This window comes from Aeoliella straminimaris (genome assembly GCF_024054565.1).
In the GTDB taxonomy this organism is placed as follows: domain Bacteria; phylum Planctomycetota; class Planctomycetia; order Pirellulales; family Lacipirellulaceae; genus Aeoliella; species Aeoliella straminimaris.
On the sequence record NZ_JAMXLR010000011.1, the window covers coordinates 1 to 57671 of the forward strand.

The window sequence follows — 57671 nt, forward strand, 5'->3', positions numbered from 1 at the left end:
ACGCCTCAGCCTCCGCTCCAGCAGGGCAGCGAAGTTCCCCAACCCGTACTCTCATAACGAGTGGTACTAACTTTAGGGGCAGGCCAACATCTCTCTCCGACGGCATTTCGTCGTCTAGGCACGCTCCTCGTCCAGCCAATTGGAAAACGGGGACTCGGAATACCGAGGCCATGATGCTGGCGACAAGCGGCTTCGGAACCGTGCGTCTCGCCGAGAAAGCCGATAGTCAAGCTCTGCGAAGGGATTTAAACTGGATAGGGCGGATTTCTGCTTTGCAGGAATAGCCGCACCCAGTTCGTCACTCCGCCCCCCATTTGCATGCAGAGAGGTGCGACCAGCCCTCGCAGGAGAGTTCATATGATGCCTCGTTCTCTCGTATTAGTTTTCGCGTTGCTGCTCCATGTGGGTACTGCCGCGGCCCAGTCGAATGTCGTGGCGCCGCCCAGTTCGGGAAATCGCCTCATACGGTTAGCCCGACAAATGGAGTCCGATCTGGTTGGCAAGAGCGAGAGGTTGCCACAATACATCGAATTTTTTCGGTCGCAACTTGCAAACGACACCCGCCTGTTCGCCTTCGACGTAACGGCTTCCCAGGCCGAGTCCGGTAAAGTGAACCTTGAAGGCTACGTCGAGTTTCCACAAACTCGCACTGGGCTCGTCGGATTTCTAACCGCTCTCGGTTTTGAAGTATCTGATGAAAAGGTGGAGACCTTGCCATCTGCGAGTCTGGGCAAGAAAGCCTTTGGGTTGGTAAAGGCCACTCACACCCTTTGCTATGACCAACCCGAGAAACCGCGCGAGGTAATGACCGATTGTCTGATGGGAGAACCACTGTTTCTGCTGCGTGAAGAAGGCGATTGTTTGCTGGTCCACAGCGGTGAAGGATATCTTGGCTACGTGGCAGCCGCCGATGTCCAGCGCGTGGATGCGCAGGCTTTTGCCGAATACCCAACAGAGAACGCGGTGCAACTGACCAGCGATTACACGTTGCAGGACGGCTTGGTTCTGCCCCTGGGCGCGATATTAAAGAGGTTGCCGAGTCAAAAAGGGTCGGTGTCCGTGGCTCTCCCCGGCGGCAAGACGGTTGAGTTGCCTCCCGGCAGTTGTCAGCCATCACGGCCGACTCCCGGTGCGATTGAGAAGGCCGTGACGTCGGGCCAGCAGTTACTCGGCACGCCGTATCATTGGGGAGGTAAGACGTCGCTGGGCGTCGACTGTTCCGGCTTGGTGCAAGTCTCGTTTGCCACATCCGGCGTGCAGTTGCCGCGCGATGCGAACCAGCAGTTCTTGTTAGGCCAGCTGGTTGCCACGCGTTGGTATCGCGACGGCCTACGGCGGGGCGATACGCTTTACTTCTTGGGCGAGTACGGTCGGATTCGACACACGGCCATCTATCTGGGGGACGATCGGTTTTTGCACGCGGTAATGCCGAAGGTCACCATCGGCAGCTTCAATCCCGAGCACGAGGATTACGATCCCAAGCGAACAGCCAGCTTTGCCTTTGGTAAACGCCTGTGGCCGTAGCGATTTAGGATACGCACCAGCAAAGCATGGCCGTAGCGTAAGCCGCGAAGTTTCCAATGGCGTACCCCATTAGCGCCATCAGGATGCTTGCCGGCACTAGGCTTTCTTGATGATGCGAAGCAACGACCGATGCCGAGGCGGCTCCACCGATATTCGCGGCGCTGGCAATCGCCGCCGTGTGCACGTCCACCTTGAGAAGCTTTGCCCCCAACAGGCAAAATGCGCCATGAATAAAGATCCATACTGTTGCTCCGCACAAGAACGGCAGAGCCTGAGTTGCGGCGCTTTCCATTTCGGCGATGGCCCCCATCCTCGCGACAAACAGGTAGACGAGTGCCATACCCAGCTCGTGGCTGCCAGGAATCCTGCTCAGTGGTGTAAAGGACAGACCGATGCCGATCGTGGTGATCAGCAGAATCCGCCAAGTGCCTTCATCAAGATACGGTTCGACAACTGGCAGTTGGGCTGCGATGAGATTGGCCGCCCACATTGCTGCAAAAGCGATCGTCAGCAGCGACAACAGGTCGGCCGTGCTGGGAGGGTGAGTTTCGATTTGTTCCGCATCAGCCGCGGCTTTCATTTGGGCCAGCCGTTCGGGGTCGACACCGGTGAATCGCGAGAACCTGTCGGCAATACTTTTGGAGCCCAGCAAAATCGGGAGCCAAATCACATAGATCGTTGAGTCGGCGAGTACCGCGAGGCCAAACTCGGTCCCGCTGGCATCGATCATTTCACTTACCGCAGCCATATTCCCAGTGCCGCCAATCCAGCTGCCCGCCAGTACTCCGAATGCTTTCCAGGCGTTTGGTTCGAGCCATGGTTTGACCAGCAGGTATCCGATCGGCGCACCGACCATCACCCCGAGCGTGCCAAAAAGCATCACGCCGACACCGCGCCCCAACACTCGCACGGCACCGCCGACGTTGACCTTCAGCAATAGCAGAACCAACATCATTGGTAGGACCAGGTCTTTCATCTGGCCGTACACTGGCGAACTCGTTGGCAGCACGCCTGTGTTGGAAAGAACTACTGGTACCAGGTAGATGAAGATAAGCGGCGGCAAGTACCGGAACAGCCGCCATCCGGTTCGTCGTTCGAGCCAGAAAAAAAAGGCACAAATGCCGCTAAGCATTGCCAGGATGCCGGGGGTACTGCTGATGGGCAGCCAGTCCATGTTGCGTTGCTTTCAAGACGGGGCTTCAGGATGGTCGTGGCCAATGCCGCAAAGACATCGTGCCGGACACCCGAGTGGACAAGAAAACGGTAGGGATACAGAAATGCCTGAGTTTTGTGGCCCTGAGATTTCAGGGCCACGGGCGCCATCTTGTGCAGTAGCGGAGGAGGGATTCGAACCCCCGACACGCGGATTATGATTCCGCTGCTCTAACCGACTGAGCTACTCCGCCAGGAGGAGGGTTTGCCCCCTCACGGACCACCGAATCGACACCGCTACCGTGGTAGGAGGTTCGGGTGGCAAGCCTGTAATTTAGACATTTCGCGGGAGCGGGACAAGGCGGTCTGCAGGCCGCGGAGAACCGCTCTTGTGGAGCCCTGTTGGATGGCCTCGAAGCCGGGGAGCTCCCAAACGCTGAAAGCCCGCTTCGCCAGAGACGCGAAGCGGGCTTTAGGGGTTGGTTTCAGTTTCAGTTTCGATCGGAGGAAATCCTTTCTGCGGCTGGAGAAAAGTGGAACTGCACCCTGCGAAGGGGAAATAACGGATCGTTGGCCTCGACAACTCTCGACGTGCACGGTGCCCCGTTGGGCTCGGCGAGACTGGCTCCACTAAGTGGGCTGGCTGCTCGCAGTCATGTGGGTCGGCGTTGCCTATGGCAAGTGGCCAGTCATTTGTCTCCGCACCTGATAAAGCTTAAAAGGAGTCGAAAGAAAAGGTAAAGCGCGATTGGCGAGTCTCTCCTTATCCACGAGTACCGAACCAAGCGATGCGTCGCAGTTGTTGTGATCAACTCGACTCACAACAGACATGGGTTTATCAAATCGCGGCCGTGCGATGCAAAGCTATTTTGGAGAAAATGCGTCGGCCGAAGAGAAATCGCATCGCGGAGGTTCAGGTGAAACCGGTTGTAACGCACATGCGGCCACAGCAGGTGCATCGAGCTGCTACCAGTCGAGTCCTAACCGCTCTCGGCGATCGTTTCCGCTAGTGATTTCGTTGACCCACGCCCTGTTTTCGGCGTACCAACGAACCGTTTCGCAAATGCTACAAGAGAAATCCGAAATCGGCTTCCAGCCGAGTTGAGTTTCGATCTTCGAACTGTTCAGCGCGTACCGCCAATCGTGTCCGGGGCGATCAGCAACGAAATCGATCAATTCGCGGGATGAAGTGGCCTGCTCGCCACCGGAGTACTTATCCACGGCATCGCAGATGGTGTGGACCACGTCCAGATTCGTAAGTTCGCAGTCGCCGCCGATGCAATAAGTTTCGCCTGGGACCCCTTGCTCTAGCACTGCGCGCAGCGCTCGCGCATGGTCCTCGACATGCAGCCAGTCGCGAACCTGTTTACCGCTGCCATAAATGGGAATCGCGCGACCATCCAGCGCATTCAACGTGACCAGCGGCACCAGCTTCTCGGGAAACTGGTAAGGACCGTAGTTGTTCGAACTGTTAGTGATAATGGTTGGTAGTCCGTAGGTCTGGTGATACGCACGGACCAGATGATCTGAGGAGGCCTTGCTCGCGGCGTAAGGAGAGTTTGGCAGGTAAGGCGACTGTTCGTCGAACATGCCGGCCTCGCCCAGCGAGCCATAGACCTCATCGGTCGAGATATGCACGAAACGAAACCGCTGGCGATCATCAGCCGGTAGTTCGCGCCAGTACCGCCGCGTTTCGTCCAGCAGGGTAAAGGTGCCAACGACATTGGTTTCGACAAATCGTCGGGGACCATCAATCGATCGGTCGACATGCGACTCGGCCGCCATGTGGACTACGGACATGGGGCGGTACTCGCCCAGTAGGCGGGCGACCAGAGGGCCATCGCAGATATCGCCCTGGACGAAGGTATGGAGCGGGTTGTCAGTCACGTCTGCTAGCGAATCTCGACTGCCGGCGTAGGTTAGCTTGTCGAGGTTCACGAGGCGCACTTCGCCCTGAGCGACCCATTGCCGGACCAGGCAACTGCCGATAAATCCCGCTCCACCGGTGACCAAAACTGTCCGCATACCGTCTATCATAGGTCGCACGAGGAGCCCGGGCCATTCAAATTGCCGCAGCCGGTTCACTCGCCCGGTCCCCAGCGTGTACACTGGAGAATTGCCAAATTCACCCCCTCCGTTCAGGATCGGCCATGTTTATGAAGCCAGCTTGTCCACTGCATCTTTTGATAGCCATTGCCACGTTATTGGTTTTGCCGGCATTGCATGCCCAATCGCAAGAGGCGGAAGCCAAATTCGAGCTGATTGGCGAAGACAATTTCGAGCAACCCACCAAGAAGTGGCAGATGCTCGACCCCAAGTCGTGGCAGTTTACCGAAGTGGACGGGCGGGGCGTGTTGAGCCAGTACGTCCGCAAGGGAGAATACGAACCACCGCATCGTAGTCCTTTCCATGTTGCCTTGTTGAAGGAAGGGACCGTCAGCGATTTCGACATGACCGTGTCGGTTCGCAGCACAGTGGAAGACTACGGGCACCGCGATGCGTGTCTCATTTTTGGGTTCGTCGACCCGGCCCACTTTTATTATGTCCACATTGGCAAGAAGACGGATCCGCACTGCAATCAAATCTTTCTTGTAAACGGTGCCGATCGCAAGGCCATATCGCTCACCACCACGGAAGGTACCAACTGGACCGACAACTGGCACCGGGTGAAGGTCACTCGCCGAGTCGATAGTGGACGCATCGAAGTCTTCTTCGACAATTTCGAAAAGCCGATCATGACGGCTGAAGACAAGACGCTACCAGCTGGTCGTGTGGGGGTGGGTAGCTTCGACGACTGCGCGGACTGGGACGACTTCGAGCTTCGTGGCACGCCGGCGACGATTTCCGAAACGGATAAGGCAAACGCCAAGGAAAAGTAGCTTGCCGATGTCCCAGCATAAGATGACGATAAAAAACCACCGTGGTGGCATGTGGTTCTGGCTGGTGGTGCTGCTCTGCATCGTGGCCGCGGTTGGATACGTTTCGGCCGATTGGTACACGACGGAACCACCTGACGCGCTGGCCTCGGCAACCTATGTGGGGCGCTCCTCGTGTATCGAATGTCACCAAGCCGAGCAGGACGCCTTTCACGGATCGGATCACGATCGCGCCATGGAGTTGGCTACCGAGGAGGCGGTGCTTGGCGACTTCAATGACACCGAGTTCGAACGGTTTGGCGTTACCACCAGATTCTATCGCCGCGGCGACGAATATTGGGTAAACACCGAAGGTCCCGACGGCGAGTACCACGACTATCAGGTCAAGTTCACGTTTGGCATCGACCCGCTGCAACAGTACATGGTCGAGTTTCCCGACGGACGTGTGCAGGTGCTGCGCGTGAGTTGGGATACGATCGAGAACCGGTGGTTCTATGTCCCGCCTCCCGATGCCCCAGATGAGCGACTGCCACCCGACGACCCGACACACTGGACGGGGATCGCGCAAAACTGGAATACGACATGCGCCGAGTGCCACTCGACCGACTTGAAGAAGAACTACGACCTTAAGACCAATACTTATCACACGACCTATTCCGAAATCGACGTTAGTTGCGAGGCGTGCCACGGCCCAGCCAGCTTGCACGTGAAGTTGGCCAAGAGCCAGTCGCTGTTTTGGGACCGCATCCACGGCTACGGCTTGTCGAAGATCAAGTCGCTCGATCCCACACCGCAAATCGAGACCTGCGCAAAGTGCCACGCACGACGTTCTGAAGTACACCCTGATTTTCGCCCTGGCAAGCGGTTTGCCGACTTCTACAACACCTCGCTATTACGCGAAGGTCTGTACTACGCTGACGGACAGATTCAGGATGAGGTGTACGTTTACGGCTCGTTCCTGCAGAGCCGGATGCACCGCGAGGGAGTCCGCTGCTCGGACTGCCACAATCCGCACTCGCTGGAACTGAAGTTTGAAGGCAATGCTCTGTGCGGTCAGTGCCATGTACCGGCAAAGTACGACACGCCGTCGCATCACCACCACAAGATGGACACGCCAGCGGCGTCGTGTGTTGAGTGCCACATGCCGGAGACCAAGTACATGGTGGTCGATCCTCGCCGCGACCACAGCATCCGCGTGCCGCGCCCCGATTTAACGGTTTCCATCGGTACGCCCAACGTCTGCAACCGTTGTCACGATGAACCAGACGAGACGGCTCAGTGGGCGGCCGACAAAGTGGTCGAATGGTACGGCCCCAAACGTCCCGACGATCCCCATTGGGCTCCGGCTATGGCAGGTGGCCGACAAGGGGACCCCGATGCCGAGAAGTTGATTGTCGAGGCTCTGCAGCGGCAGAACACGCCGGCCATTGTGCAGGCCACGTTATGCGATTTGCTCGGGCGATATCCCTCGGACGAGGCGTCCCATGCCTTGGACAATGCCCTGAAATCGCAGAACTCGCTGGTTCGCGAGGCGGCCGTATTCAACCGGCGTCTCGATTCATTCGAGCAGGTACAACAGAAGGTAATTCCGGCACTTTCCGATCCGGTACGTACGGTTCGTACAGCGGCCACGCTACGGATGCTCGAGTTACCGCGGGAACTGTTCCAGCAAGAAGGGTTGCCAGCGGCCTTTGCTCCGGCACTGGAGGACTACAAGACGCAGTTGCATATGGCGGACGAGAGGGCCGAGTCGCACCTTCGGCTGGCGGCGATTGCCGAATGGAAAGGGGATACGCCAGAGGCCATCGAAGAACTCCGCACAGCAGTGCGGCTAGAGCCGTATCGTTCCGGAACGCGCGCAGAACTGGCGCGGCATCTGTCTGCACAGCCAGGCCAAGAGATGGAAGTCCTGCGACTGCGCAAGGAAGAGATCGAACTGCTCGAGCGTGACATCGAATTCCTTCCCGAAAGCGGCGACATTCGCTACCGCCTGGGTATGCTGCTCTATCTGGTTGAGGATCTGAATGCGGCCGAAAAGCAGCTGACCGAAGCGATACGCCTCGCACCACAGAACTACCAGTTTGCGCTGGGGTTGGCATTGCTCCAGCAGAAACTGTACGAGGCGGGGGATGACGGGGCTTTGCAGCGGGCGGGGAAAACTCTGAGGATATTGCATCAACTGGACCCCAATAGTCCCGATGCCGCCAACATTTCGCGGGGACTACTGCAGGTTCGTGCCAGCAGGGAGGCCAGTCGGGAGGAGTCCGACACCGAGCAGGCAGAGGGCGATAGCACGCCGCCCACCGAGGGCGAGTAGCACCACCTGCTAGCTGGTTCCGCCGCACAATCCCTGCAATCGCTAAAGTCGGCGTGCTCTGACTGCCGATGGAGACGGAGGAGGACCATCCTAGTTGTTGGGGCGGTCCCTTTTCCTCCACTCAACCTGCTAGCAGGTCGGCATGCTCACCTTACTGCTTCACCCCGTGCGCCAACTGTTTGGTGCTGTACTCGCCAACGACTCGCCTCGACAGGTGGCCTGGGGCTTCACGTTGGGAATGATGCTAGGCATGGTTCCCAAAGGCAATCTGATCGCGGTGGTATTGGGCATCTTGCTCTGTGCACTACGGGTGAACAAGCCAGCGGGGCTGTTGGCCGTGGCGCTGTTCTCCGCCATTTCGCCGCTGTGCGATGGTTTAACGCATAAAATCGGCGACAGATTGCTCCACCTGCCGAACCTGCAGGGCTTCTACGCCTGGTTGTACGACCAGCCGCTCGGCCCTTTCATCGGGTTCCATAACACCGTGACGATCGGCTCGTTGATGCTGGCACTCTATATCAGCTATCCCTGCTACTACGGAGCGAAACTGGCGTTCGCGAGAATTGCGCCGCCGTTGGGTCGGTGGGTTGTCCGCTATCGACTTGGTCGCGCCTTGGCCGGCGCCCAGTTTGCCGCTCGCTTTGGGGGTTAGATACTATGCGATTCTTTCGATTTAGCTATATCGTTCCCCGCCTGGTGTTGGTGGTCCTACTACTGGTGGCCACCGAGATCGGCAGCGGCTACCTGCTGCAATGGGGCATTATCTCCGGCGGCGAGTCAGTGGTGGGCGCCAAGGTCGAAGTGGGGCGAGTGAAGGCGTCGTTGTTGGAGACCCGTGTGGCGATTCGCGACTTGGCTGTGGCCAATCCCCGCTCGCCCATGAACAACCTAGTTGTCGCCGAACGGATTGAGATCGACTTCGACAGCACCGCACTGCTGCGCAAGAAGCTGATTGCCGACTATGGAGTGATCAGTGGTCTCGACTTCGGCACACAGCGAGAAATCTCCGGAGCGTTGCCCGAGGCCCCTCCTATGGCCGATGATTCATCGTCTCCCGGCTGGGTGAAGCCAATGGCGACTCAGTACGCCGAAGCATGGCTTGCCGACTTGGAGGGCCGCTTCAGCACCGATGTGCACCAGCAACTGGAATCGGTCCGCCTGGCCGAAGAACTCGCCGAGCGGTGGCCGCAGAAGTACAAGGATTTGCAATCGAAGGCTAAGGCCATCAAGGCACAGGCCAAGCAACTGGAACAAGATGTCCGTACCGCCAAGACAAACCCGTTGCGGCACGCGGAGTTCCTAACCCAGGTGCCTCAGCGCGTGGGCGAGCTGCAGCGTTCGCTGAAGAGTTTGCAGGGTGAAGTGAAGGCCCTGCCCGATCAGCTCAAGGCCGACCAAGCCCGCATTGCTCAGGCGCGAAAGCACGACGAACAGTTGATTCGCGAGAAGCTCAAACTCGGGGATATCGATGGCAAGGAGCTGAGCAACTACCTGCTGGGCGAAAAAATCACGGCCCCGGCTGGTGAAGTCATTTCCTGGGTTCGTTGGGCGCGTCAATTTGTGCCGCCTCGCAATCAGAAGGTGGTCCAAGCGCCGGCCGACCGTGGCCAGAACATTCAGTTTGCCGGTTGCCAGCAACTGCCCGATATGCTGGTCAAGGCAGTACGTTTGGATGGTTCTGCTCGCCTGGGAGGGCAGCCGGTGGAGTTGGTTGGCGTGGTCCGTGATTGGACCAATCAGCCTTCGCTGCACAAGAAGCCAACCACGCTGGAGCTGACCACTAAGGGAGGCTTGCCGCTGACGATTCAAGCGACGTTCGATCGGTCTCAGCTCGCCTGTCGCGACGAGATTCAATGTACGGCCAGCGACCTGCTGCTGCCCAAGACCGCGTTAGGGCGTGAAGGCAAGCTGCAGTTGGCCGTCGCCCCCACCCGGGCAGATGTCGTGCTGACATTGCACTTGGTGGACGACAAACTGGAGGGGAAGCTCGAGCTCACCCAGGGGGCGCTGAACATCAAGCCCACCGTGGCGGCTGGGGCACTTGGCGAGCGGCTTGAGACCGCCTTAACAGCTAGCATTGGAAGAATCGAAAAGGCTAGCACCACGGTCGACATCACGGGCACGCTCGACCATCCCCAGTTCGACTTGCATTCAACGCTGGGCGAGCACTTGGCTACCGCCATAAGCCAGGCCGCCAAAGACGTCGTGGCATCCGAGCGGCAGCGGCTGCTTGCTTTAGGGCAGCAGGAGATGGACGCCCAGCTCGCCAAGCTCGACAACGAGTTTGCCGCGTTTCAGTCGAAGGTGGCTACCGAACTCAAAGGTCCTGGTGAGATCCTGGCCCTGCTCACTGGACAGCGAGGCAATGATCCCCAAATCGGACAATCGCCGTTTGGGCAGTTGTTCAAGTAGGCATTGGTCCGCCATACTTGCCTGCGGGAATGTCCGGATTGCTGAATACGCGTTTGAGTCACAGCCAGCCCATCGTCCAATGACTCGCAGGAGGCAATGCCATCGACGGCTCATTGTTGCTTAATCGTCGCGCGCAGGCGCACTGTGAATCCATTGTCGACCGGGCCGCGGAGCTGCGGGTTGAAGTCACCCAGGTGGGACCGACCCGGGTGATCGATCTGGGCATCAATGCTGTCGGTGGACTGGAGGCTGGGCGACGCATGGCCGAGGTGTCGATGGCCGCTTTGGGCGACGTGTCTTTGGCTGTCAGTCCGTTAACCGGCGGCCCCGCGGTAATGGTGCGAACCGACGCTCCGTTGGCTGCGTGCATGGCGTCGCAGTACGCTGGCTGGGAAGTCAAAGGCGAAGGATACTTCGCAATGGGCTCCGGTCCAATGCGGGCCGCGGCTGCACGTGAGGAGCTGTTTGACCATATCGGTTTCTGCGAGACCGCCGACGTGGCGGTCGGGCTCCTCGAGACCGATACTATGCCACCAGAGGCGGTCTGCACGGATATAGCCGCCAAGAGTGGAGTAGACTCCGGCTCTCTCACTTTGTTGGTGGCGCCTACCAATAGTCAGGCGGGTAATGTGCAAGTGGTGGCGCGGAGCATCGAGACGACGCTGCACAAGCTGCATGAGTTGGGGTTCGACCTGTCTCGCATCGATAGCGGGTGGGGCATCGCGCCACTACCGCCAGTGGCTGGCGATGTGCTTTCGGGCATCGGCCGTACGAACGACGCCATCCTGTACGGTGGTCATGTGGTGCTGTTCGTTCGCGGCGACCAGGAGAGCATCGACCAGCTTGGACCTCGAACTCCGTCGAGTGCTTCGTCCGACCATGGACGGCCATTCAGGGAGTTGTTTGCCGCCTACGATCACGACTTCTATAAGATCGACAAGCGCCTGTTCAGTCCGGCCGTGGTGGAACTGGTGAATATAGATACCGGCGCGAACCGCCGTTATGGCGAATTCGCGCCGGATGTGCTCGACAAATCGTTCGGGCGTTGAGTGCGCTGCTACTTACAGTAGGAAAGGGCTAGCAAGGCGTAGCCGGTCACCAGATTCGGATCGGCTTCCAGCCAGCGATCGCTGCCAGTGTTGAGCCAGCTGCCATCTTTCTGCTGCAGTTCGGCTAGCATGGCAACCAGCTCCTTCTGCCAATTGTGCGAATCACCCTCGGCATCGGTTACCTCGTCGACCCCCATCGCATTGAGGGCCTTGGCGAACATCTGGTAGTAGTAGAAGCGTCCCTGCGGCCCCATGCCGGGATTTTCTTCCAGCGTGAAGTGTTTCTTGATCCAGCTGTAGGCCGCTTTCACACGGGGATCGTCCTTATCGACGCCGGCGTAGATCATGCTCTTCAGGCCTGCGTAGGTCATCGAGCCGTAGCTGCGGAGGCCACCGTTTTCGGTTTGGCCAGCCTGGCTGGTGCCCCCGGCAGCCGGCGTATAGTAGAAACCGCCATCGCCGACCTTCGAGGCAAAAGGCGTGGCGTTGTACTTCGACTCGAGGTTCTGGGTTCGCGACACAAACACCAGGGCCTTTTGGATGGCAGGATCTTCCGGACCATTGCCGGCGGCAACCAAGGCTTCGATCAGGAAGCTGGTGTTCGACAGGTCGGGCCGAGAGTGGCTTCCGTATCCGCCGCCACCGTAGTTGTAGCTATCGGGCCCTTGGTCCTCGTCCTCGTCCCATTGAATTCCCTTGAGAAACGCCTGGGCCTTTTCGATTACTTCGTCGTACTTGCCGCCCTTGTTGGCCTCGCTTAGGGCGAGGAGGGTCAGGCTGGTCTCGTAATTTTTGTAACGAGAACCTTCGGCATAAATACCGCCATCGTCCTGCTGAAAGCCGAGCAGATACTCGATGGCTTTGCTGACCACTGGATCGCTGGTGGAAACACCGCTGCGAAGCAGCCCGGCGGTAGAGATCGCCGTGATGCCCGGTCCGGCATGGCTGCTGAACGAGCCATCGTCCGCCTGCGACGTGCGCAAATAGGCGACGCCACGAGCGGCCAGTTGTTCGGCGGTGGGGGCTACCTTGGTGGCGGACTCTTGGGCGAGACTCATTGCCGGTAGGGCGATCAACAACGCCAGGTAAGCGGCAACGGGAATACGCAAATGCATGGGAACTTTCTTTCTGTTTCGGAGGCTAGCTGGGGTGAATCACACGCGGCAGGCCATCAGCATATTATAGTCCGCAGCGTTGGCGGCGTACTAGTTGCCGTAGAGAAGCCCGATATAGGCCAGCACGGCCAGCCATGCCAGCACGCACGCGGCTGACAGCGCTAGCATCCAAAGCCGTGGTTTGGAAGAAGGCCAGCGTTCAGGGAGCTCCGTGGACGAAGCGACCTGAGCTTCGCCTTCGATCGCCTGTCTATCGGGACGCTTTTTGCGGCGACTCACTCCCCGCGTCCCTTACTCGAATCTCGCATGGTACTTTCGAAGCCAACACGAAACGCTTGATCGAAATCGTAGACGTCGTCGAAATCCTCGCGACGATCGTGGTCGGTCTTCTTCATCTGCTTGATGTTGATCAGATTGAAGACGATCTCGCCGAAGTCGGAGGTGCTGCGAACGCCCCACTCCGACAAGACGCACTGGGCCACCAAACCATACTGCTCGAGGGCGTACAAACGAATGGCCTCGCACAGTTCTTGACCGGAGACGTGATGTTCCAGCTGGTCTTCCAGATCCTCCAGGTCTTCAAACTCATGCGGAGCGTAGGGCTTGCCATACTCCAATCGAGTTTGCGCGTACTGCAGCGCGTCGAACACGAACTGGTACGCGTCAAATTTGTAACGCTTATCCCGCTCCAGCAACTCGGCAATCGGGTGGCTGGGATTGAGCATCGACTTACTCATGGCAGGGCAGGGTCGTAGAGGTGAAGTACAAAGGTCGTGAAGCACGTCTACTCTATTGTTCCTCAGAATTGCCTTCTGTGCGAGTCGGGGGAGCCTTTTCTGCGGCAGATTTTCCCTTTCCCAGTACGGTTAACACTTCCGAGGCGTCAATGATCACACGCCGCATGTCTTCGGTTTCCACCAGCAGCTGGCCGGCCAGGATCTCGTGCCCCAGCACCTTGGCCCGGCCATTTTCGGTGATAATGGCCGCCCCCACTGGGGGGAGTTCCCGCCGCAGCTCCTGGTAGGTGTCGTATTCATACCGCAAGCAGCACTTCAGTCGCCCGCAACGCCCCGAAATTTTACTGGGATCCAGCGTTGCTTTTTGTAGCTTGGCCATTTTCATCGATACCGGCGGCATCTCCGACAGGTGCGTATTACAGCAGACGGGCTTGCCGCAGTCGCCGTAGTCGGCCAGCAGCTTGGCTTCGTCCCGTACGCCGATCTGTCGCATCTCGATCCGGGTCTGGAATTCCGCTGCCAGCACTTTGACTAGTTGGCGGAAGTCGACCCGTTCGTCAGCCAGGTAGTAGACGATTACCCGCTCGCCACCGTACAGATGCTCGACATCCACCAATCGCATGTCGAGGCTCAGTTCGGTGATGCGTTTTCCGCAGACTTCGAATTCCTCCCGCTGTTGGCCAAGCAGGCGAAATATCTCGCGGCGGTCTTCCTCCGACTGCACGCGGACGATGCTGCCCCGCTGCGGATCGTTGAGCTGCGAAAGGGCCTGTTCGGTGGCCTCGCACAGCACCTCGCCCGACTCCATGCCACGATTGGTGCGAGCGATGACTTGCGCACCGCGCCGAAAATCGGAGCCTTTGCTGGAGAACACGCCCAGGTGTCGCATCGAACCGTAGCGGACGACATACTTGGGCATAATCAGGTGCGGAAGAGTGGGAAGATAGGTTAGGGAACAGGCGACCGCCCCCTGCGGGAGGGCGAGCCCTATTCCTTCAACCATACCCGAAACGCTTGTTTGCGACCAGACAAGTGTCCCTCCCGAGGCTTAGAGGTCGACGATCCCCAGCCGCACCGCCAGCCGCACCAGATCGAGCGACTTGTGGATGCCCAGCTTGCGCATCAGCCGCGATTTGTGGCTATCGATAGTGCTTTCGGCCAGTCCCAGGGTTTCGGCGGCCTCGCGGACGGCCAGTCCTTGGGCGATGAGCTGCCACACTTCTCGTTCGCGGCGGGTGATTCCCAGCGACTCGATATCCAAGTTGTCGTTGTGCTTCCCGCCGGCGGTTGGTGGCTCGCCCCCTAAGAGAGTCACCAACTCGTGCTTCTGCGTCACGACGGGAAGGTGTGCCAGGTTGTCCCCTGCCGCCTGACCGTCCTCGACCAGCGCCACCTGTGGTGTGCCATTGCTGTTGAGCATCTCGGCGAGCGAGGAGTCGGCGATTTCCTGGGCCAGTCCTGTTTCAACCAGTACCAGGTTGACACCTGCCGCGGCCACTTGTTTGGCTAGTGGCCCATCTCCGGTGGATCGCACTACAACTTTGGCGTGAGCCACGGTTTCGACCAGCAGGCCATAGGCTTCCATGTCCAACGGCCGCTTAAAGCAGAGAGCGACCCTAAGCTTCTTGGATCTCATAATCCTCGTTGGGTTAGGCGTCAGTCTGACTCGATTCGATTCGATGACGGTGTGCATTTATTGCCCCATATCCGAGATCTGCTGCCCTACCGCTCAAAAGTGGAGCGAATGAACGAGTGAGCAAGCGAACAGTACTCAGGTGGTGAGACTACCGCTCTTATCGACAATTGCAAACGCCTAAACGTTTCCCCTGAAGAGCAGGGTGCGTTTAGGGTAAATCATCCATAAACCCAGCGGGGGGATAGACTTGCGAGCAACTGGACATTTAACTCCTCGGATGCAGAGTGCCAGCCTGTTGGCACGCAAAATTGTGCGCTATTTGGCAAAAAGCCTGCAGTTTTCGCGCTGCTGCAACCAACAGCAGGCCGTTGTCGCGTGGCCAGGGACCGGGATAATGGAGGTAGCGGTACCCAGATGTGGGGCTCGTGGATATCCATTCTGCCAGTCGTAAACCCAATGCAGCAAGGACTTTGCCATGCAAACCCAATCTGCCGACCAGCTGACTCGAAAGAAGTGCCTCCCCTGCGAGGGTGGGGTCGATCCTTGCACCCTGGAGGAGGCCCAAGCCCAGCTCGCTGAACTCGAGGGGTGGCAATTGGTGCAGGACGGGCAACGAATTCGCAAGCAGTGGCGGGTGAAGAATTTCATGGCTGGGATGGACTTCTTTAACAAGTGCGCCGAGGTCGCCGAGGCCGATGGGCACCACCCCGATTTGCACATCGAAGGGTACCGAAATGTGGCCGTTGAGCTCTGGACGCACGCCATCGGAGGGCTGAGCGAAAACGACTTTATCCTGGCCGCCAAAATCGACCAGCTTCCCATATCGCTTGCATAGATAGATCCATGTCCGACATCCAAGAACCCTTTGTTGCGTTGGTGGCCGACAAGTCGTCCGACGGCGAAGTCACTACCAAGCTTTCCGAACTCAAACTGGCCGACCTGCCGGCAGGTGATGTGGTTGTGGAGGTGGCCTATTCCTCGCTCAACTACAAAGACGCCCTGGCATGCGGCGGCCATCCTGGCGTGGTGCGGTCGTTGCCCCATGTGCCGGGCATCGACTGTGCCGGCACGGTGGCTGCCTCGAACAGCGACGACTGGAAGGTCGGCGATCCGGTCCTGGTGACTGGCTATGGACTGGGGGCCGAACAGTGGGGGGGCTATTCGCAGTACGTGCGAGTGCCAGCCGACTGGGTAGTCGCCATGCCCGAGGGCCTCGACGCTCGACACGCCATGACCATTGGCACAGCAGGCTTTACGGCTGCTCAATCGGTGGCGGCCATTGTGGGGAGTGACATTCAGCCCGATAGGGGGCCGGTGGTTGTGACTGGCGCGACTGGCGGTGTCGGCATGTGGAGCGTCGCCATTCTCGCCAAGTTGGGCTACGAGGTAACCGCGGTTTCGGGAAAACCCGAACAGATACCGCTGCTGAAGAAGCTGGGGGCCGCCGAGGTGGTGGGTCGCGAGGCGGTAAACGATACTTCGGATCGTCCGCTTTTGAAGTCGAAGTGGGCAGCGGCCGTGGACACCGTGGGGGGAACGCCACTGACCACCATTCTGCGGTCCACGCTGCATCGTGGTTGCGTTACGGCGTGCGGTCTCGTGGCGGGAGCCGATTTGCCGCTCACAGTGCATCCTTTCATCCTCCGCGGGGTCACGCTCGCCGGTGTCGATTCGGCCAAGTGCCCACGACCGATGCGGCTGGAAATGTGGAAGCATTTATCTACTGACTGGAAAGTCGATCTACCTGAAGATTGCCTCACCGAAATCACCCTCTCCGAGGTGCCCAATCGTGTGAAAGAAATCATGGCTGGCAAGGTCGTTGGCCGGACATTGGTTGTGCCCAAGAAGTAAGGTGACAGAACAGTGAAACTCGAGAGCGAACAAGGCGGAGTGATTGACACCCCTGCGTCGGTCGACATCGAGCGGGTGGTTCATGCGCTCGACGGCGAGGTGAATACGTTCGCCATTCTGACAAAGGTGCCGTTGACCTACATCCAGACGCGGGTGGTCGATGGCCAGTTCGAATTGGAGTACCAGAACGGCGATACCGATCAGCACTACCAGGCCGATAGGCTGGTGTCTCGCGACGAAGTGGTGCAGGCTTTCTCGCTTTACGCCAAAGACGACGATGCATGGCAAGGTTTGGTTGAGTGGCAACCGCTGGATCTGTCCAGCGAGCCCGTTGTGCATGAGGAGTCATTGCAGTCGTCGGGGGGGTGCACGGGCGTCGTGCTGCTGGCGGTTGTGCTTTCGGTACTTACCTGGGCCGTGGTTTAACGCCCCTCGACTTGCAGCAATTCGGTGTGTCGCTTCAGCCCGCGGAGGACGAAGTAACCCAGCACCGCTAAAGCCAGCGTACTCGCCCATAGCGATTCGAATTTAAACGTGCGATCGATCACCAGGTGCTCGAGCGTCTCGATCAATGAGTGGCACAGTACCACCAAGGCCAGGGCCGTATACTCTCGCTTCAGCACGTTGCGCAACGAGAACGGCAGGCTGGGCTTATTCCACCTCCACAAGCTGGGCACGAACGCTGGCGTGACCGCCGCCCAGTTGTCGAACTCCTCGCCAAATTGCTCGGCAAGGTAAGCCTCTTCGGCCGCCATGATTCGCTCGTAGTACAGCCAGAAGGTCAGAACGTACACCAGTACCAGCCAGAGCTCCGCCGGCACCATAACCACGCCCAGGCCAATCAAGAAATTGCCCAGGTACAACGGATGACGCACCGTGGCGTAGATGCCGGTCGTGTTCAAACTTTGGGCCACCTGGCCATGCGTGTTTCGCCCGGAGGTACCCACTGGAGTGTGCCCGACCGTGATCGCACGCACCACCACGCCGAGCACCGAGACGGCGAGGCTGACGAATTCGCAGTACTCGTGCAGCGTGTAACTACCGAAAGGCCAGCGCATGGTAGCGATGCCAATGGCCAAGGGAATCAGAAAAACGATTGGCAGATAGCTTCTCCATCGAAACAGCCAGTTGCCCTGTCGCACCATCTCCGAACGAATTCCCATCTGTCATTTCTCCACTAGCTAGGGAAAACAAGAATATCAAATCGCGAGCAGTGTTGAGGATAGTACTTGAGGCTGCAAGAGGGATTTGCCAAGCGGAACGTGCAATATTTTTCACGGTGCACATAGAGAATAGCTGCCGGAAAAGCGCTAGCTCTCACCAAACAGCCAACGTTCGTCAGTTGGATGAAAGAGGACGTCTTGTTGCGACAAATTCTCGATTTCAAAACCTGCGGCAAATTCTTCCGCCGTTAGCGTTCGTCGCGGCCCCAAGCCACACCACTCGGCTAGTAAGCCGATAATTCTCTGGGCCCCGACGCCTTGCTCGCGGTAGTGCACCAGGCGCGTGTCGCCGTGGCGTTTGGCCAGGCGTTTGCCATCGGTGCCTCGCACCAGCGGCAGGTGCCAGAACTGCGGCGCGTAGTCGGCGTCCAGGGCATTGGCCAGCAACTGCTGACGTGGGGTGGAGGTCACCAGATCGTTGCCCCGCACGATGCGGTCGATGCCCTGCCGTGCGTCGTCGACGACGACCGCTAGCTGGTAGCTGGGCAGGCCGCCCTTGGTCCAGATCTGAAAGTCACCGACCGTTTGCTGCACGTTGATCTGCTGCTCTCCGAGAAACTGGTCAACAAAAGGATGTGGCCCGTCCGGCACGCGGAACCGCCAGCCACATTCCTCCAGTTCGATACTGGCTGCCGCGATGGAACGTGGCTCCGCAGGGCGGCAAGTGCCGGGATAGCGGAGCTCATGCTCGTCGGCGTGAGGAGCCGACCGACTGGCCGCTTCGATCTCGCGGCGGGTGCAGTTGCAGGGATAGGCAAGGCCTCGCTCGGCTAGTTTTCGCAACGCCATTCGGTACGGCTCGAGGTCGGTCATTTGGTACACCGGACCTTCGTCCCAATCGATGCCCAGCCACCGGAGTAAATCGATGGCCTGCTGGGCCGCGTCGTGCTTCACACGCGGTCCATCGAGGTCTTCGATCCGCATCACGATCTGCCAGCCTTGGTGTCGCGCGAGAGCCCAGTTCACCAGGAACGTCCGCGCGTTACCCAGGTGCAGGGCACCGGTGGGCGATGGGGCTAGTCGGGTACGGTGCGTCATAGGGTGAATTTGCTCGTGTGCTTGGTGCACTTCAGTCGCCTGTCGCGGACCGTTTTGTCGCAGTAATGTCGCAGTTGCCGCCAACACGATTCACTGCGACTTTATGGCCGCTAGCGGCATGTGCGGCACTATTCGCAAGCTGTTTTGTAGAAACAGTTTACGTTGATTTCGTTTTCCAGCGAGCCCCGGGGTGTTGCGCGCGGTTCGCCGCAGGTGCGACAAAACTCCAACTGCGACAAAACTCCGCGCCTCGTCGCACCTCGCCTATGATCTCCCGGCGCGCACCACACCGCTACCCGGACACCCAAGAGTTCGGGCCGCCCGTTCGCACAGCGAATCACCTACCAGGCAACTTGGCCGCACCCTCCAATTTCGCATTGTCTCACAGCATGTGTAAGAAAACCACACGCGTGACTTGGAAACCAGAGAATTGAAGCGCCGGTACGATGGCCGCCTCGGCCGTCGCTGCATACAGGACGACAGTGCCATCTGCCCGCATCAGCTTCCCCCTTGGCAGAAAACGAGGGCACTTCCAGACCTCCCCCCGGTGTCAATGAACTCGCATGCCAGATCCAAGCACGCTCTTAGCCCATTGTCAGGGTCTGCGAGATTCAGTCGGAGATAGGTTAGTCCATTCTCGTGGGACGAAGGCAGGTTCCTAACGCACTTGATGAAATGGGAGACACCATGCAACTGCAGTGAGGTGAGGTCTTCAGCATCCTTTGCGATACCCAAGTGGAGACCTTCGGCGACCTTCCGTATCAGGCTTGTCCCAGAATCACTCTACCAGTGGGAAACTGCCGCTTCGATTCTCAGTAGGCGAAGCTTCCGGTTACTGGTCGTCGGTACCGACCTGCCGCTGGAGCCACACGTCGAGGTCGTCCAGCCACTGGTTCTGCTTGGTCTTGAGAGTGTTCATCCCAAAGCCGTGGCCACCATGCTCGTACATGTGCAGCTCGCATGGCACACCGTGCTTCACCAAGGCCTCGAAGTACTGAATCGAGTTGGCCGGCACCACGCCGCGGTCGTCGCTGGCGTGGGCGAGGAAAGTCGGTGGTGTTTTGTCGTTCACCTGCTCGTCGGTCGACATCTTGGCCACCAGTGCCTCGTCGGGATTGTCGCCCAGCAGGTTGCGTCGCGAGCCGCTATGGGTAGCGACCATTCGCATCGAGATCACCGGGTACACCAGGATCGAGAAGTCGGGCCGGCTGGAAAGTCGGTCGATGGCATCGTCGGCCTCGGGGTTGCCTTCGTCCCACAGTGTCGAAACGCTGGACGCCAAGTGCCCGCCGGCCGAGAATCCCATGACACCAACGCGGTCGGGCTCGATGCCGATCTCTTCGGCCATCGAGCGAATCAGGCGCATTCCGCGTAGGGCGTCATTCAACGGTACCGGGTGACCATTCTCCCCGCCACCGCAGCGGTACTTCAATACAAACGCGGCGATTCCTCGGGCGTTGAGCCACTGGGCCACTTGCTCGCCTTCGTGATCGATGGCCAGCACGCCGTAGCCTCCGCCGGGACAGACCAGCACTGCCGCACCGGTGCTAAACTTTTCCGGCACATACATGTCGACACTGGGGCGATGGTGAACCACCAGGCGATTGGGGCTTGGCTCGGTAACGGCCTCGCCCGTGCCCTGGTTGGCTGGGTTGCCCTCGGGCCACAGCGGAATCTCTTGCTGCGCGTCCGAAGAGGTATTCATCGCCAAGGCTACTGACAAACATGTCCAAAGGAGTCGCTGTCGCATCGCGTTTTCGCCTGTTGTTGGAGTTGTGAACCACCGCCTGCTGGTGCCAAGTTACCATGATCCCGACGGGCTTGCGCTCGCCAGTTCACTCCTTCCGCCACACTCCCACCACCGCGGGGGCGTAGGTGCGTACGTCCCAGCCATCGTCGCTGCGGTGTTCTTTCACGGGGCCGGGAAGCAGCGTGAAGTCGAAACGTTCGTCCGCCTCCACCACTATGGTACTCTTCGGCGGGGCATGCTGCAGCACACTCGAAATCAGGTCCAGCATCTCCTGCTGGCGATCGACGAAAAAGGCATACGGGGGGCTGACGAACACCAGCCAGGGGCAGGAGGCGTCGGGCACCGTAGCTCCGTCGGGCAGGTCGCGCCTGGCCCACACAAAGGCACTGGCCTCGAGCACGGTACAGTCGTCGCCCGCACCCAAGTGGGCAATATTCTCCCGAACCACGCGGGCCGTGGGGATGTGCCGTTCGATGAACAGGGCCGACGTGGCTCCGCGGCTTAGCGCTTCGAGCCCCAATGCGCCGGTGCCGGCAAACAAGTCGAGCGCGTGGCGTCCTTCGGATTCGGTGCCAATCAGGTTGAAGATCGCTTCGCGAACGCGGTGTTTCATTGGTCGGGTCACCGGGTCGCCGTGGTAGGCCAGCTTGCTGGCACGGAACCGACCCCCAATGATGCGGACCTCGGTTTCACGCCCTTCGCCGGCGGACTCGGTGGACTTGTGCTGCCTCTTCATGGCGATCAGGGGGCGGTTGGGGCGGGATGTGGAGATGTGGTATCTTGCAGGCTTGTTTCGAGGCCATGGCTTCGAAATCATTCCTCAATCAAGATGCTAACCTACCCCGAGGCCCCCGTGGAGGGAACCAACATGCGTCGCCACCCGCAACTTTTGCTGCTGTTGTTCGTCATCGCCTTGGCGTGCACTCGCCAAGTCGCCGCTCAGGAGACGCCAGCTCAACCTCCCACCGTGGCAGAAGCTCAGGCGGCCTACGACCAAGCCGCGGCCGATTACAAGTCGGTATTCAAAAAGATCGAGACCTTGCGGGGCGAGTATCAGTCGGCCGACGAGGCGCGCCGCAAGCAGATCAATGCCGAGCTGCCGGGCGTGGTGGACCAGGCTCGGGCAAAGATGGCTGCTTGGACCCAGGCTGCTCTCGAACTGTACAAAGTGGCGCCCAACGAGAACGAAGAAGTCTCCGACCTGCTCCTCGGCATGGCCAAGCATTTCGTGGTGGGCGAGGCCCCTGAGGGAGCCAAAGGAGGCAACTATTTCGGTGGCGACCAATACGAACAGGCGATGCCGATCATCAAGGCCCTGGTCGAGGGAGGCCACCCCGATAAGGAGTTGCTGATCTTGGGTGGATTCTCGGCTGTGTGCGTGAACGATTTCGACACCGCTGAGAAATACCTGAATGCGGCCAAGGACCAACAGATTTTCGAGACCGTCCAGCCCGAGTCGCAAGACGAAGCTCAGGTCTTGGGAATGGCCAGTGCCTGGTTGATGAATTTGGATCAGATGAAGGCCAGTTGGGAGGCCGAGCAGAAGATTCGCGAAGCCGAGGCGGCCAAAAGCGATTTGCCGCGGGTCAAGTTCACCACCTCCAAAGGCGATATCGTTGTGGAGTTGTTCGAAGACCAGGCCCCCGCTGCCACTGCCAGCATGATCAACCTGGCGAAGGATGGCTTCTACACGGATGTGCCGTTCCACCGGGTGCTGCCTCACTTCATGGCTCAGGGTGGTGACCCCACCGGAACGGGCACCGGTGGTCCGGGCTACAACATCAAGAGCCAGTTCGATCGTCCCGACGCCCGCGAGCACTTTCGCGGTTCGCTGAGCATGGCCAACACCGGTCAGCCCGATACGGGCGGTTCGCAGTTCTTCCTCTGCTTCATCCCCACCACCCAGCTCAATGGCCGTCACACGGTGTTCGGCCGCGTGGTCGAGGGCATCGAGGTTCTGGGTAAGATCCAACGGCGTGACCCCACGGCCCAGCCGCCGCTGCCCGCGCCTGATAAGATCATCAAGGCCGAGGTGCTTCGCGACCGCGGTCACGACTACCAGTTCGAAAAGCTGCCGGATTAGGTAGTGGACATTTCCCCAACCACTCTCCATGCCCCACTGGGGTAAGTTGACGTCCATGGATCAGCAAGCTCGACGTTGGTTGCTGGTGGCCTCGATCGTAGGTGCACTGGCTGTCGTCCTGGGGGCGTTCGGCGCCCATGGGGTGCCGCACTACCTGGAGGGGCAGGGGTTCGAGGGGGAGAATCTGGCCAAGCGGCTCGCCGATTTCGAGACGGCCGCTCGCTACCACATGTACGCGGCATTCTTTCTGGTCGCGGCCGCCCTGGTGGCCGACCGCCAGCCGACGTGCAAAGCACTGTTGCTCGCTTGTTGGAGCATGCTGGTCGGTATGCTGCTGTTCAGCGGTTCGGTCTATGCGGTGGCCCTGGTACCAGACGACCTGCGGGGCACGTTCGGCGCGATTGCTCCGTTTGGTGGCACGCTGATGATCGTCGCCTGGGCGTCGCTGGCGGTGGCCGCGCGCCGCAAGTCGACTCAAAGCACTCAAAAATAAGAGTAGCCCCAGGCAGCGTTGCCCGGGGCTACTCGCGGACTTCAAGTTGTCGCGTCTGGTGCCTGCTCAAACCGCTTGCAGGGTTTCGAGCTCGGCAGCCAGTCGCTTACGAGCGACGTGCAGACGCCGCTTGATGGTACCAACCGGTGCTCCGGTGGCTTCGCTCATCTCGATGAGCGACTCGCCACGCAGGTAGAACGCGGTCAGCGTATCGCGGTCCATCGCACCCAGACGCTTCAAACCGTTGCGGACCTGGGCAACCTGCTCGACCCGCACCGCGTTATCCAGCGGCGTGTAACCGTCGCTGCACGTTGCGGCCAGAGTCTGCGGCTCGGCCGAAACGGTCGGCGGGCGCCGGACCTGGCGGTTGATGGCCATGCGCACGGTGATCGCTCGCAGCCAACCACCGAACGCAGCCGGCTCCTGCAACTGGTGCAGTCGGTCGATCGCCTTGACGAAGACCTCCTGGCACAGTTCCTGCGCCTCGGCGTAGTTACCCAGCCGCTTGAGGGCGATGCTCATGACCATGCCCTCGTAACGCTCCACCAGCTCGCCCTGCGCGGCCCGATCTCCATCGAGCGCGGCAGTCACCAACTCGTGCAAGGTCGCATCGGTCAAGTTCAAAAGTTCAATAGCGGTCATCGTTCTCTTCCTGTGAAGGCCATTCAACGCCGAGTTGAATAGCAGCAAGTGGGGTCGTTGCCGGACAGGGGGCCGAACTGACTGGATGCATGCAAATGCAGCATCGCTAGCCGAGTTGGCGCCGGGGCCAGCTCGCTAGGGCTTGGTTCTGATTTCCGCTACGAGGTCCTGTCGATCGACCTCTCAGGCGGTTCAGCCGGCTATGAGTCTGCCGGAGCCCATCGGTGAGCCATGGCCTTGGGGCATCAGCCATAGCTGTTTGCCACCTAGGCCGAGCTGCCAGCGCTTTAAACCTGTAAAGCTTTGGCAACTCGTGGCTGGGCAGGGTGCGCAATACGCATGCGCTCCTACCACTACCGGTACCACTACGCGCACCAGATGCGCGGCCAGGCGTTCGATCCCACGACAAATCGTCGACGCGGTCACGACAATGGCGTCCTGGCGATCGGCGATCGATCCAGAATTCATCGTGTTGTCGGCGATAATCGTAAGCATCTCACCCTCGCTGCGCGGGTTGCGCTGCTAGAGAACAATGGGGACAAAAAATGGGAGCCGGAAGCAGGGGCTCCCGAAAGGCGGGGAGCGAGTCCCTGGGCTGCTGACCCGGGGTACGACACTCCCACAACTAAAACATCCCACGGCGGGCAGGCCGGGTCAATATGATTCCGGCTGCTACCGGAGATCTTAACCCTGTCCCGCCCCGTAAGTATCGGCAGAATCGACCCCCGTGGGGGCACCAAATTCGCCGGTATGTGCTGTTAGACATCCGGTTCGCAGCAAAGGTTCGCGTTCGTCAAATTATTTCTGCGGGAAAGTCGTAAGCTGTTATCTAGTAGACACTTGGGTCCACTATTGTTTCCGTTTAGTTGCCACCGACGTTCCTTTTCTTGCAATTTGTCGCCAGGGGCATTTCCGCGAAATAACCCCACCGATACGTGCGAACTCAGGTGCATCGTGAGAACCCGTTGGGGGGCGGTTCTCACATCACACAAGGGCTAGATAGGTGGTGCCATGTTTCGCGTCAGGGGTGCGTCTCGAGCATTTACGTTAGTTGAGTTGTTGGTCGTCATTGCCATCATTGGAGTCCTGGTCGCCCTGTTGCTTCCAGCGGTTTCTGCCGCCCGCGAATCGGGGCGGAAAACCCAGTGCCTGAACAACATGCGGCCACTGGGATTGGCCACCCTGGCTTTCGACGAACGCATGCGGCGGTGGCCGGGTGCCATCGAGCCGTTGGACGTCGAACGCCTGTCCAGCCTGGGGGGTGGCGAGCTGTACCGGACCTGGGCGGTAGCATTGCTCGACGATATCGAACTGGTGCAGCTCAGCGATGCTTACACCGCGGGCAATCGCCCCGATACGTTTGTGGCCGTATTCCTCTGCCCCAGCGAAGACACCAAGCAGCGAACCGCCGCGGCCACCAGCATCGTCTGCAATGCTGGCATGGCGGGGCCGATTGCCGCGCAGACCACGGCCAACGGTCCGTTCCTCAATCAAGCGGTCAACGGTAAGGTGTCAATGCTGGAAGGCCATTGGTTCGATGGGCAGGATACGACGCTCAGTTTGTCCGAGAACCTCGACGCCACCCGATTCGACTACGCTGGTTGGGGGGGCTTCGCTGCTGGTGGCAGCATCGAGGATCCAATCGATACGAAGTTCGTCGGGGAACAGAAGGACCACCTGTGGAATCCAACCTTTCGCTGGTACCCCTCCGATACCTCGGGCCGCTTCATTAACAGTGGCAACGCCGATTGCCCCTCGAACACGACCCCCTGTACGAACCACGACGCGTCGCCGCTCCGCAGTAGCAGTAGCGCCACGATCCCCTACCAAAAACAGCAGGAGGCCGACGCGCGTCCGTCCAGCAATCATCCAGGCGGCGTGAACGTCGTGTTCGCCAGTGGCAGGGCTCAGTTCCTCCGCGAGAATGTCGACTACAAGGTGTATCGCGCGTTGATGACTCCCAACGAACGCAAGTCCAACTCGCCGTACCGCACGCTTATCCTGGAAGACTCCGACTACTAGTAATCACACCCCAGAGCCCAACGCACTCCAGGATACTTAATTCTGCCGGACGGCGAGCGCCAGGAAGTCGATGTCGTTCACTCGCTGGGTGTCTCAACTCGCAGCAGTTCGATGATCGCCACTTCGCCCGCGTCGTTGAACGATGCCGATTCCTCCATGCGAACAATGCCCAGGCCGGGGCGCTGAGACACAATCCGGGCAGGGCCAGGAGAACAAGGAGGGGCAGTTTGTTCATCATGGAGGGTGAGGAGAATGAACTTGCAGTGCGCCTGTCTTGCTTGATTACCGCCACTCGTCATGGCAATTGCTGCACGCCTTCTGCATGTTGCCGATGGCTTCTCGGGCTGCCTCGAAGTTCTCCAGATCGACCGCTTGCGTTAGCGCCACCGACGCTTCGCGCAGCTGGGTCGAGTGGTTGCGGTACGACTCGTCGTCCGCGTAGTCGAAGCCGGGCTGCATGATCACTTCGGCCATCATAGCCATCAGTTGGGCCTCGTGCCGCAGGTCGTCGGCATTGTTCGCCAGGGCGCGACCGTCGGACGCCTTGGGCGAAATGCCCTCGCCCAGGCAGGTTTCCATCCGTCGCATCAGCGGCGAACGGTCGGCAATCTGGTCCCAACCCACATCCGGCTTGGCCTCGGGCACGTCGGGCCGACCGCCACGCACCAGGTCGCCCAGGTCCTGTACTCGCAGTTGAGCCTCGCGGAACGATTGATCGGTGCCCACTTTGCAATTGGCTCCCGCACGGCCATAGAACTGACCGAGCGCCGTGGCGGTGTCCTGCCAGCGGACCCGCTGGTCGTAGTCGCCCGCCACGGTGAATAACGTGGCCAGCCAAGTGAAGCGATTGCGACAATCGCGGTAGCCGCCTCCCTTGAACGCAGCGGGTGTCGCCACCAGCGGCTGCAGCGGAGGGAGCTGACGTTTGATCTCGGTCTCCAGCGTGTCGGCGTCGACCAGTTGGCTCCAGGCAAAGGAGCTGTCGTCGCTGTCCGAATCGGCCGTCGAATTGCCGCTGGCGGTTGCCACTCGAGCGGCGGCTACCTCGCCATAGTCGGGGCGGTTGCCTACGAGCTGGGTGCGGGCATCGTCGAAGAACACCTGCTGCACGTCCCGCGGCCACTGGCTGGGAGGCTTTGCCCGCGTCGCCTTGGTGGATTGGGCAGAAGCAGTCGCGCACGGGCCCACCAGCGCAACAAGGCACACCATTAGCAGACCGAATTTCATTGCTCTTCTCCGACGGTTCCGGCGGTCGAGATCCAACTCGGACCACATCCTAACATTGTAACACCGCCGAAACCCTCAGCCGGGATGCCAGTCGGACCACGGGGGTTTTGGTCGTTGTGGGGCGCCATTACGCACGACGATTTATGGTTCCAAAACTCAAGGGGTTTTGGTGCCCTAGCAATCGCGCAAGTCGTTTTGCGACAAATGCTTGCAGCTTTCGGTGGTTGCCAAGACGAGGTGGGTTTTGACCCCCCCTGCGCTCCAGAACAACCAAAACTCCTCACAGGTGGGAAGAAGCCGGGTTGTGAAGCCCGGGGAATGAAGACACCCGAACGATGAAGTCCAGCTACTCACTTCTGCAGCTTGCACGTTCGCCACTCTGCCAACCTCCCGCCGACCAGCCGCCCAAAGGCTCCCGCTGGCGGTTGAGTGCGCATCGCTGCCCTGCTGCCATTGGACCAAACGGACGGGCTTATTCAACCGCGATTTTCTTACGCGAGACGGTGGTGGAGGGCGTCGCCCAAGTCCCGCCGCCATGGGCGCTATCGTTAGCAAAGGGCCGAGTACACACGTCGGATCAGCAGAGGGCCCAGCCAGGCCGTGGCGATGAGAATGCCCACCGACACGGTGATATTGATGGCCAGGTTGCGGGGAACGAGGGTCATCAATTGTGGGTTGTCACTCACCGACGTCGGGTTTGCTTGTAACTGGTCGAGCACGTCCTGTCGCGAGTTGACGTCAAAATATGGGTACACGCTTTGGTAGTGTGGCATTGGCCAGCCCAGCATGACACTTCCTACACGTATGTCCTTCCCAAAAAAGTCGCTGTGCCCAGGCGGCGATAGCTCCACTCTTGCTACCGTATTCAGCCAGGCAAGGACGCAAGCAGCGGTTGAAATGCAAAACAGCGAAAGAAGGCTGCAGCGAAGGTACGAAGGAACTGCCATGATGGTCCGGATGCATGGGGTGCTGCGGGGCGCGTAGCGGCGGTTGAGCAGGTTGCAAAACTGCTCTTGTGGGGTTAACGGTGTGGATGGGGACTATCTGACCCCGGCCCGGTGAATCCTGTAAACCCTGTTTCCTTCACTCGACCGGCATTTCGACAAAATTGCCCTGATCGCCGGTCGCCTGCCCTGCGCACGGCGTGATGATTGACGTTCTCGACCGGTGGGGGGTGGGCTACACTTGTCGGGTAGTCACGATCTACACGCCAGGTTTGCTGAACACTTGAAGGGACGAGCAGGATGCGACGCTATTCTCTCTATGGATTGATGTTGATGTTCACTCTGGCGGCGGTGCTGTGTGGCGTGTTCGCCGGGGGCGTCCTACGCGGCAAGCAGCTGGCCGCGGCCGATGGCAAGGCCGCACTGTCGGTGTTTACTGACCAGATCGCCGCCGAGGCCAAGCAAGCTCTATCGCAGGGCGATTTGCCGAGGGCTTACACCTTGACCCAATTATTGAAGGAAACGGCTGCCACGAAGTACGCCCAACTGCGTAGGGCATACGCTCAATCGGTTATCGCCCAGTACAATGCCGCCATGGAGGATTGCGACCTGCTGCAATGCAAGGCACTGCTCACCCGCGAGACGATAGCCGTTCTGAAGGAGGAGTGCCCTGGGCTCTTTGAGCAATTGAAGGCTCAACTCAATCAGATCAGGAACCACGACAACGAACGCCGCGACGTAAGCTTCTCGCTATTGAGTTTCCGTACCAAGAAAGCGGAGCCGGCGCATTAGGATCGCCGCGCCCGCATTCAATGCTCTAGCCGCATCAAAATCTGCTGGATCTTGTCGAGGGTATCGGCGGTGCCGCTGACGATCAGCTGATTGGCGCTACCATCGATTGTGTACTGGATTGGATTCGAACTCGTCGAAGCGAAAAGGTCTTCCAGAGCTGCCATTACCTGTGGTACCGCGTTCATCTGCAGCTGATACGCGCGCACTTGCACGACAGGAGTCTTTAGCTGGCGAGCAAGTCGGGCGTGATCAGCCCCCCACGCCAGCAGGATCGCGGCAACGGTCAACAACCACAGCGTGGTCCGCAGGCTGATGTGGAACCTTCCGCGATACATCTCAACCTCCCAAGTGCAGTTGCTTTTCGTTCGCCGCCGCCGCACGTCAGCATGCGAGGTTCCACTATACCTGTTTTCTACTTCGGTTGGGACGTCAGGCCGGTGAAGTCCCCTGCCATCCTTCGTCCCGCGGCGAGTGGAAATTCGTTTGGCTGCACCCGGGTGAATTCGGTGGAATCAAACAGCGTCGCGAGTCGTCTCACCGTTGTTGTATCTGTGTCGAGTACCAAGGGGGGTGCACTATGTTGCCGGATAGTCGATCGCAATCGCTCGTGCTGTTTCTTGCTGTCGTCGGGGTGTTTGTCGCTGGGGTGTTGGTTGCGGAACAACAGTCTGCCAGCGATCCACAGCCGCTGCCCGACAAATTGGTGAGCGACGTATTGTCCGAGCGGTCGCTGCCCGGTGGCGACACCAGCCTTGAGCCGCAAGCAGCGCGAGCGCTACCCGCCCCGAAGTGGCGAGTATTGCCTGCCGCCCCGCGGCCCACGAACCTGCTGTTTCCCATGGATGTCGAGCGCGCCATGCTCATCGAAGGCCGGGAGGGCCTCGAGGACAATCCTCAGTGGCAAGAATCGGACTTCAGGCCTCCCCGTTTCTAGCGCCATCCGCTAGAGCCGAGCCAAGATCGGGCGGAGTGCGGCGAAGTACCCGGAGCAACGGTGTTGCCGTGTTTCTGATCTGTCTTGACCCGAGAGGACTCAAATGGAAGTGCTGCCGATCTTCATCCTGTTCGCATTCTTGGCGTTAGTGATACGCCTCTGCGCGGGAGCGATGGATGGCGATCGCGTGGGCCAGTACATTCGCTCCCAAGGAGGCGAGGTGCTCGAATCGCACTGGAGTCCGTTCGGCCGTGGCTGGTTCGGCGAAAAGAACGATCGCATCTACGAAGTGCGGTACCGCGATCGGGCCGGCGATACCCATCACGCCACGGTGAAAACCTCGATGTTTTCTGGCGTGTACCTGACCGACGATCGCATTGTGCAGCGGGCCAGCACCGAGCAGCCGAATCGCGAAGAGTCGCTCGAGTGGGAGAACGCTCGCCTGCGGCAGAGGGTAGCCGAGTTGGAGAGGGAGTCGGAGCGCTGAACGACCGCTAGCACTTCAGCATCCCGCCTCTGCACTGGCATTTCATTGGCCAACCCTGGCAGAGATGCCCCCGGATGCCGCAGGCAGCCGCTCAGCCAGTGGCGTGGTTTCTCGCGACGGCCCCCCCTTCTGGCGGTTCGCCGAAGCTACGTTTCCCCACTTTTTCGCAGATGTTTGCCGCAATCGGGCGACAGTGGTACCATACTGGATGGCTCGCAGGCAGCAAACATTGCTGCCGCCGGTTGGCTGTTCGGGGACGCGCGCAGATCAAAGACAATGTTGAGGCAGAATGGGTTTTCCTGGAGCGTCGGCTTAGGTCGCTGGTATGGTACAGCGGTCGAAGTCCATCTATTGCTGCTCCTGGGTCTTGCCGGAGCGCTCGCGCTGACGGCCGGCAAGCCGGTGATCGGTTTGGTGATGATCGTCGTCTGGCTGGCGAGCGTCACGCTGCATCAATTGGCCCACGTGTTGGTGGCCATGCGCCTGGGCGGCGAAGTGTCCAACGTGGTGGTCGGTCCGGCCGGCGGAAGCTACGAAGTCGATCTGGCCGACGAGCCGGAGCCTCAAGTACTGGTCGCGCTCGCCGGTCCGGCAGTGCACCTGATGCTGGTGGTGGCCGCGGTTTGTCCGCTGGTGTTTCACGGCGCCGACGAAGTGCTGTCGCTGCTGCACCCCATTTCGGCGCTCGATCAGTTTACGCTCAACGCCCCACTCGGCCTGACCACCGTGAAGGTGGTGCTGTGGCTCAACTGGATTCTGTTCCTGGTCAACCTGCTGCCGGCCTATCCGTTTGATGTGGCCATTGTGCTGCGATCGCTGTTGTGGCCCATGGTGGGGCGACGCACGGCACTGCTGGCCACGGGGCGTCTGGCCCAGGCCACGGCCGTTGGTTTCCTGTTTTGTGGATTGTACCTGGCTTCGATCGTGCAGGTGGAAAGCTACGTGTGGGTGATTCCCATCTTCGCGTCGCTTTACCTGGCCGTGGCCGCGCAGCGGGATTGGTACCTGCTGGCCGAACTCGACGGCGAAGTGCTGGACGACGAGTGGCTGGGACTCGACGACGATCTGGGCGAAGACATCTGGCGCGACGACTCCAGTCATATGGTGCTGGTCGAACAGCACTACGACCAACTCCGCGAACGGTACGAGCGGAAACGCAAGGCCCAGGAAGATTACGAAGACGCTCGAGTGGACGACATCCTGGCGCGGCTGCACCTCGAAGGGTTCGAGCACCTTTCGCAGGACGACCAGGCTTTCTTGCGGCGGGCCAGCCGCCGGTATCGCGATCGCCGCCGCCAAGGCCATCCCCCCTCCGAGTAGGGTTCGCCTGCAGGCAGTTACAGTCGCTGCTGGGTGGCGCAACCGTTGCTGCCGCTATATCGCGGCGCGAGCGCTCCTTTTCCGGCGATTCTCGCTGTTGAATCAGTAGCAGCCGGCTTGGCGTTTAAAGTATGGGGTATTTTTGCATTGGTCCGCTTGGCGGATTCACCTACCCCCCTGCATTATAGCGACGCTCCCCTCCGTCTGTGTTCAATTCGGCACTGGCCAACGAGATTCAGCACCACCCGCACCGCGTGCGGTCGCTCTACAACTGCGCCCCTCCGCCCGAGTTGCCCGAATTGCTGGAGCAATTGAAGACCGCTTTCGACGTGCCGATTGCGGAGCTCGATTTGATTTCCGGCGAGCTGAATCGTGTAGCCGCCGGCTGGCTTTCGATTGACCTCGACCGGTGGATTCCGGTGCTGGAGGAGGTCGCCCGGCGGGGACGGGTGGAGATCGTCGAAGACTGTGCGCCGCTGGCGGTGCTGGCCGTACCGATCCCGACCTCGAACGGCAACTGGTGTACGCGGCTGGCGCTGGCCGTGTTTGTCACCGAGCCCTACGATCCGGCCATCGATCTATCGGCCGCCGCCCATGCGCTGGGCGTCGACTTGCAGGCCCTCCAGCGATGGTGCCGAGTCCAGCCGCAGTGGCCCACCAGGGCAGTGCAGCAAATGGGGTGCCTGTTGGTCGAGCACACGGCCGCTGCTTCGCAGGCAGCGAAACTCAAGTATCAGTTGACAAACGTTTCGCAGCATTTGCTGCAGACATTCGACGAGTTGAACCTGCTGCATCGCATTAACGAACGATTGTCGCTTACGAACGACGAGTCGCAGTTGTTGGATCTGGCCGTCGAGTGGCTGAGCGATGTGCTGCCGACCGAATGCTTGCTGGCCTGTATTGCACCGACCGGCGAGGACGACACCGGCAGGTCGTGGATCTATGCCGGCGAGTGCCCTATCCCCGAAACCGAGCTCGATCAGTTCTTCGATCGACTCGGCCCCGAGGTGCATGATTCCACCGTGCTGATCGACCGCGAAGCCACCAGCAGTCCCACCTGGTACTACCCCACGATTCGCGAGGCGATTAGCGTGCCGATTCGCGCGGGCAGCGTGGTGACGGGCTGGTTGTTGGCCGTGAATCACACGCCCGATGTTGGCCGTCCCGACCAGGAGTTCGGCAACCTGGAGACCAGTTTGCTGACGTCGGTCGCCTCGACGTTGGGCATGCACGCCGGGAATGTCCGGCTGTACAACGATCAGTCCCATTTCTTCGACAGTGTGGTCCGCGCGCTCAGTTCGGCCATCGACGCCAAGGATCCGTACACCCGAGGTCACAGCGAGCGAGTCGCCCGCATCAGCGTGCTGCTGGCTCGCCACCTCGGTTGCAACGCCACCCAGCTGAACACCATCTATCTGTCGGGGTTGTTGCACGACATTGGTAAAATTGGCATCGACGATCAAGTGCTACGCAAGCCGGGGGAGCTTACTATCGAGGAGTTCGAGCACATCAAGCTGCATCCCGAGCTGGGGTATCGGATTCTGAAGGACGTCAAGCAGCTCAATCGTGTGCTGCCCGTGGTGCTGCACCATCACGAGGCGTGGGACGGTTCGGGGTACCCGCACGGTCTGGCGGGAGAAGAGATTCCGTGGCTGGCGCGAATCGTGGCCGTGGCCGACTCGTTCGACGCCATGAGCAGCGATCGCCCTTACCGGACGGGCATGCTGCCTGGAAAACTGAACGATATTTTCCTCCGCGAGGCGGGACAGCAATGGGATCCACGCGTGGTGGAAGCCTTTTTTGCGATTCGTGGAGAGATCGACGAGGTGGTGGAAGAGGATCGCGAGTTGCTCTCGCTCGACGTTGAGAAGTGGGGAGACCATCGCGTTGCAGAAGGCGAGTGACCACCCTCGGCCAGCGCGTGGGTGACTTGCCAGCAGTCGAGTGGCGCGGACAATTCCTAGGTCTCCCGACCGCCCCACTCTACACCAGCGAGCGCCGACGATGGCCCGGCATGAGCAACAGCGAGAAGACCTGCTGGACGACGCCGTGGCGTTTATCGAACGCGCGGTGTTCTCGTCTGACGACTACGAAGAAGTGTTCGTCGGGTTCCGATCCAGCGGTGCCGTGAGCGTGTACGTCGACCAGGACCCGGTGTACCACTTTAACTCGTCTGGAGAACTGCGGCGTGGCTTCCTGGCAGGTGAGCTGCTCAAAGCCAAAGCCGGCAAACTAGTCGCTATGCGCCGCGAACGGCCCGGCGGCGAGGTGCAACTGGTGAGTCGCGAACTGAGCGCCGCCGACTCGGCCGAATTGCTCGAGCAAGCCCGGCGGCTACTGCAAACACTGCGGCAGGACCTGCAGAACCAGACATTGCGGGTGGTGGGCCAGGTGCCGGAGGGAGGAGTCGCCTTGCGGTCACGCATCGTCGAGTGGATACAAGAGATCGTGGCCAAGCCCATTGAGGTGGCCCACACGCCGCACGCGCGCTGACTCATTCAGCGAGCGATTCCACAACAACTTTGCCCGTGTCGGTGGTGAGTTGGGTTCCCGCGGCGTTGCTGCCGCGGCGGACCATGGCCAGGCCGGCGTAGCCGTTATCGATCTGGCCCACGGTGGTGATCGTGCCCACTTGCTTGTCGCCGTCCGTAAGCTGCGCACCTGCGGCGAGCTGGGCGCCATCGAGCGCTCGCACCCGCACGATCTGTTTGTTAACGTGGCCCAGCGCATCGAGTCGGGCGATGGTCTCCTGCCCCAGGTAGCAACCCTTGGTGAAACTGATGGCCCGGCTGTCGCGGCTCAGTTCTTGCGGCAGCGTTGCTTCGCCGAACTCGACTCCACCTTGCGGCCAGCCGGCCGCTACCCGCACCGCCGCGAACGCCGCGGCATCGCCGGCGACGAACCCTGCGGTGTCGAGAGCCGATGGCACCTCGTCACCCAAGGCCAACCACATGGTCGGTGGGCCGAGGGGCAGCTTGATGCAGTTGTCGGCAAGCTGCTGATCATCGCCGACGACAAGTACACTCTGTTCTTTCCGCTGAGTCAGCTCAACCTCTTCGCGAATAATGTAGCGATCGAGTTGCGAGGCAAGTGGCCCCGCATCGTTGGTGAATACGACAACCACCACGCGGTCTTCTGCGTTATGCAGCACGGCGTGGTAGAGCACGTGTCCTTTGACATTGGTGAAGAACGCCTCGCGCGACTCGCCCACCGCCATCTGCTTGACGTCGGCCGTGCACATGTTGTGCAGGAACGTAGCGCGGTCGCTGCCGGTGACTTCGAGCACGCTGCCCGGCCAGTCGGTGAAGTACAGTTTATTGGTGTCGATGGTCATGGCCTGGGGTTGGGAGTTATTCGGCCCACTTTGGCACGGTGTACTGAACTTCGTTCAGCACGATGCAACTGGCGCTGCGTTGGGCAAGGCGGGCCAGCTCGTCGGTCGAGGCAATGGGGGTCATGCCAAGGTCCTCCACCACTTCAGATTCCAGTTGACTCATGAAGAACACCGGGCCGCGGCACAGAGCCTTGTAGATTTCCCAGGCCGCTTGCGCGTCGTCGGTTTGGGCGTCGTTCAGTTGGGCGGCGCGGTCGAGGTTGCCACCGGTAGCCATCAGCTTCTTCAGGCTCTTGCCTGGTGGGGTGTCGAGCTGGGTGCAAATGGCCACCGCGCTTTGCTCGTCGTCCGCCACGGTGGCCGCGGTATGCAGCGCACGGGCGACATTGTCCCATGTTTGCTCTTCGGGTCCACCGGCCAGCGTGGCCACGACCAGTTGGGCCGGCTGTTCGATGGTCAGTGCCCATTCGCGATCGCAGGTTTCGTCCACCACGCGTGCGACGTCGTCTGGAGCGCCGGCTACCACCTGCGCCACCCCGCCTCCTCGGGCGGGAATCACTTGCACCACCAGTGCCGAACCCAACAGCCAGCCAGCCTGCTCCGTCTCGCGGCGACGGATCATGCCGGCGGTGGGCGAATCGAGTGCGTCGGCCTGCGCGTAGCGACGTTGGGTAAGGACATCGGCAAAGCGTGGATAGATCGATTCGTACACGCCACGGGCATCGCGCGACTGCGACATCCGGCCGCAGCCCACGGGTATCACCACGTCGGCCTCGAACAGCTGGCGGCTGATCATCAGTGGCTCGTCTTCCACGGCCGCCAGGTAGCACAGTGCCTCGTTGTCGCCCGGCACGTGCCCTACGACCACCAGTCCATCGCCGGTCAGGTCGTCAAGTTGCTCACGCAGTCTGTTGGCTTCCTCGACACTGCCAGTAACCACTTGAACGGACGACCGCTCGGTGCCTGCGGTTTCCAGGGCGGCCATCACGCCCCGCACGACATCGCTCGCGTGCCGCACGTTGGCGCCGATGGCGATGGCCACCAGATCGCCCGGCACCGTGGCTTGGGAGAGCGGCGGAAAGCCAACCGGCGCTTCGAGCGCGGCGGTGGTGGCGGTGACGACCTCGGCTGCTGCGAGGCGGCCGGAATTTGCCCTGTCGCCGCCGCCCCGCCACGCTTCGTCGCGCAACGTGATTTCCAGCGGTGGTAGTTCGCCCAGATGGACTTGAGCCAGGTAGGACATAGCAGACGCAGACGATTGAGTAAGGAAAGGAAATACCGATACAAGCAGGTACAAAATGGTATCGGCCGTCGCGCCAGGGGGTCAAGCGGCGATGGTCCGCCATGCGAACGTGTGGTAGGGTGAATTACGGTTGTTCGCAAATCTCTTGGAGCGGTGTTGGCGATGAGGAAACTGGGTACGTTGCTCGCCTGTAGTTGTTTGGTGCTGCTGGCGGTCCTGTGCATTGGTTGTGAAGGCGAGCCTGCGCAGCCAGGCAAAAAGGCCGAGCCGACGAGCGAACCCGAGCGGCAAGATGGCATGACCGCCGTCGAGATCATGCAGAAGATGGTCGCGGTGTACCGCGAAGCCGATTCGTATTTGGACAACGCCGAGTACGCCGAGCATTTCATCTTGCCCGAAGATGGCGTCAAGCGTCAGACTCCGCCCACGACCTTTGCGGTGAGGTTGCAGCGCCCCAATCGTTTTCTGATCACTCGCCTGCGAACCATGATGGACGGTCCGCCCCAAGGCGCCCTGGTTGGTTCGGATGGCACGACCCTGGAAGCAGTCGTCACACAGCTCGAGCCTCAGCGTCTGCGTGTCGACGCACCTGAGGTAGCGACCCTGAAAACGGTAGCGCCCGATCCGGTGCTCCGCGAGGCTTTGTTTCCTGGTCCGATCCCCGATGTCTTTCCTCAACTGGCTCTCCTGTTGTCGGAGGAAGAGCAGGCTCCGTGGCCCTTGGAGGCTCCTCGGGCATTAGTGCTGCTACCGCCAAAGAAACTGGACTCTTCCAGCAAGGAAGCAGCTGAGTGCTATCGAGTTCAGTTACGCACCGACCAAGGTCCGCAGGTGTGCTGGATCCATAAAGAGACGTTTGTCCTGCTGAGGATCGAAATCGCCAACAAAAAGATGCAAAAACACCTGTATCCTAATCAGGAATTCACCGAATTCACCTGGCAATTCAATTTCTACGACGTAGCCATCGACGTCGAGACCACCAAGGAGATGTTCCGCCTGGCCCCAGCCGAAGATGGGCAAGAGGAGATCGTCGAGGCGTTTCGCGAGCCGGAGACGCAGCCCGAGTCCCCGCCCGAGGAAAGTTCGGCCGATCCGCAGGAGGAAACCGAACCATCCGAGCAAGCCGAGCCCCCCGCTGCCGACGAGCAGCCCACCGGAGAAGAGTCGACGGCCGACTCCACCGATCAGGTGAGTGACGCCGAAGCGGATCAGTAGTCTTTAACGCCCACGCGAACCGTGTGCAGTGGCCTGCGTATTCGACTACACTGTTTTTGACGGGCAGCAGCCAACCTCATTCAAACTCCTCTATGCTGCGGTACTCGGGGGCCATGACGCAGATTCTTGCCGTTGACGATACCTGGCCCAACAACTTCGATATGTTGGTGTTGTTGGGATACGTAGCCTTGGTGGTGGGCGTGCCTGCCGCCGGGTTGTCGCTGTTGGTCATCGACATTCGGGCCCACTATCGCCGGCTGAAGGGCGCCCTGGTCGTGGTGTCGAACTACGTCAGGTACATGCCCTCCTGGGTAGCCGACGAAGCCCAGCGTCGCAAACGGGTTCCGCCGTGTCTGGCCGTGTTTGGTTTGAAGCTGCCTTGCACCGAAGCGGAACTGCTGAAGGCCTATCGCGAAATGGTCAAAGAGCGGCATCCGGACCTGGGGGGCGACATGGCCGAATTCCTGCAATTGCAGCGGTTTTTTGAAGAAGCCCGGTCGCTGATCACCAATTCCGATTAGCTGCCGAAGGTTGCTTGTGGCGGTGCTGCTAGCACCGCTGTTGGTTGCTGTTGCTCGGCAATGGTCGAGAGGATACGATCGCGGCCCACTGCTGCGGCAAACAGGTTCGGTCGACTCCGACCGCCGCCTTGCGTCGTTGTGCTTTTCGCTTCGACTCCACCTGCGGGGAAAGGATTCCCACCGATGACTGAGCTACGACCTCGAACTTTGTCCGACCTGGCCCATCTAGTGGCCGGTCGCACGACCGGCGACGCCACGGTGACCATTGTCGGAGCTGCCCCGCTGGACGAAGTTGCGCCCCGTCAAATTACGCTGATCGATCAGCCCGAGCGGCTCGCGCAGGCCGCCCAGTCGCCTGCTGGGGCCGTGCTGGTGCCAACGGGCCTGACCTGCCAGGACAAGCCGACCATCGAGGTCGACGACGTCCACGCCGCGTTCGCCACCATCGTCAAGCTCTATCGTCCCCATCGGTGCTCGGTTGCCCCTGGCGTGGCCACTTCGGCCTCTGTTAGCGACACCGCCAAACTGGCCGAAGGCGTTACTATTGGCGCCGGAGCCACCGTGGCCGACGACGTCACCATCGGACCGGGCGCCACCATTCACGCCGGCGTGCACATTATGGCCGGTTGTCAGATCGGTGCAGGGGTCACGATTTTTCCCGCCGTCACGCTGTACGAAAACACCGTGGTGGGCGACCACGCGATCATTCACTCCGGTGCGGTGATTGGCGCCTACGGTTTCGGATATCGTCAGTCTCAGGGCCGCCACGAGTTGTCGGCTCAATTGGGCAATGTCGTGATTGGGCCGCACGTCGAGGTGGGCGCCAATTCGACCATCGATCGCGGCACCTACAGCTCCACTCGCATTGGCGAAGGAACCAAGATCGACAACCTGGTGCAAATCGCTCACAACTGCCAGATCGGCAAACATAATCTGCTGTGCGCCCAAGTGGGCATCGCCGGCAGCACCACCACCGGCGACTACGTGGTAATGGCCGGCCAGGTGGGCGTCCGCGATCACGTACACATTGGCGAGGGGGCCCGCATCGGCGCCATGGCTGGCGTGTCGAACGACATTGCCGCAGGCGTGGTGGCCTTCGGAGCTCCCGCGACTCCCGAACGTGATCAGAAGATCCTGCTGGCCTCGTTGGCCAAGTTGCCTGAGATGCGGAAGCAATTCAAGCAAATCCGTAAGTCGGTGCAGAATCTCGAATCGTCCGCTCGTCAGCACGGCTCGCAGGGTGGTCGCGCCGCCATGGATCCCGCCGCCTAGAACATCCATCGCCTCGACGGAATGATGCCAAACTCGACCTCTCCCGATTGCCACCCTGCGACGGACGACAACACGGTGGGCCTGCTGGCCGCGTGGGGTCGGTTTCCGATGGTCGTTGCCGAGTCGCTGAAACGCGATGGCTACCGCGTGTGTTGCCTGGGAGTCAAAGGGCACGCCGACGGAAACCTGGCACGCGTGTGCGACGAATTCGATTGGGTCGGCCTGGCGAAGCTCGGTTGGGCGTCGCGGTGGTTTGCTTCGCACGGCGTCCAGCGAGCCATGATGGCGGGCAAGATTCACAAGGTGAATTTCTTCCAGCCCATGGCCATCTGGCACCTGATGCCCGATTGGACCACGCTCAAGGCTTTCTATCCCCATTTCGTCGCGCGCACGTCCGATCGCAAGGACGACACTCTGTTGCTAGCAGTGGTGGACACGTTTGCCCGCCACGGCATCGAGTTCCTGCCCGCCACGGACTACGCCCCCCAGTTGTTAATCGACGAAGGCGTGGTGGCCGGACGCGAGCTTACCAAGGCCGAATACGCCGATGTGGAGTTCGGCTGGCATCTGGCCAAGCAGATGGGCCAGCTCGACGTAGGGCAGAGCGTCTGCGTCAAAGGACAAGCAGTGCTGGCCGTCGAGGCCGTCGAGGGCACCGATCACTGCATCGCGCGCGCCGGCGAGCTCTGCCGCCAGGGCGGATTCACGGTAGTGAAGACAGCCAAACCCCAGCAGGACATGCGTTTCGATGTGCCCACCGTGGGGCAGGGAACCCTGGAAAGTATGGCCCGTGCTGGCGCACGTGTATTGGCCATCGAAGCCAGAAAAACGATCCTGTTGGAGGCCTCCAGTTTCCGTTCGGCGGCCCAGCGGCTGGGCATCACGGTGGTCGCCATCGACCCAGAAGCCCATTCTTGCCACGCTGATCGCCACGCCGCGTAGTTCTTGGCGGTTTTTAAGTTGTTTGTTGGTAACGGTTTACGGCATCCTTCCGGCTGCACCCACGGCACCGTACTAGCCACACAGCCCTTAAATAGCACCCAGGCGTCATTCAAGCGCAAAATAGGGTAAACGCGCAGTTTTTTCTCAGCATTCAACTCAACTTGATTGAGAGATTCGCGCGGCGTGACTATACTGCAGCCTGGGGATTGGGACTTGTCGAGCGGCATAGCGCGACGGGTACAGACTCTTATTGTTTACGGGACTACTTAGACATTGGAACCGCTAGTGACGCGAATGGCGTTCGACTTGCTTTGAACGATTCTTAGCTGGAACAGTCGAACAATTTTCACCTAGCCAATGCAGGTAAGGCAACTTAGGAATAGAGATCCATAGCACGCTATCGGCGTTGCTTAGGCCTGCGGAGCTTCTGAGAAATGGCATCTGAGGTACTTACACCCTCGATCGAGCGGTTGCTATCAAGGCCGCCCGAACATCCTAGAAGTTGGATTCTGGGTTCGAATCCGAGGGTTACTCGCATTGCAAGCCATGCCGAGAAGGCGGCCGAAGTGCAGTGCCCCGTTCTGATCACCGGCGAGACCGGTACAGGCAAGGAAGTCTGGGCCCGGTTGCTGCACGAGTTGGGACCGCGCCGCGAACGCATGTTCGTACCCGTCAACTGCGCGGCACTCACGCCAACGTTGGCCGAGAGTCAGCTATTCGGTCACGAAAAAGGCGCGTTCACCGGCGCTGCCGGCGCCAGCCTAGGTGTGTTCCGGGCAGGCGAAGGAGGCATTGTCTTCCTGGATGAAGTGGGCGAAATGCCCGCTGAATTGCAGCCAAAACTGCTACGCGTGCTGCAGGAAGGCGAGGTCACCCCCGTGGGTGCCGCCAAGCCTGTACCAATCAACGTCCAGATTATCGCGGCCACGAACCGCAATCTTGAAGCCGAGGTAGCGGCTGGGCGGTTCCGCGAGGATCTCTACTACCGTCTGAACATGGTGGAACTGGAAGTTCCGCCGCTTCGTCACCGTGTGGACGACATCCCACGGTTCATCGAGTACTTCTCGGCCAAATACGCGGCCAAGTACAAACGCGACGCCTGGACGCCCTCCAGCGACCGGCTGCGCGAATTCTGCGAATATCCCTGGCCGGGTAACATCCGCCAATTGGGCCACGTCATCGAACAGGCGTACGTGCTGGACTGCGAGCCATCGCTGCCCACCACCCGCAACCGCGAGACGTCGACCCCCGCCCTGCCCTTCACCAACCTGTCGAAGCTGCGTCGCATCGCGGTGCGTCAGGCCTTGCAGGCGACCCGAGGCCACAAAGGTCGGGCCGCCAAGCTGCTGGGCATTCACGCCAACACCATGACACGGTTGCTGGCGCAGATCGATGAAGAGTCGCTGCAGCAGAGCGACAACTAACAGAGCGGCTTCCACCACATCGGTGATATCTCGCTGCGGGTCCCCATTTTGGGGAGCCGTACCACCTTTCAGCCGGACTTTCTTGTGGGCTCACGGTTCGGGCCAGCGATATCCGTGTGGCACCCATTCTGCATTGAATGGCGTTCTGCCCCTATTTCTCAGGCCCCAGCAGATATCTCGCCTCTCCCTTCTCGGCCCTCCAGGGTGGTCCCCACGGGAACGCCGCCGCCCCTCCCCAGTTCTGGTGACGAATCATCAAGTCGGTGAATCCGCCCTTAAGTGCTTTTGTAGCAAAGAGTTGTGGGGCGCCGTCTCACTCGCTCTCACCATCCCAGTGAGGCTCTCCCAGCTGCCGAGCGGCATGGGGAGAAAAATATCCTGAACGTAAGTGCTTTGACTAAATGCGGTTGCGTCGATTCGTTCGCGGACATTCGGTAGTTGGCACGCCCATCGCTTTATCACGGGTCGCGGTCTGGATGGGGATTGTCCCCACTCGGGTCGCAGTCCGCCCAGAGGTGCTGGCCGGGCGCGGAAGGATGAATCCCCCGACGCGCATAGGTGCCATGGCGGAGAGAGGTGTAATTCGAACCGCTGCTATCCGGCACGTAGCGCTGATTTCCTGACATTCAGGATCCAAGGAGTATTGGCAATGAGCATTGAGCAAGTTTACGAGAACGCTGAATCGAAATACGGGACGAACAGTTTCCAGCAGATTCGGAGCAACGGGCACAGCAAGCGACGAGCCCCGCAGGGCCGACGTCGAGGCAAAACCCCGCAATCGTTCAACGGCATGCACCGTCGCCGCCGCAAGAAAGTTTCCTGGTAGCCCCATACCCACGGCAAGAGATCACGCTGCGCGTTGAGGGACGCTCAGCAGCAGGTCGAAATGCCGGTTGGGGTGTAAACACTGCGCGGCTAATAGCCGGCGATGTTTTCGCAGAGCACCAGAAAATGGGCGGAGTGACGATCGCGTGACGGTTCACGCAAGCGTGCAGAGTGAGGGTTTAGGCTGCCGCGCGAACCGCTAGATGTTCAACAGTGATGAAGATGCGTGGCGTTACGTATGTCACGTGAGCGCGAATTGGTCCGCATGGGATGCAGACACTGCGCGACCAAAGTGCCACGGGGCTGTCGCCGAGCAGCCTCGCACAGCATTTGCAGTGGCAAGAAATCGGCGCCCAACATGGTATCTCGCAGAAACATAGTGATTGATGAACGCGCCTGAACTGAATGTTGCCGTGCCATCGTCGGCTTCGTCGACGGTGACACCAGTAACTCGCGCCGGACCGGCAGCGACTGCTCGTTGCTTGGTCGTAACGGCAGATTCCGGGCACGCTACTCTGCTCGAGTCGTCTGCTGGCGAAGAGGGATGGAGTGTAGACGTGTGCGAGTGCTCGTTGCAAGCGTTGCGATTAGCTTTCCGCTTGAAGTTTCAGCTTGCGGTGATTGATCTGCAGAGTGTGACGGACGACGAAGCGTCGCGGAACGACTTGGAGCAACTGGCGCGAGATTTAGCACAGAACCACGTTCCGCTGTTGGTCATCAACGGCGACCCCGATAACCCGCTGGGCGAGTTCGCCGCGCGGCAGCTTGGAGTTTGGGTGTACTTACCCGGCTTGGGGGAAGACGTGGGCCTGGAAAGCATGTTTCGCGAAGCCCGCCTGGCGACGGAGAAGTTGGCGCGCGACGCAGCGACGGTGAGCGAGCAGACAAACCAGCGTAGGCTGCCGGCTGGCTAAGGTGCCGGCGGCAATGTGTGGCAAGAGGGATGGCTTCGGCCAAACATGGACAACCCGGCGGCACTGCAAGCTCTTAACCGGGTGCGCGGACGCTAACCAACTGAGGGGACGACAATGAGCGAAAGACATCTGCCAGTATCGCTGGATGAGCTGGACGGCCGCGGAGGCCATTCGCGTGGACTCTCGCCAATGCGATCGCGAGGACACCAGAAGCCCATGAGTCGCTCGACTCGAAGTTCCGCCAAGCGGAGCAAGCGTAGCAAGAGTGCAACGGGAGGTATCCACCAACGCCGCAACAAGCGGGCCAACTGGTAGCCAGATTAGTGACCGTATACAGGCGCAACAGCTCCGGCGGTCGAGATTAGAGCGTTAAGTCGGATGGCCTCCAGGCTATCCCGAAATTTTTCCACAAGGGGATTCAATCGATGAGATGTACAACTATGAACCGACTTGCTACGTGTGCGGCGGTTGCGTGTTTGGCCGTGGCCACAGGTGGGGCGACGCAGGCCGCAACGATTAACTTTAATGTCGACGGAGTCGATGTGGTGTACTTTGGTGCATCGGGCCACATCCGCGACGTCAGTTCGGCAGACAACTCCAACGGTGGCAACACGGATCCCAGCGAAGCCGATGAAGTCGATGGCACCACGGTACGTCTTGATTCAACCATTATTGAGCAATACACTGCGGCCGACGACATTTATGCCGACCTGCTGATCAAGGGGCTGCCCGACGGTCTGGAACGTCCGGATGCCGACGCCAACCCCACCCCTATGCCGGTTACCTGGAGCGAAGGTGACAATTCCGAAGGAATGGATCCTTATACCTTCGGGTTCGAGTGGTTCCAGCACGACGGCAACTCGTTGCAGAGTTCGCTGCAACTCGACTTCGACCGATCCTTCGTCATCCTGACCGATTCTGGATCGGCCTTCCCGTTCGTGACGCTTCAGGCTACCACGACGGAATGGTCCCAATTCAATCTTCCTGGTGGTCTGCAGTTTGCCCCCGGAACTCCGATCACGTTCTCCTACACCGCCTCGAACACCTCGACGGTACCCATCACCGGTACACCCATCACGCAGTTGTTCGGCATGGACGGTGTGGTAACCATCTCGGGGCAGGCCATTCCTGAGCCCACCGGTGCTTACCTGTTGCTGTCGGGCCTGGGAGCCGCAGTGGTTGGTATCCGTTGGCGGCTTGGTTGAGCCCTCGCGGGTTAAGTTAGATACGATCGCCAAGAACCGGTCGAGGCTTCCCCTTCCTCGGCCGGTTTTTGCTGCGCGCTTAGGGCCGGCAAGGCTTGCTTTGCACGGCCCACGGGCCTTGGTATGCTGGTCGACACCCGTGCATTGCGGGCGCTGAAAAATTCGTTGTTCCTTGAGGTTTTCCATGTCCGACGCAGATACGCCCACCAAAAGCACTCCGCCGTCGGTCTCCCTCGCCCGCGTATTCAAAGCGGTGCTTCCGGTCGCCCTGGTGCTGTTGGTTGTCTGGTGGGTGGTGCAGAGTCTGCCGGACGCCGCGCAGCAGAAGCTCGAGAATAGCGAGCTAACCCGCTTGCTGGGCAAGCCAGTCAAGCAAACCAAGCTGGAGGGTTGGACCGACAGCGATGGCGACTTGGTGGCCGACTCGCCAGCAGACGATCAGTGCATCACACCCGAGACGCTGGTGTTTAGCTATGTCGCATCCGACGACGCGGGCGACGCCCCCGAGGCCTGGCAGCCTTTCCTGGATGCATTGTCCGAGGCCACCGGTATTCCCACGGAGTACAAGCACTTCGAGAAGGCGGCCGATCAGCTCGAAGCCATAGGCAACGGAGAATTGCATGTGACGGCCGTGAATACCGGAGCCGTGCCGGCGGCTGTAAATACGGCTGGCTTCGTCCCGGTGAGCACCTTTGGTCATGAAGGCTCGTTCGGCTACACGATGGACCTGCTGGTTGCGGCCGATAGTCCTATCAAGAAGGTGGAAGAACTGAAGGGCAAAAAGATTACCTTCGTACGTCCAACCTCGAATTCCGGTTTCAAGGCGGCTCTGGTTTACCTGATGGACGAACACGATATGTTGCCCGAGCGCGACTACAAATACGGTTTCTCCATGGGCCACGACACTTCGGCCCAGGAAGTGGCGAGTGGTAAGACCGATGCGGCGCCCGTGGCTAGCGATTTGCTCGAAGGCTATATCGAAGAAGGAACGATTGAAGACGGGAAGGTCCGGGTGTTGTATGAGTCGGAGCGGTTTCCTCCGGTCGCCTTGGGTTACGCCTACAACCTGTCGCCTGCGATTCGCGAGGCCGTGGCAAAGTTACTCACCGAATACGACTGGCAGGGTACTCCGCTGATGGAGGAGTATGGCACTCCAGAACGCGACGAGTTTGTTGCCATCAGCTACAAGGACGATTGGGCCAACGTGCGTCGCATCGATGACGTGATCGAGAAGGCGCGTCAGAACGCTAAGTGATCGAACGCTGTCTGCGGGCTTCGTAGAACAGCACCGCGGCGGCGACCGAGACGTTCAAGCTGTCGGCCACACCGTGCATTGGCAGGGCGATAGGCGTCACGTCGGAAGCCTGCCAGGCTTCGGTCAGACCTTCTGCTTCTCCGCCCAGCACAATAGCGCCCGATTGCTTGAAGTCGAGATCCCAGTACATCTGGCTGGCATCGGGTCGGGTGGCCCAGATGGCCAGTTCGTTCGCGCGGAGCCAGGCGAGCGCCTCACTGGCGGTGGCTACCACCACGCTGGACTGGAACACGGCCGCCACGCTGGCGCGAATAGCATTCGGGTTAAACAGGTCGATCACCGGGTCAACCACCACCACGGCATCGAGCCCTGCCCCATCGGCCGAGCGCAGCACGGCGCCAAGATTGCCAGGCTTTTCAACGCCTTCCAGCACGGCTACCAGCGGCTGGGCCGGGAGTTGCAGTTCGGCAAGTGTTCGCCGAGGTGTCTCGAATACCGAGACCACCCCATCCTGGCGGTCGCCGTAGGCCAGTTTGTCGAACGCTTCGCGGGCCACTTCCAGCGACTCGGCCCCGGCGGCAGCTAAGCTCTCGACCACCGTCTCCGCTTCCGCCGTGCGGAAGTAGTCACGGCACCACAAGCATTCCACCACGTTAGCACCGGCGGCCAAGGCCCGTTGCGATTCGCGAACCCCGTACACCACGGTCCGAGCTTGCTGCTCGCGGTTCGAGCGATTCTTCAGGGCACTTACCGCTTTGATGCGTGGATTCTGCCGACTGGTAATCATCGGTGGATCCATACTAAGCCTCGGCTCCCGCGTTGGCCCAAACAGGATGCGGGGCTTCGAAGGTCACTCGTTCTCGGGTCGACGGGTGTACCAGACTCAGCCGCCATGCATGCAGGCACATCGCTGGCTCGTCGGGCGCGAGGGTTTGCCGAGCGGCCGTCTCGCCTGCTGGCAGGTAGGCCGGATCGCCCACAATGGGCAAGCCGAGTTCCCAGAGGTGGGCGCGTATTTGGTTGGTGCGTCCCGTAAACGGCCGCACTATGAGCAGCGAGGTGCCATCGTCCATGCGCTGCAGCACTTCGAACTCAGTGTGTGCTTCGGCCCCCGCCTCGTCTGGTAGGCGAACCCCAGCCGCCGAAGGATCTCGCGCGATGGCCGACGTGCAGTCGAAGCGGTCGGCTGCCGGATGCCCGATCACTCGGGCAAGGTATTGTTTCTCGACATCGCCCCGTTCGAATTGCGGTTGCACCAGCTTGGCGACTCGCCGCGTTCGCGCGAAGACCACCAGGCCCGTAGTATTGGCGTCGAGGCGGTGGGCATGGCGAAGCCGTTCGGGGGCGTAGGCCTCTGCCATGAGGTGCGACAGGGTGTTCCTTTCGAACCGGCCGCCGGGGTGAATCGGCAGAGGTGCGGGTTTGTCGACCACTACCAGGTCGGCGTCTTCGTAGAGGATGCGTATATCGATGTTAACATCCGGTTCGACGACGCCGGGCAGCAGGTGCTCGAATTTTTCTCCCGCTACTGTGGTCCGCCGGCTATCGACGGGGTGGCCAGCGAAGAGAATCCGCCCGCAGGCCAGCTCTTCTTGCCAGTACTCCGGTGGCATGGAGGGTACAGCGCGATGCAGGAATTCGACCATGGGCATTCCGTCCCACTCGCCCGCCACATGCAGTGGCAAACGTCGATCGTAGGGCTCGCTGCCGGGCAGTGGCGTGGCCACTTTGCGAATGACGGCGTGCCGTCGCTCGATGGAATGTTGCATCGCCTCTTCCGAGGTGCGGTAACAACGCGGGCAGTGTTCGCCTTTCACGTAGTGCGGCGACTGCTGATCCTCAGTCGTGAGGATCGCCTGGCAGGCGTAGCATTGAGCCGCATCCGTCTCGCGAAGCGCCGCATCGACCGCTACGCGCTGGTCGAACACGAAGCAATCGCCGCGGTAGTGAGCGCCTCCCGCAACTTCAAAGTACTTCAAGATTCCGCCGTCGAGTTGATAGACGTCGCGGAACCCAATTTGCTCGAGCATGGGGGCCGCTTTTTCGCAGCGGATTCCTCCGGTGCAGAATGTGACCACCGGCTGATCACGGAGCTCGTCGGGCAGCGACTGGGCCGCCTGGGGAAAGTCGCGGAAGTGCCCAATGTTCAGGTGCTCGGCCGTTTCGAACGTGCCGAGGTCTACCTCGTAGTCGTTACGGGTATCCAGTAGCGTGACCGGCCGGCCCTCGTCGAGCCACTGCTTAAGCTCTTGGGGAGCGATGCGTTTCGAGGTGTATTGCGCCGGCGCCACTCCGTCGACACCAAAGGCGATGATCTCCTGTTTGATCTTCACCAACATGCGGGTGAAGGGCTGATAGTCGCTCTCACTTTCCTTAATTTCCAGCGGACCGATCGCCGGGTCGGACTGCAAGTGATCCATCAGGGTCGACACGTTGTCGTGCTGGCCGGCAACAAACAGATTGATCCCCTCCTCGGCCAGCAGAATGGTGCCCCGCAGATCCAGTTCGTGGCACCGTCGGCGCAGGCTGGCCCGTCGGGTTACTAGTTCCCCGAGCTCGACAAATTTGTAGGCGGCAACATTTAGAATCGACATTCCGACAATTATGCGGGCGAGGCCCGTCGGGAAAAAGGTATCCCGTGCCAATTTTGCTGCGATGTACGGGCACTTCGCACGATTAGGAGGTGGAGTTGTTCTGTGGGGCCGGGATACTCAGCGTCGGCGGCCGACAGCACCGACCGCCTGGTGATCGCTGGTACGCCGTCGGCGGCGGATCTGGCCAATAAACCGCCGACGTTCGACTTGGGCGATGCTTTCGATGTGCTGGGTTTTGCGGCGGCCCGTCGACCGTTCGGTGTTTTCGTCTTACCGGTACCAATCGCAGGACCTGCCTGGAATATCCTTCAACAGCTCAATTTCTGGGGCCTGAGCATTGGCTTGGCAGGAGATTGTAACGGCGAGGAGTTCGTGAATCTGGTAGACTATGGTAACTAGTGAAATCATTCTGGGAGAAGCTGGATTAGCCATCCCGCCACGAAACGGACCGGCGCGATAGGTGTTGCGGATTGCAGTGTGTGAAAGCAAAATCTCGGACTCATTTGGGCGCTGGCCTCGACTGGTATCTCCGCGACCGTTCCGAAGCCGTGTGCTGTCGTCGTACTTTTCATTGACCTCGTGGTTACAGCCGTCGTCCATTGCCGCAAGGCCGTAGGAGCATCCTGGCGGCCATGAATCACGCCTCCTACAACAAAGCTTGGATCATGAAGTCTCGCAGGAACGTGACCCTCTTGGTGTTGATTTTGCTTGCGGCGCACGGTCTCGTGGCATCGCTGGGGCGTGCGGAGCCGCCAACCGTAGTCCGCCCCGAGCTTTCGGCGTCGCTGGAAGCCACGATGGATCTCGAGCAAGGTTGGCAAAATCCCCCGCGTTTGTCTCGCGTCCATTGCTGGTGGTGGTGGCTCAACGGCAACGTGACCAAGCAGGCCATCACCCGCGACCTGGAGCAAATGAAGGCCAAGGGGATGGGCGGAGCCAACATTATCGACGCAGCGCACGCCAGCCAGGGCGAGCAAACCAAACCACCGCACGGCCCTGACTTCGGCTCGCCCGAATGGTGCGATTTGTTCGTTCACGCGCTGCACGAAGCCGAGCGACTCGACCTGGAGTTGGGGTTCAACATTCAAAGCGGCTGGAACCTGGGCGGTCCGACGGTCACCCCCGAGCAATCGGCCAAAGCCATTACCTGGTCGCAAAAAGTGATTGAAGGCGGCCAGGATGTTGAAGTCGAGTTGCCACAGCCTGCCATGCGCAACGACTACTATCGGGAGATTGCCGTCTTGGCGGTGCCGGTTCCAGAAAAGCAAAGGCAGCGACTGGCCCGGATCGACAACTACAAGCAGAAAGCTTACCACGAGTACCCCGGCGGCTTTACGGCCGTGGATGCCAGTCATCTGCTGGACGTCGGCCCGCAAGGTCGCGGTGTGCCCATCGCTCGCGACTCGATCCAGGATCTGACCGATCTGGTCACTGCCGAAGGGGTGCTCCATTGGAAGGCGCCGGAGGGTCGCTGGCTGGTTCTGCGATTTGGCTACACGCCGTCTGGCGCGCACGTTTCCACCTCCAGCGACAACTGGAAGGGCCTGGCGATCGATTACCTGGATGCCAACGCGTTTCAGCAGTACTGCGACGACGTGCTGAGCCCGATTCTCGAGGCAGCCCAGCCTTACCTCGGCAAGTCGCTGCGTTATCTTCATACCGACAGCTGGGAGCTTGGCCCGGTGAACTGGACGCCGGCCATGCCCGCACAGTTCCAGCAGCGTCACGGGTACGACATTCGGCCCTTCCTGCCCGCCATCGCGGGTTACGTGGTGGAAGATGCCGAGACATCCAATCGCTTTCTCAGCGATTTTCGTCGCACCATTGCCGAACTCATCGCCGAGGGCAACTATGCGGCCTTCGCCGAGTATGCCCACCAGCGGGGCCTCGGTATCCATCCTGAATCGGGCGGGCCGCACGCCGCACCGGTCGACGCCCTGCTCTGCCTGGGCCGCAGCGACATTGCGATGGGTGAATTTTGGGCACGCTCGGAGACGCACCGCACGGCGGACAATTTCCGTTTGTTTGTCAAACAGCCCGCCTCAGCGGCGCACATCTATGGCAAGCGACTGGTGATGGCCGAGGCGTTCACCACCATTGGCCCTCACTGGGAACGCGATCCTCGCGACCTGAAGCCGGTGTTCGACCGTGTGGCCTGCGAAGGGCTGAACCTGGTGATGTGGCACACGTTCGACTGCTCGCCTCCCGAGGCCGGCTCGCCGGGCAACGCGTATTTTGCCGGCACGCACCTGAACCCGCAGGTTACCTGGTGGGATCAAGCCGATGGATTCCTGGGCTACATGAATCGCTGCCAGTTCCTGCTGCAGCAGGGTCTGCCCGTCTCCGACGTGCTCTACTTCTACGGCGAAAACGTACCGAGCTTTGTGCGGCTCAAGCGGGACAACCCCGCTGCGGTTCCCGAGGGGTTCGACTACGACGTGGTGAACCTGGAGGTGCTGACTGAACAAACCGAAGTGCGAGACGGGCAAATCGCATTGCCCAACGGTACCAGCTACTCCGTGCTCGTTCTGCCGCCGCCCGGCTCCTACGGCCTGGAGGCGCTCCGGCACATAGCTCGACTGGTTGATGCGGGGGCCAAGGTGATTGGCGAGCAGCCTACGACGCCCATTGGACTGCTCTCCAGTTCCGATGACCAAGCCGAATTTGCCGAGCTTGCCGACCGGCTGTGGTCCACCGGAGCCATCCAATCTGTCAGCACACAGGAAGTGTTACGCGGTTCCTTCAAGCCCGATTTTGGGTACTCGGATATTGGTGGGCATCAGCTCGATTACGTCCATCGCCGCACCGACGATACCGACATCTACTACGTCGTGAATCGCCTGGACAAGCCGTGTCGCACCGGATGCGGGTTTCGTAGTCATCGTCGCAATGTGGAGCTATGGGATCCAGTGACCGGAGGCATTGAGGTGGCAACGCTATCTCCCGTGCAGAACGAGTTTACGAATCTTGATATCGACCTTCCCGCCAACGGGTCGGTGTTCGTCGTCCTGCGAGATGAGGCCACGCCCGGCGCCAAGCCCGCCACCAACTGGCGGCAGGTTGAGAGGCGCCCGCTGGAAGGATCGTGGCAAGTTGCTTTCGACCCGAAGTGGGGTGGCCCCGCCGAAGTGGTCTTTCCGGAGCTGATCGACTGGACGACCTCCGACGACGATCGCATTCGGTACTACTCAGGCACAGCTACCTATACAAAGACGTTCGACCTGCCGGAGTTGCCCGCGAAGGGGCAGCGATGGCGGCTGGACTTGGGCGATGTGAAGAACATGGCTCGGGTATATCTGAATGGTCATGACTTGGGTGTCGTATGGACCGCGCCATTCCAGGTCGACCTCTCGCCCGCTCTCCGCAAAGGAGCGAACGATCTCCGCATTGAAGTCGTCAATCTGTGGCCCAACCGATTGATAGGCGATGCAAAGCTTCCGCCCGACCAACGACTTACACGCACTAATATCTCCAAGTTCGACCAGGGAGAGCACGCGCTGTTGCCATCGGGACTTCTGGGACCCGTTCGGTTAGAATTTGAGTCGCCCACGGGTGGCGAGCGTGTCTCCGCAGCCCGTAAGGAACCACTCGACTCGAAGGAGTCGAAGTGACTTGTGGGCAATTGATTGCAGTCGAGCATCCTCCCTGTTGCCAACTGCACCTCCTCTACCGGTGACTTTCAAATATCATGTGCACGCAAAGACTGAGACTCTCGCTACTCGTTCTACAGCTATTCATTTTGGCCATCGGACTTGTTGACAGGAAAGTCAGCGCGTCCTCGGATCACTATTGGCTCTTCACGTCGTTTCGCGATAGCGGCGACGGCCTGCATTTGGCCTACAGCGACGACGCCCGGCAGTGGGTGGAGATTCCCGGCGTTCGGCTCAAGCCGACCGTCGGCAGCAAGTTGATGCGTGATCCTCACATTGTTCGTGGTCCAGATAACTTGTTCCACATGGTCTGGACGACCGGCTGGCACGATAAAGGCATTGGCTACGCCACGTCGCGCGACCTGGTGAACTGGTCCGAGCAACGGTTCTTACCTTTGATGCAGCACGAAGCCGATTGCCGGACCTGCTGGGCACCCGAGGCCTTTTACGACGATCGCAGCGATCAGTTCATCGTCATGTGGTCTTCGGACATTCCTTCGGCATCGGGCGAGTCCAATCCCCAGGGCGGCTACCATCGGGCTTACTACGTCACCACCAAGGATTTCAACGAGTTTTCCAAGCCGCAGATGTTGTTCGACCCCGGTTTTAACAACATCGATACCACGATGCTGATGGTAGACGGCAAGTACCGCATCGTATTCAAAGAAACCGACGATCAGCCCGCCGGCATTTGGGGGCGGATTTGTGGAGCAGAGGCAGACAGTCCGACGGGTCCTTTCCGGTTGCTCGACGAGCCGATCATTGCCGACGAGCGTGTCGAAGGGCCAGCGCTAGTCGAGGTCGACGGAAAGACGTTGCTTTACGTCGACTACTACGCCAACCACCGCTACGGCTGCCTCGAAACCGCCGACTGGCGGACGTGGCGGAACATCAGCCGCGAAACCCATCCCGTTGATGGGCAGCGGCACGGTAGTATCCTGCAGGTGTCGCTCGACGAGCTGCAGGCGATCGACCCCGACGCCGGCCGCCAAGCACCCGCTGCCGCGCTGCCGGGAGTCAACGCCGATCCGCACGTGGCGTTCTTTGGCGACCGCTGCTATCTGTATCCCACGACCGATGGCACTGAAGGATGGCGTTCCACTTCCTTCCAGGCGTGGTCGTCCGACGATTTAGTCCACTGGCGCAACGAGGGCGTGATCCTCGACTTGCCGCGGGACTTGAAGTGGGCCGAACTGCACGCTTGGGCGCCCGCCATCGCCACCAAGAACGGCAAGTACTATTACTACTACAGCGCCAACAAAAACATTGGCGTCGCCGTGGCGGACCAACCCGAAGGACCGTTCCGCGACCCGCTCGGCCGCCCGTTAATGTCGGCACGCGACTACCGTGGCATGCAGTGCATCGATCCGATGGTGTTCGTGGACGACGACGGAAAGGCCTACCTGTACTGGGGGCAGGGTCGCTGCAAGGTGGTGCCGCTGGCTGACGATATGATCTCGTTCGATCCGTCCGAAGTCCGCGACATTACGCCACCGGGATACAACGAAGGCCCGTTCGTGCACAAACGCGGTGGTGTGTACTACCTCAGTTGGTCGGAGTTCGATACTCGCGACCCGCGCTACTCCGTTTGCTACGGGACATCGAAATCGCCCCTGGGACCTTTCGCCAAGGCGGCGGTCAATCCCATCCTCAAGCAGAAAGGCGTGGTTCGCGGGGCGGGGCATCACTCCATCGGCAAAGTGCCTGGTCGCGACCAGTGGGTGATCGCCTACCATCGGTTCCGTATACCAGGCGGGGACGGCTACAACCGCGAAACGTGCCTCTCGCCACTTCGCTTCAATGCCGACGGGACTATCCAGCAGGTCGACGTGTTCGAATCGGTGCCAGCCACCGACCTGAAGGCTACCGAAGCGGAGTCCGAAGAATCGGCTGCGATCGAGCTAGAAATCGACCTTACCCAAGATGGCAAGCCGATAAGCGATCACTTGTTCGGCATATTCTTCGAAGACCTCAACTACGCAGCCGATGGCGGTCTGTACGCCGAGATGGTGGAGAATCGTTCGTTCGAGTATTCGGCTGCCGACAAGCCCGGCTGGCATTCGCTCACCAACTGGAAACTGGTGCAGCAGGATGGCGGCAAGGGTTCCGTAATTGTGGAGATGAATCAGCCGCTACACCCCAACAACCCTAAGTACGCCGTGCTGGGTGTGAATAATTCAGACGGCCGAGTGGGCCTCGAGAACAGCGGTTTTGGCGGCATCACTGTCGAAGCCGGCAATAAGTACAACGTGAGCTTGTTCGCTCGCCAGGTGGCGGGCGATGCTGGACCGATCGTTGCCCGGCTTGTCGACAGCAACGGAGAGGCGATCGCGGAAGTCGACCTGGGGACTCCCGATGGAAGTTGGCGGCCGCTCGAGGGTGTGCTCGAACCGAGCCAAAGCGACGCCAAGGCTCGATTGGTGATCTCATCGCGGTGCCTCGGCAGGGTGGCGCTCGATATGATCTCGCTATTTCCACAAGACACCTTCCGCGGCCGCAAGAATGGTCTGCGGAAAGACCTGGCGCAAGCGATTGCGGACCTCGAACCCAAGTTCGTGCGTTTTCCGGGCGGCTGCCTGGTGCATGGCGATGGACTCGACAACATGTACCGCTGGCAGGATAGCATTGGTCCGGTTCACGAGCGGAAGGGGCAACGCAACATCTGGCGATATCATCAATCGCTGGGGCTTGGTTACTACGAGTATTTTCAGTTCTGCGAGGACATTAACGCCATTCCGGTGCCGGTGGTACCGGCAGGTGTTTGTTGCCAGCATTCCGGCGCGCGGGCTACCGGCCGGTGGGATCAGGGCCAGCGTGGCATCCCGCTGGAGGATATGCCCGCCTACATTCAGGAGGTGCTCGACCTGATTGAGTACGCCAATGGGCCAGCCGACTCCGAGTGGGGAAGCAAACGAGCGGCCGCCGGCCACCCCGAGCCCTTCCATTTGAAGTATTTGGGGATCGGCAACGAAGACCTCATTACCCCGGAATTTGTCGAACGCTTTCGCATGATCTACGAGGCGGTTACTGCGGCCCATCCGGAGATTGAGGTGATTGGCACCGTCGGTCCTTTCCCCGACGGCGAGGACTACGACAAAGGCTGGCGGCTGGCTCGCGATCTGCATTTGGAGATGGTCGACGAGCATTACTACAAGCCGCCGCAGTGGTTTCTGGACAACTTGAGCCGGTACGACGACTATTCCCGCGACGAAGCGGCCGTGTATCTGGGCGAGTATGCGGCCCATGAACGCAATCGAGAGTCCACTTTGCGAACGGCCTTGGCCGAGGCGGCCTATATGACGCATTTGGAGCGAAATGGAGACATCGTCACGATGGCGTCTTATGCCCCATTACTCGGCAAAATAGGCAACACTCAGTGGAATCCGAACCTGATCTATTTCACCAACACCGAAGTGTCGCCGACGATCAACTACTTTGTCCAACAAATGTTCGCGACCAATAGCGGAGACCGGTTTCTGAATGTAGAATGCGAGTTACCTGTTTCGGTAATTCGCCAGAGTGAGTCTGGCGACCTAATCCTTAAACTCGTGAACCCGGGCCCGGCGGAGCCAACGGTTTCCGTGCATCTCGTCGGGGCGTCCCCTATATCGCAGAAAGTCTCCTGCACAACACTTGCGGGTGATCCTGCACAAGTGAATCGGCATGGCGAAACTCAGCAGCTTCGCCCCGTTACCACTGAAATAGAAGTGGGAACCAATTTTGACTATACCCTGCCCGCTTTTAGTCTCACGGTGCTGCGGGTTTCGACAGACTAGGCGAATTCATCCAGCGACTTACTCATGCTCGACGAATTGAAACAAGCGGTCTGCCAAGCCAATCTCGACCTGGTGTCGCACGGCTTGGTCATTCTCACCTGGGGCAATGTAAGTGGCTTGAGCGAAGATCGCGAACTGATGGCTATCAAGCCCAGTGGTGTTGCGTATCCGCAGCTTCGTCCGGAGCATATTGTGATCGTCAGCATCGCCACTGGCGAGGTCGTGGAAGGCGACTTGAAACCTTCCAGCGACACGCCGACGCACCGACTTCTATATCAGAGCTTCGCAGGCATTGGCGGCATCACTCACACGCATAGTGTGAACGCTACGTCGTGGGCGCAAGCCCGCCGGGCGATTCCTTGCTTCGGCACGACGCATGCCGACCATTTTTATGGCGAGCTTCCAGTGACTCGACCGCTGACCCAGCAAGAAATCGAAGAAGCCTACGAAGTGAACACGGGCCATGTAATCGTCGAGACCTTTGCCCAACTCGATCCGAGCGCCGTGCCCGGTGTGTTGGTGGCCAATCATGCTCCTTTCTCATGGGGGAAGGATGCTGCCAAGAGCGTAGAGAATGCCGTGGCGATTGAGGCCGTGGCCGAGATGGCCTGGAAGACCTTGGCCATCAATCCGAATGCTCCCGCTGTGGATCAGTTCCTACTCGACAAACACTACTTTCGCAAACATGGCGCCGGGGCCTATTATGGCCAGTCCGGCGACGATCACTAAGTAATTGGGGTGCGACGATCATGCCAAACGTTCTTCCTTCTCTCGATACGCTCGAAGCCTGGTTCATCACTGGAAGCCAGCATCTCTACGGCCCCGAGGCGCTCGCCAAGGTGGCCGAACATTCCCAGCAAGTCGCCACGGCCCTCGGCGAAGATCCGCAGGTTCCCGTCCGTGTGGTATTCAAGCCAGTGCTCACACGGCCCGAAGAAGTCCGCCAACTAATCGACGAGGCAAACGCCGCGCCGAATTGCATCGGCCTGATCGCCTGGATGCACACCTTCTCGCCGGCCAAGATGTGGATCGCTGGCCTGTCGAATCTGAACAAGCCGTTGCTGCACCTGCATACTCAGTTCAATCGCGACCTGCCGTGGCAGACGATTGATATGGACTTCATGAACCTGAACCAGTCGGCCCACGGGGGGCGGGAGTTCGGCTTCATGTGCAGTCGACTACGCCTGCCGCGGAAGGTGGTTGTAGGCCACTGGGAAGACAGCCAGGTGCGGAGCGAGATTGGTGTCTGGACCCGGGCCGCCGCGGCGAACCACGATATGAGATCCGCCCGGATTGCGCGGATCGGCGACAACATGCGGGAAGTAGCCGTGACGGAAGGAGACAAGGTTGCCGCACAGATGACCTTTGGATACTCCGTAAATGGATACGGTTTGGGCGACGTTGTTGCCTTCATGGATGAGGTGAGCGATGCCGAAGTCGACAAGCTCTGCACCGAATACGACGAGTCGTACGTCATGGCCGACTCGCTGAAACCCAGCGGCGGGCAGCGACAATCGCTCAAGGACGCTGCTCGCATCGAACTGGGGTTACGGGCGTTTCTCGAGTCGGAAGGCTTTGTCGGCTACACCGATACCTTCGAGAACTTGCATGGCATGAAGCAACTGCCAGGCATTGCCTCGCAGCGGTTGATGGCCGATGGCTATGGGTTTGGTGCCGAAGGCGACTGGAAAGGGGCCGCCCTGGTGCGGGCGTCGAAGGTCATGGCCGCGGGACTGCCCGGCGGCACCTCGTTTATGGAAGACTACACCTATCACCTATCGCCCGACGGAGCGCAGGTGCTGGGGGCGCATATGCTGGAGATCTGTCCGACGATCGCTGCCGACCGCCCGAAGTGCGAGATCCATCCGTTGGGCATC

At 60.1% G+C, this 57671-nt stretch carries 52 protein-coding genes and 1 tRNA gene (1 of these 53 running past the window's edge); 32 read left to right on the forward strand and 21 right to left on the reverse strand.

From position 1 onward, the window contains the following. Window positions 1–360: 360 nt before the first annotated feature. Entirely contained in the window at window positions 361–1524 is a 1164-nt protein-coding gene (locus tag NG895_RS02510; protein WP_252850871.1) for a C40 family peptidase, read from the forward strand. A gap of 4 nt (window positions 1525–1528) precedes the next feature. Here NG895_RS02510 and NG895_RS02515 read toward each other — a convergent pair whose 3' ends face one another. The 3 genes from NG895_RS02515 to rfbB all read right to left on the reverse strand — a co-directional run bounded on the left by NG895_RS02515 (window position 1529) and on the right by rfbB (window position 4701). Continuing rightward, window positions 1529–2698, reverse strand: a complete 1170-nt coding sequence (locus NG895_RS02515) for a DUF819 family protein (protein WP_252850872.1) — start codon at window positions 2696–2698, stop codon at window positions 1529–1531. A gap of 158 nt (window positions 2699–2856) precedes the next feature. Further along, window positions 2857–2930 (reverse strand) — tRNA-Met (locus NG895_RS02520). Between the two features lie 712 nt (window positions 2931–3642). After that, window positions 3643–4701: a dTDP-glucose 4,6-dehydratase gene (rfbB, locus tag NG895_RS02525; RefSeq protein ID WP_252850873.1), complete on the reverse strand. Its 1059-nt coding sequence runs from the start codon at window positions 4699–4701 to the stop codon at window positions 3643–3645. Window positions 4702–4826: 125 nt separating this feature from the next. Here rfbB and NG895_RS02530 point away from each other — a divergent pair, with 125 nt between their 5' ends. The 5 genes from NG895_RS02530 (at window position 4827) to mch (ending at window position 11330) form a co-directional block, all read left to right on the forward strand. Further along, window positions 4827–5555: a hypothetical protein gene (locus NG895_RS02530; RefSeq protein WP_252850874.1), complete on the forward strand. Its 729-nt coding sequence runs from the start codon at window positions 4827–4829 to the stop codon at window positions 5553–5555. A gap of 7 nt (window positions 5556–5562) precedes the next feature. After that, window positions 5563–7869 (forward strand): multiheme c-type cytochrome, encoded by a 2307-nt coding sequence (locus NG895_RS02535; protein ID WP_252850875.1) that lies wholly within the window; start codon window positions 5563–5565, stop codon window positions 7867–7869. A 142-nt stretch (window positions 7870–8011) separates the two neighbouring features. Further along, entirely contained in the window at window positions 8012–8521 is a 510-nt protein-coding gene (locus tag NG895_RS02540) for a TIGR03546 family protein (RefSeq protein WP_252850876.1), read from the forward strand. Between the two features lie 5 nt (window positions 8522–8526). Then, on the forward strand, window positions 8527–10281 hold the full coding sequence (locus NG895_RS02545) for a TIGR03545 family protein (protein WP_252850877.1): 1755 nt from the start codon (window positions 8527–8529) through the stop codon (window positions 10279–10281). A 116-nt stretch (window positions 10282–10397) separates the two neighbouring features. Next, on the forward strand, window positions 10398–11330 hold the full coding sequence (gene mch, locus NG895_RS02550; protein ID WP_252850878.1) for a methenyltetrahydromethanopterin cyclohydrolase: 933 nt from the start codon (window positions 10398–10400) through the stop codon (window positions 11328–11330). An 8-nt stretch (window positions 11331–11338) separates the two neighbouring features. Here the strand turns inward: mch and NG895_RS02555 are convergent, their stop codons facing one another. From NG895_RS02555 to NG895_RS02575, 5 genes are all read right to left on the reverse strand, one after another. Further along, window positions 11339–12445, reverse strand: a complete 1107-nt coding sequence (locus tag NG895_RS02555) for a prenyltransferase/squalene oxidase repeat-containing protein (protein ID WP_252850879.1) — start codon at window positions 12443–12445, stop codon at window positions 11339–11341. A gap of 90 nt (window positions 12446–12535) precedes the next feature. Next, complete coding sequence (locus NG895_RS02560; RefSeq protein ID WP_252850880.1) at window positions 12536–12724, reverse strand: hypothetical protein; 189 nt, start codon at window positions 12722–12724, stop codon at window positions 12536–12538. After that, on the reverse strand, window positions 12721–13182 hold the full coding sequence (locus NG895_RS02565) for a Minf_1886 family protein (RefSeq protein ID WP_252850881.1): 462 nt from the start codon (window positions 13180–13182) through the stop codon (window positions 12721–12723). Before NG895_RS02565 ends, NG895_RS02560 begins: the two co-directional genes overlap by 4 nt. 52 nt (window positions 13183–13234) lie before the next feature. After that, window positions 13235–14101, reverse strand: coding sequence for a PSP1 domain-containing protein (locus NG895_RS02570; protein ID WP_252850882.1), 867 nt, complete (start codon window positions 14099–14101; stop codon window positions 13235–13237). A gap of 129 nt (window positions 14102–14230) precedes the next feature. Further along, window positions 14231–14818, reverse strand: a complete 588-nt coding sequence (locus tag NG895_RS02575) for a response regulator transcription factor (RefSeq protein WP_252850883.1) — start codon at window positions 14816–14818, stop codon at window positions 14231–14233. A 475-nt stretch (window positions 14819–15293) separates the two neighbouring features. Between NG895_RS02575 and NG895_RS02580 the strand changes: the two genes are divergently transcribed. The 3 genes from NG895_RS02580 to NG895_RS02590 are packed head-to-tail and all read left to right on the forward strand — an operon-like array spanning window position 15294 to window position 17095. Then, window positions 15294–15653 (forward strand): 4a-hydroxytetrahydrobiopterin dehydratase, encoded by a 360-nt coding sequence (locus NG895_RS02580; RefSeq protein WP_252850884.1) that lies wholly within the window; start codon window positions 15294–15296, stop codon window positions 15651–15653. An 8-nt stretch (window positions 15654–15661) separates the two neighbouring features. Then, window positions 15662–16669, forward strand: a complete 1008-nt coding sequence (locus NG895_RS02585; RefSeq protein WP_252850885.1) for a YhdH/YhfP family quinone oxidoreductase — start codon at window positions 15662–15664, stop codon at window positions 16667–16669. A gap of 12 nt (window positions 16670–16681) precedes the next feature. Continuing rightward, on the forward strand, window positions 16682–17095 hold the full coding sequence (locus NG895_RS02590; protein WP_252850886.1) for a hypothetical protein: 414 nt from the start codon (window positions 16682–16684) through the stop codon (window positions 17093–17095). Here NG895_RS02590 and NG895_RS02595 read toward each other — a convergent pair. From NG895_RS02595 to NG895_RS02610, 4 genes are all read right to left on the reverse strand, one after another. Continuing rightward, window positions 17092–17832 carry a methyltransferase family protein gene (locus NG895_RS02595; RefSeq protein WP_252850887.1) on the reverse strand — a complete coding sequence of 247 codons (741 nt, stop codon included), beginning with the start codon at window positions 17830–17832 and terminating at the stop codon, window positions 17092–17094. The two genes, NG895_RS02590 and NG895_RS02595, sit on opposite strands and share 4 nt — an antisense overlap. A 147-nt stretch (window positions 17833–17979) precedes the next feature. Next, complete coding sequence (gene gluQRS / locus NG895_RS02600; protein ID WP_252850888.1) at window positions 17980–18930, reverse strand: tRNA glutamyl-Q(34) synthetase GluQRS; 951 nt, start codon at window positions 18928–18930, stop codon at window positions 17980–17982. 832 nt (window positions 18931–19762) lie between these two features. Beyond that, window positions 19763–20635, reverse strand: coding sequence for an alpha/beta hydrolase (locus NG895_RS02605; RefSeq protein WP_252850889.1), 873 nt, complete (start codon window positions 20633–20635; stop codon window positions 19763–19765). A 130-nt stretch (window positions 20636–20765) separates the two neighbouring features. Next, window positions 20766–21416, reverse strand: a complete 651-nt coding sequence (locus tag NG895_RS02610) for an RsmD family RNA methyltransferase (RefSeq protein WP_252850890.1) — start codon at window positions 21414–21416, stop codon at window positions 20766–20768. Between the two features lie 93 nt (window positions 21417–21509). Here NG895_RS02610 and NG895_RS02615 point away from each other — a divergent pair, with 93 nt between their 5' ends. Then, entirely contained in the window at window positions 21510–22763 is a 1254-nt protein-coding gene (locus NG895_RS02615; protein ID WP_252850891.1) for a peptidylprolyl isomerase, read from the forward strand. 55 nt (window positions 22764–22818) lie between these two features. Then, window positions 22819–23256: a DUF423 domain-containing protein gene (locus NG895_RS02620; RefSeq protein WP_252850892.1), complete on the forward strand. Its 438-nt coding sequence runs from the start codon at window positions 22819–22821 to the stop codon at window positions 23254–23256. A 66-nt stretch (window positions 23257–23322) separates the two neighbouring features. Here the strand turns inward: NG895_RS02620 and NG895_RS02625 are convergent, their stop codons facing one another. Continuing rightward, the gene (locus NG895_RS02625) at window positions 23323–23898 is read right to left on the reverse strand and encodes an RNA polymerase sigma factor (protein WP_252850893.1); all 576 of its coding nucleotides are present in this window, start codon (window positions 23896–23898) and stop codon (window positions 23323–23325) included. A 192-nt stretch (window positions 23899–24090) separates the two neighbouring features. Continuing rightward, window positions 24091–24393: a hypothetical protein gene (locus NG895_RS02630; RefSeq protein ID WP_252850894.1), complete on the reverse strand. Its 303-nt coding sequence runs from the start codon at window positions 24391–24393 to the stop codon at window positions 24091–24093. A gap of 516 nt (window positions 24394–24909) precedes the next feature. Here NG895_RS02630 and NG895_RS02635 point away from each other — a divergent pair. Further along, the gene (locus NG895_RS02635) at window positions 24910–25920 is read left to right on the forward strand and encodes a DUF1559 family PulG-like putative transporter (protein WP_252850895.1); all 1011 of its coding nucleotides are present in this window, start codon (window positions 24910–24912) and stop codon (window positions 25918–25920) included. Window positions 25921–26202: 282 nt separating this feature from the next. Here the strand turns inward: NG895_RS02635 and NG895_RS02640 are convergent, their stop codons facing one another. Next, entirely contained in the window at window positions 26203–27147 is a 945-nt protein-coding gene (locus NG895_RS02640; RefSeq protein WP_252850896.1) for a cytochrome c, read from the reverse strand. A gap of 548 nt (window positions 27148–27695) precedes the next feature. Then, window positions 27696–27935 (reverse strand): hypothetical protein, encoded by a 240-nt coding sequence (locus tag NG895_RS02645; RefSeq protein WP_252850897.1) that lies wholly within the window; start codon window positions 27933–27935, stop codon window positions 27696–27698. Window positions 27936–28391: 456 nt separating this feature from the next. Between NG895_RS02645 and NG895_RS02650 the strand changes: the two genes are divergently transcribed. Further along, a complete protein-coding gene (locus tag NG895_RS02650; protein ID WP_252850898.1) occupies window positions 28392–28883 on the forward strand; it encodes a hypothetical protein in 492 nt (163 codons plus the stop codon). A 17-nt stretch (window positions 28884–28900) separates the two neighbouring features. Here the strand turns inward: NG895_RS02650 and NG895_RS02655 are convergent, their stop codons facing one another. Further along, window positions 28901–29218, reverse strand: coding sequence for a secretin N-terminal domain-containing protein (locus NG895_RS02655; protein WP_252850899.1), 318 nt, complete (start codon window positions 29216–29218; stop codon window positions 28901–28903). A gap of 242 nt (window positions 29219–29460) precedes the next feature. On the opposite strand from NG895_RS02655, the gene NG895_RS02660 reads away from it, so the two are divergent. The 5 genes from NG895_RS02660 to NG895_RS02680 all read left to right on the forward strand — a co-directional run bounded on the left by NG895_RS02660 (window position 29461) and on the right by NG895_RS02680 (window position 34117). After that, window positions 29461–29817: a hypothetical protein gene (locus tag NG895_RS02660; RefSeq protein WP_252850900.1), complete on the forward strand. Its 357-nt coding sequence runs from the start codon at window positions 29461–29463 to the stop codon at window positions 29815–29817. A gap of 103 nt (window positions 29818–29920) precedes the next feature. Beyond that, window positions 29921–30304, forward strand: coding sequence for a hypothetical protein (locus tag NG895_RS02665; RefSeq protein WP_252850901.1), 384 nt, complete (start codon window positions 29921–29923; stop codon window positions 30302–30304). 276 nt (window positions 30305–30580) lie between these two features. Further along, window positions 30581–31624 carry a site-2 protease family protein gene (locus NG895_RS02670; protein WP_252850902.1) on the forward strand — a complete coding sequence of 348 codons (1044 nt, stop codon included), beginning with the start codon at window positions 30581–30583 and terminating at the stop codon, window positions 31622–31624. 206 nt (window positions 31625–31830) lie between these two features. After that, a complete protein-coding gene (locus tag NG895_RS30520) occupies window positions 31831–33528 on the forward strand; it encodes an HD-GYP domain-containing protein (RefSeq protein ID WP_252850903.1) in 1698 nt (565 codons plus the stop codon). Between the two features lie 100 nt (window positions 33529–33628). Beyond that, complete coding sequence (locus NG895_RS02680) at window positions 33629–34117, forward strand: hypothetical protein (protein ID WP_252850904.1); 489 nt, start codon at window positions 33629–33631, stop codon at window positions 34115–34117. 1 nt (window position 34118) lies between these two features. Here NG895_RS02680 and ygfZ read toward each other — a convergent pair whose 3' ends face one another. Both ygfZ and NG895_RS02690 read right to left on the reverse strand, forming a co-directional pair. After that, entirely contained in the window at window positions 34119–34958 is an 840-nt protein-coding gene (ygfZ, locus tag NG895_RS02685; RefSeq protein ID WP_252850905.1) for a CAF17-like 4Fe-4S cluster assembly/insertion protein YgfZ, read from the reverse strand. A gap of 16 nt (window positions 34959–34974) precedes the next feature. Then, the gene (locus NG895_RS02690; protein ID WP_252850906.1) at window positions 34975–36201 is read right to left on the reverse strand and encodes a nickel-dependent lactate racemase family protein; all 1227 of its coding nucleotides are present in this window, start codon (window positions 36199–36201) and stop codon (window positions 34975–34977) included. Between the two features lie 162 nt (window positions 36202–36363). Here NG895_RS02690 and NG895_RS02695 point away from each other — a divergent pair, with 162 nt between their 5' ends. The 9 genes from NG895_RS02695 (at window position 36364) to phnD (ending at window position 45774) form a co-directional block, all read left to right on the forward strand. Next, on the forward strand, window positions 36364–37416 hold the full coding sequence (locus NG895_RS02695) for a hypothetical protein (RefSeq protein ID WP_252850907.1): 1053 nt from the start codon (window positions 36364–36366) through the stop codon (window positions 37414–37416). 113 nt (window positions 37417–37529) lie between these two features. After that, the gene (locus NG895_RS02700; protein WP_252850908.1) at window positions 37530–37937 is read left to right on the forward strand and encodes a hypothetical protein; all 408 of its coding nucleotides are present in this window, start codon (window positions 37530–37532) and stop codon (window positions 37935–37937) included. Window positions 37938–38120: 183 nt separating this feature from the next. Continuing rightward, the gene (gene lpxD / locus NG895_RS02705; protein WP_252850909.1) at window positions 38121–39209 is read left to right on the forward strand and encodes a UDP-3-O-(3-hydroxymyristoyl)glucosamine N-acyltransferase; all 1089 of its coding nucleotides are present in this window, start codon (window positions 38121–38123) and stop codon (window positions 39207–39209) included. Between the two features lie 24 nt (window positions 39210–39233). Further along, window positions 39234–40151, forward strand: coding sequence for an LpxI family protein (locus NG895_RS02710; protein ID WP_252850910.1), 918 nt, complete (start codon window positions 39234–39236; stop codon window positions 40149–40151). Between the two features lie 434 nt (window positions 40152–40585). Further along, entirely contained in the window at window positions 40586–41575 is a 990-nt protein-coding gene (locus tag NG895_RS02715) for a sigma-54 interaction domain-containing protein (protein WP_261360637.1), read from the forward strand. 649 nt (window positions 41576–42224) lie between these two features. Beyond that, window positions 42225–42401 carry a hypothetical protein gene (locus NG895_RS02720; RefSeq protein ID WP_252850912.1) on the forward strand — a complete coding sequence of 59 codons (177 nt, stop codon included), beginning with the start codon at window positions 42225–42227 and terminating at the stop codon, window positions 42399–42401. Between the two features lie 385 nt (window positions 42402–42786). After that, entirely contained in the window at window positions 42787–43314 is a 528-nt protein-coding gene (locus NG895_RS02725; protein WP_252850913.1) for a response regulator, read from the forward strand. A gap of 425 nt (window positions 43315–43739) precedes the next feature. Next, complete coding sequence (locus NG895_RS02730; protein ID WP_252850914.1) at window positions 43740–44519, forward strand: hypothetical protein; 780 nt, start codon at window positions 43740–43742, stop codon at window positions 44517–44519. Window positions 44520–44703: 184 nt separating this feature from the next. After that, window positions 44704–45774 (forward strand): phosphate/phosphite/phosphonate ABC transporter substrate-binding protein, encoded by a 1071-nt coding sequence (phnD, locus tag NG895_RS02735; protein WP_252850915.1) that lies wholly within the window; start codon window positions 44704–44706, stop codon window positions 45772–45774. Here phnD and NG895_RS02740 read toward each other — a convergent pair. After that, window positions 45767–46573, reverse strand: a complete 807-nt coding sequence (locus NG895_RS02740; RefSeq protein ID WP_252850916.1) for a TrmH family RNA methyltransferase — start codon at window positions 46571–46573, stop codon at window positions 45767–45769. The genes phnD and NG895_RS02740 overlap by 8 nt on opposite strands. A 1-nt stretch (window position 46574) precedes the next feature. After that, window positions 46575–48368 (reverse strand): sulfurtransferase, encoded by a 1794-nt coding sequence (locus NG895_RS02745; RefSeq protein WP_252850917.1) that lies wholly within the window; start codon window positions 48366–48368, stop codon window positions 46575–46577. Window positions 48369–48470: 102 nt separating this feature from the next. Here NG895_RS02745 and NG895_RS02750 point away from each other — a divergent pair, with 102 nt between their 5' ends. From NG895_RS02750 to araA, 5 genes are all read left to right on the forward strand, one after another. Then, on the forward strand, window positions 48471–48767 hold the full coding sequence (locus NG895_RS02750) for a hypothetical protein (protein ID WP_252850918.1): 297 nt from the start codon (window positions 48471–48473) through the stop codon (window positions 48765–48767). Between the two features lie 233 nt (window positions 48768–49000). Continuing rightward, complete coding sequence (locus NG895_RS02755) at window positions 49001–51979, forward strand: glycosyl hydrolase (protein WP_252850919.1); 2979 nt, start codon at window positions 49001–49003, stop codon at window positions 51977–51979. Between the two features lie 77 nt (window positions 51980–52056). Beyond that, a complete protein-coding gene (locus tag NG895_RS02760; RefSeq protein ID WP_252850920.1) occupies window positions 52057–55794 on the forward strand; it encodes a family 43 glycosylhydrolase in 3738 nt (1245 codons plus the stop codon). 24 nt (window positions 55795–55818) lie between these two features. Further along, window positions 55819–56523: an L-ribulose-5-phosphate 4-epimerase gene (locus NG895_RS02765; RefSeq protein ID WP_252850921.1), complete on the forward strand. Its 705-nt coding sequence runs from the start codon at window positions 55819–55821 to the stop codon at window positions 56521–56523. Window positions 56524–56543: 20 nt separating this feature from the next. Further along, on the forward strand, window positions 56544–57671 hold the 5' portion of the coding sequence (araA, locus tag NG895_RS02770) for an L-arabinose isomerase (protein WP_252850922.1). 375 nt of this gene lie beyond the right edge of the window; the window shows 1128 of its 1503 coding nt (coding positions 1–1128); its start codon is at window positions 56544–56546; its stop codon lies beyond the right edge, outside the window.

What these genes read in the sequence shown, in the direction of transcription:
- NG895_RS02510 (WP_252850871.1), top strand. Translation starts at nt 361, where the DNA reads ATGCCTCGTTCTCTCGTATTAGTTTTCGCGTTGCTGCTCCATGTGGGT.
- NG895_RS02515 (WP_252850872.1), bottom strand. Translation starts at nt 2,698, where the DNA reads ATGGACTGGCTGCCCATCAGCAGTACCCCCGGCATCCTGGCAATGCTT.
- rfbB (WP_252850873.1), bottom strand. Translation starts at nt 4,701, where the DNA reads ATGCGGACAGTTTTGGTCACCGGTGGAGCGGGATTTATCGGCAGTTGC.
- NG895_RS02530 (WP_252850874.1), top strand. Translation starts at nt 4,827, where the DNA reads ATGTTTATGAAGCCAGCTTGTCCACTGCATCTTTTGATAGCCATTGCC.
- NG895_RS02535 (WP_252850875.1), top strand. Translation starts at nt 5,563, where the DNA reads ATGTCCCAGCATAAGATGACGATAAAAAACCACCGTGGTGGCATGTGG.
- NG895_RS02540 (WP_252850876.1), top strand. Translation starts at nt 8,012, where the DNA reads ATGCTCACCTTACTGCTTCACCCCGTGCGCCAACTGTTTGGTGCTGTA.
- NG895_RS02545 (WP_252850877.1), top strand. Translation starts at nt 8,527, where the DNA reads ATGCGATTCTTTCGATTTAGCTATATCGTTCCCCGCCTGGTGTTGGTG.
- NG895_RS02555 (WP_252850879.1), bottom strand. Translation starts at nt 12,445, where the DNA reads ATGCATTTGCGTATTCCCGTTGCCGCTTACCTGGCGTTGTTGATCGCC.
- NG895_RS02565 (WP_252850881.1), bottom strand. Translation starts at nt 13,182, where the DNA reads ATGAGTAAGTCGATGCTCAATCCCAGCCACCCGATTGCCGAGTTGCTG.
- NG895_RS02570 (WP_252850882.1), bottom strand. Translation starts at nt 14,101, where the DNA reads ATGCCCAAGTATGTCGTCCGCTACGGTTCGATGCGACACCTGGGCGTG.
- NG895_RS02575 (WP_252850883.1), bottom strand. Translation starts at nt 14,818, where the DNA reads ATGAGATCCAAGAAGCTTAGGGTCGCTCTCTGCTTTAAGCGGCCGTTG.
- NG895_RS02580 (WP_252850884.1), top strand. Translation starts at nt 15,294, where the DNA reads ATGCAAACCCAATCTGCCGACCAGCTGACTCGAAAGAAGTGCCTCCCC.
- NG895_RS02585 (WP_252850885.1), top strand. Translation starts at nt 15,662, where the DNA reads ATGTCCGACATCCAAGAACCCTTTGTTGCGTTGGTGGCCGACAAGTCG.
- NG895_RS02595 (WP_252850887.1), bottom strand. Translation starts at nt 17,832, where the DNA reads ATGGGAATTCGTTCGGAGATGGTGCGACAGGGCAACTGGCTGTTTCGA.
- gluQRS (WP_252850888.1), bottom strand. Translation starts at nt 18,930, where the DNA reads ATGACGCACCGTACCCGACTAGCCCCATCGCCCACCGGTGCCCTGCAC.
- NG895_RS02605 (WP_252850889.1), bottom strand. Translation starts at nt 20,635, where the DNA reads ATGAATACCTCTTCGGACGCGCAGCAAGAGATTCCGCTGTGGCCCGAG.
- NG895_RS02610 (WP_252850890.1), bottom strand. Translation starts at nt 21,416, where the DNA reads ATGAAGAGGCAGCACAAGTCCACCGAGTCCGCCGGCGAAGGGCGTGAA.
- NG895_RS02615 (WP_252850891.1), top strand. Translation starts at nt 21,510, where the DNA reads ATGCTAACCTACCCCGAGGCCCCCGTGGAGGGAACCAACATGCGTCGC.
- NG895_RS02620 (WP_252850892.1), top strand. Translation starts at nt 22,819, where the DNA reads ATGGATCAGCAAGCTCGACGTTGGTTGCTGGTGGCCTCGATCGTAGGT.
- NG895_RS02625 (WP_252850893.1), bottom strand. Translation starts at nt 23,898, where the DNA reads ATGACCGCTATTGAACTTTTGAACTTGACCGATGCGACCTTGCACGAG.
- NG895_RS02630 (WP_252850894.1), bottom strand. Translation starts at nt 24,393, where the DNA reads ATGCTTACGATTATCGCCGACAACACGATGAATTCTGGATCGATCGCC.
- NG895_RS02635 (WP_252850895.1), top strand. Translation starts at nt 24,910, where the DNA reads ATGTTTCGCGTCAGGGGTGCGTCTCGAGCATTTACGTTAGTTGAGTTG.
- NG895_RS02640 (WP_252850896.1), bottom strand. Translation starts at nt 27,147, where the DNA reads ATGAAATTCGGTCTGCTAATGGTGTGCCTTGTTGCGCTGGTGGGCCCG.
- NG895_RS02645 (WP_252850897.1), bottom strand. Translation starts at nt 27,935, where the DNA reads ATGCTGGGCTGGCCAATGCCACACTACCAAAGCGTGTACCCATATTTT.
- NG895_RS02650 (WP_252850898.1), top strand. Translation starts at nt 28,392, where the DNA reads ATGCGACGCTATTCTCTCTATGGATTGATGTTGATGTTCACTCTGGCG.
- NG895_RS02655 (WP_252850899.1), bottom strand. Translation starts at nt 29,218, where the DNA reads ATGTATCGCGGAAGGTTCCACATCAGCCTGCGGACCACGCTGTGGTTG.
- NG895_RS02660 (WP_252850900.1), top strand. Translation starts at nt 29,461, where the DNA reads ATGTTGCCGGATAGTCGATCGCAATCGCTCGTGCTGTTTCTTGCTGTC.
- NG895_RS02665 (WP_252850901.1), top strand. Translation starts at nt 29,921, where the DNA reads ATGGAAGTGCTGCCGATCTTCATCCTGTTCGCATTCTTGGCGTTAGTG.
- NG895_RS02670 (WP_252850902.1), top strand. Translation starts at nt 30,581, where the DNA reads ATGTTGAGGCAGAATGGGTTTTCCTGGAGCGTCGGCTTAGGTCGCTGG.
- NG895_RS02680 (WP_252850904.1), top strand. Translation starts at nt 33,629, where the DNA reads ATGGCCCGGCATGAGCAACAGCGAGAAGACCTGCTGGACGACGCCGTG.
- ygfZ (WP_252850905.1), bottom strand. Translation starts at nt 34,958, where the DNA reads ATGACCATCGACACCAATAAACTGTACTTCACCGACTGGCCGGGCAGC.
- NG895_RS02690 (WP_252850906.1), bottom strand. Translation starts at nt 36,201, where the DNA reads ATGTCCTACCTGGCTCAAGTCCATCTGGGCGAACTACCACCGCTGGAA.
- NG895_RS02695 (WP_252850907.1), top strand. Translation starts at nt 36,364, where the DNA reads ATGAGGAAACTGGGTACGTTGCTCGCCTGTAGTTGTTTGGTGCTGCTG.
- NG895_RS02700 (WP_252850908.1), top strand. Translation starts at nt 37,530, where the DNA reads ATGACGCAGATTCTTGCCGTTGACGATACCTGGCCCAACAACTTCGAT.
- lpxD (WP_252850909.1), top strand. Translation starts at nt 38,121, where the DNA reads ATGACTGAGCTACGACCTCGAACTTTGTCCGACCTGGCCCATCTAGTG.
- NG895_RS02710 (WP_252850910.1), top strand. Translation starts at nt 39,234, where the DNA reads ATGCCAAACTCGACCTCTCCCGATTGCCACCCTGCGACGGACGACAAC.
- NG895_RS02715 (WP_261360637.1), top strand. Translation starts at nt 40,586, where the DNA reads ATGGCATCTGAGGTACTTACACCCTCGATCGAGCGGTTGCTATCAAGG.
- NG895_RS02720 (WP_252850912.1), top strand. Translation starts at nt 42,225, where the DNA reads ATGAGCATTGAGCAAGTTTACGAGAACGCTGAATCGAAATACGGGACG.
- NG895_RS02725 (WP_252850913.1), top strand. Translation starts at nt 42,787, where the DNA reads ATGAACGCGCCTGAACTGAATGTTGCCGTGCCATCGTCGGCTTCGTCG.
- NG895_RS02730 (WP_252850914.1), top strand. Translation starts at nt 43,740, where the DNA reads ATGAGATGTACAACTATGAACCGACTTGCTACGTGTGCGGCGGTTGCG.
- phnD (WP_252850915.1), top strand. Translation starts at nt 44,704, where the DNA reads ATGTCCGACGCAGATACGCCCACCAAAAGCACTCCGCCGTCGGTCTCC.
- NG895_RS02740 (WP_252850916.1), bottom strand. Translation starts at nt 46,573, where the DNA reads ATGGATCCACCGATGATTACCAGTCGGCAGAATCCACGCATCAAAGCG.
- NG895_RS02745 (WP_252850917.1), bottom strand. Translation starts at nt 48,368, where the DNA reads ATGTCGATTCTAAATGTTGCCGCCTACAAATTTGTCGAGCTCGGGGAA.
- NG895_RS02755 (WP_252850919.1), top strand. Translation starts at nt 49,001, where the DNA reads ATGAATCACGCCTCCTACAACAAAGCTTGGATCATGAAGTCTCGCAGG.
- NG895_RS02760 (WP_252850920.1), top strand. Translation starts at nt 52,057, where the DNA reads ATGTGCACGCAAAGACTGAGACTCTCGCTACTCGTTCTACAGCTATTC.
- NG895_RS02765 (WP_252850921.1), top strand. Translation starts at nt 55,819, where the DNA reads ATGCTCGACGAATTGAAACAAGCGGTCTGCCAAGCCAATCTCGACCTG.